Source organism: Nocardia sp. JW2 (assembly GCF_051843015.1).
Taxonomy (GTDB): domain Bacteria; phylum Actinomycetota; class Actinomycetes; order Mycobacteriales; family Mycobacteriaceae; genus Nocardia; species Nocardia coubleae.
On the sequence record NZ_JBPXLK010000006.1, the window covers coordinates 1 to 56,396 of the forward strand.

The window sequence follows — 56,396 nt, forward strand, 5'->3', positions numbered from 1 at the left end:
CCCCCCCCCACCGGTCCTGTCGCCGGAGGGTCGGCGCAGCGGTCATGTCGGTGGCTCGGGGAGCCAGGCGTCGAGCGGGCCGAGGTCGGCGTCGAGTTCGGCGGCCAGCGCACGCGCCGAGGCGACGTCCTTGACCAGGAATTCACCCGCGACGGCGAGAAATTCGGCCACCGATCCCTTCGCCGCCGCGCGCGCTGTCGCCGGACCACCCGCGCTGGCGTGCCGCAGCGCGGACAGCACTGTCGCCTCCTCGACACCGAGCCGTGCGGACAGCCGCACCGCCTCGGCGACCAGGCCGAGCTGGGCGGCGAAGAGCACGTTGTTCACCAGTTTCACCCGCTGTCCGGAACCGAGCGGGCCCACGTGCAGCAGCGGGTCGCCATAGCCACGCAGCACCGGCCGGGCCCGTTCGACAGCCGCATCGTCCCCGCCGAGGAACACGGTCAGGGTGCCTGCCTCGATGTCGTGGGGGCCACCACTCACCGGCGCGTCCACCACCAGAACACCGTGCGGCGCAGCGTGTTCGGCGACGGCTTCGACGGTGCGCGGACTGCCGGTGGTGTGCACCACGAGCACCGAGCCGCGCGGCATACTCGCCAGCAGCGGTGTGTCGAAGCAGATCTCGTGCACCTGGTCGTCGGTGAACACACAGATGACCACGGCGGCCGCGCCGGTACCGACCGCCGCCGTGAACGACACCGCCTCGGCACCGAGCTCGGCGACCCGCCGCCGGGCCGGTGCGGACCGGCCGAGCACCCGCACCTCGTGTCCCGCCGCGACCAGCCGGCGCACCATCGGCGCGCCCATCCGCCCCGCGCCGATCACACCGATCCGGCCCGTGGTCACCTGGCGTGGCCGATCGCGCCGAGGGTGGCGTCGGCCGCAGTGAGGGCGATGCCGGTATCGGCGTCGGCACCTGCCGCGAGATCCGCCAGCAGCGTGACGTCCTTGCGCAACGTGTGTCCGGCGTGATCGCCGATCCGGGCGAGTGTGCCTGCCGCGATGCGGCCGAACGCGAAACTGTTCCCCGAGCCACGCGCGATCACCGCGCCCAGCTCGTCCCGGTCGACACCCAGTTGCTCACCGAGCGTCAGCGCGCTCGCCGCGGTCGCCAGGTTGGCGCAGAACAACAGGTTGTTGAGCAGTTTGGCGACCTGCCCCGCCCCGACATCGCCCAGATGGACGACCGGATCGGCGAAGGTGTCGAAGACCGGGCGGCAGCGATCCAGTGCCTCGACGGGCCCACCGACCATGACGAGCAGTCGACGTTCGGCGACGGCGGGTGCCCCACCGCTCACCGCGGCGTCGATGAGGGTGACCCCCTGCGCCGCAGCAGCTTTCGCCAATTCCCGGCAGGTGTCGGGGTGCACGGTGCTGTGCACGGCGACGATCGAGCCCGGCGCCAGCCCGGCGAGGACACCGTCCGGGCCGGTGAGTACCTCCCGCAGGTCGGCATCGTTGCCGACGCACAGACACACGAGGTCGCTGGCCTGTCCGAGAGCGGCCGGGGTCGGCGCGAACGCGGCGCCGGTACCCGCGAACGGCTCGAGGGTCGCCGACCGGCGAGCCCAGAGAGTGCTCGCGAATCCGGCTTCCACGATCCGGCGCGCCATCGGCGCGCCCTGACTGCCCAATCCGATGAATCCGACGCGCATCAGCGCACCTCCCGTTCGAATATGCTTCTCACGCAGTGGGTTCGGGCGTGGGGCGCCAGAACAGCGCGAGTAGGAGCGCTGTCGATCCGACAGCGATGCCGAGGGCGAGGCCGCCGCCTGCCCACCCGGTGACCTCGAGACCGGCGGCATGGTCGATCGAGAACCGGCCGGGCCCGGTGACGGCCAGCGCCAGGGCGACGACCGCCAGCACGAGTACGTATTCGTACCCCTCCCGGAAAACGAAGAATCCGTTGCGCCGGTGCGCGAGCAGACCGGCGACGAGCATGACGGCGATCACCGCCGCACACGCCAGCGGTGTGCCGACGCCGAGCAACAGGGCGATCCCCGCCCCGATCTCGGTGAGCACGCTCGCCCACGCCTGCAGCACACCGTTGCGCAGCCCCAGGCCCGCGAACCAGCGGGCGGTTCCCGCGATCCGGCCGCCGCCGAGCCAGTGGTTGAGTCCGTGCGCGATCATGGTGACGCCGACGACCAGCCGCAGCAGGGTCGGTGCCACATCGGTGACATCCATGGGTCGACCTTTCAGACTTCGCTGGTCAGCAGCAGCACGCCGCTGGGTGTCAGGCCGCCGCTGCTGGTCACCGCTACCCGCGCACCGGGCACCTGCCGTGCTCCGGCCTCCCCGCGCAGCTGACTGACCGCCTCGTGCAGCAAGCCCATGCCGTGCGTCCGCCCGTGCGACAGCTGCCCGCCGTGGGTGTTGAGCGGCAGGACGCCGTCGCGAGCGATGTTCTTGCCGCCCGCGAGAAAGTCCCCGGCCTCACCGATGCCGCAGAAACCGAGGGCCTCGATCCAGGACAGGCAGTTGAAGGTGAACCCGTCGTACAGTTCGGCGACGTCGACATCGCCGGGCCGCAACGACGTTCGCGACCACAGATGCGCGGCCTGGCCGAGCACCTGTGGCTCATGGGTGAGCGTGCTCTGATCCCATTCGATCCGCTCGAGGATCTGGGTGCCCACCGCGTCGACGCGCACCGGGCGCGAGGCCAGATCGCGCGCGGTCTCGTGTGCCGAGACGAGCACCGCCACCGATCCGTCGCAGGGGACGTCGCAGTCGTAGAGGCCGAACGGGATGGTGACCGGTCTGGCCTCGAGGTACTGCTCCATCGTGAGCGGATCCCGGTACACCGCAGTGGGATTCAGTGCGGCATTGGCCCGCTGGTTCAGGGCGATCCAGCCGAGCGCTTCCTTCGTCGTGCCGTATCGGTGGAAGTGCCGTTGCGCGTTCTGCGCCAGGGTGTGCGCGGCCGAGGTGGCACCGAACGGCGTCATCCAGCTGGTGGTGCGCCCACCGCCGACGCTGATCTTGCCTGCGCGCAGAAGCTCGTTGTAGGTCGCTTCCCATACCGTGCGGAAACACAGCACGTGCCGGGCCAGGCCGCCGGCGACCGCGAGCATGGCCGCGATCACCGACCCACCGGGACCGAAGGTTTCGAAGCCGCCGTTGTACCAGGTGGGCCGCAGACCGAGGGCCGCCTCCAACGCGGTGACACCGCCCTCGCCGAAGCCGCCGACGTTGCCCGCGCCCGGATAGGTCGAGAGGCCGTCGATGTCGGCCATGGTGAGCCCCGCGTCGGCGACCGCGCGCTCGCACGCCTGGATGGTCAGCGCCAGCGGCGAAACCATCAGGCGCCGACCGATATCCGACATCCCGATACCGGTGATGGCGACCTTGTCCTCGAACTTGTCGGGGCCGAGCATGGGGCGCACGTGCTCGCCGAACCGATGCGGTTCGATCTCGTCGTCGGGCAGTGCCACCGGTCCCGGCTGGTCGGCCACCGGCCGGAACAGCGGCAGCCAGACATCGGCGTCGGCCTCGAAGACGACCTCCATCCGCATGCCGAGCACCAGGTCCGCCGGGTCGCAACCGACCACATTGGTGGTGAGCCGAACCCGCGGATCTTCCTCGATCGCCACTTGGGCCACCACATACGGCGCACGCAGCCCGGGCACCTGGAACCGATGGTTGACGGTGAACCCGATGAGCGTGGCGAAGCCGGACACCACGCGCGCGCCGAGCGTGCGCCCGTGGCAGTACCGGCACACCACCTGCGGCGGATGGATCAGCTCGGCGCAGGCGCCGCACTCCTGGATCCGCAGCCGGCCGTCGGCGCCCGAGGTCCAGAAGAACGCGTTGTCCTCGGTGAGCAGTGGCAACGGTCGCCCCGATGCTTCGGCCATCTCCGAACTCACTGTGCCCCGGGGTCTTTCGGTGCGGTGACCGGTGCCGCCAGACCTTGTTCGTCGCACAGTGTCTGTAATGCCGCCAGGGTCTCGTCGAGCCCGGCGCCGAGTCGGGGGCCGGGGGTGAACGTGGCGGGGAGGTGCCGCATGCCCTGGATGACACCGATGGTGTCGTAGTGCACAGTGCGTTCCGGATCGCACCGGTAGTCCGGCATGCGGTCCAGCACAGCGACGAGCATCCGCTTGAACACGGTGCGAGCCACATTCGACCCGATGCACCGGTGCACGCCGAGCCCGAAGCTGTAGTGCCGGTTACGCCGGCGATCCAGGACGACCTCGTTCGGATTGTCGAAGACGGCTGGGTCGCGGTTCGCCATCGCCCACGACAGCCATACCCGGTCGCCCTCCTTGAATTCGGTCCCGACGACCTCACAGTCCTGGGCGATCGTGCGTCCGTCACCCGGCGCGGGCGTGTAATAGCGCAGGAATTCCTCGGTGGCCGAATCGAGGAGGCTGTCGCGTTCGCGGCTCAACATCTGGCGTTGTTCCGGATTGTCCGACAGCCATTCCAGCGCATGCGCGGTGAGTGCGGTGGTGGTGTCGAATCCGCCGCCGATGAGCAGACCGAGCATGCCGAGCATTTCCAGATCGGGCAGCGGCTCGCCGTTCATGGTCGCGTTGTTGATCGCGTCGATCAGACCCGGCCGGGGATTTTCCCTGATCTCGAACAGATTCTGCAACAGGTCGATTCCCATCGTCCGGTGCATTTCGGCGACCCGGGGATAATCCGGGGAATCCGGCGGTGTGTACACCGAGGCGTGCGCGGGCTCGTTGTAGATCGTCCATTTCGCCAGCGGTACACCGAGCATGCCGAGGGTGAGCACCGCGGGCACGATATTGGCGAGATCGTCGACGAAATCGATATGACCGGATTCGATCTTCTCGTCGAGCGCGGCGCGCACCACCTCGTCGATGAACGGCACCCACCGCGCGACCGCGGCGGGGGACAGGTACGGGTTGAGTGCCGCACGCACCTCCCGATGCTCGGGCTCGTCCATCTCCAGGATGCCACCCCGAACGCCGCTCGCCCGTGGGGCTTTCGGGATCGAGATGCCCTGGTAGCCGCGTCGGACCCCGGCCGGGTCGTGGTCGTTGGAGATGTGCGGGCAGCGGGCGAGTTCGAAGACCTCGCGGTTGCCCGCCGCCACCCAGTGCCCGTCGTAGGTGTCGCTCCAGGCGATCGGGCACTGCTCCTGCATGGTCGCGGTGATGTCGACGAAACGGTCCCGGTACCCGGGCGCGAATCGGTCGAAGGAGAATGCCGGCTGTTTACGTGTTCGGTCTGTCGCCACGTCGTCGACGGTCATGACGTGTCCTCTCAGAATATTTCGATGGCGCGTTCTGGGCAGGAGTGGGCCGCTTCGCGCACCTGGTCCTCCTGGTCGGGCGGCACGTCCTCGTCGACCGGCGACGAATGGCCATCGATCTCGCTCAGCTGAAACGCGCGGGGAGCGGTCATCGCGCACAGGGTGTGGCCCTGACAGCGCGCAGAATCGACTCGAACCTTCACGGCGGGAATTCCTTTCAGACGTGGTAGTCGTACCACTTCAGATATCCGCCCGCGTCCACCCGCAATTGCGTACCGGTGATGAAGCGGGATTCGTCGGAGGCGAGGAAGAGCACCGCGTCGCTGATGTCCTCGGGCTCGATGAACGGCACCGGCATGGCCTGCTGGGTGTAGAAGGCGGGCTCGGCGTCGGCCCGGGTCGGGTGCTCGAGGTCGGGACGGAACGAGCGGTACATCGGCTCGCTCTGCAACATGGGGGTGTTGCAGTTGGTCGGGTGAATCACGTTGGCGCGGATCTTCTTCGGCGCGATGTGGGTCGCGATCTCGTGCACGATCATCGACAGTGCGCGTTTGGCCACCATGTAGGCCACCCCACCGGGGTCCTTGCCCGGCTGGTCCACCTTGCTCACATCCATCAGCGCGGCCAGCGAGCCGGTGGCGATGATGGAAGCGCCCTCCTCGAGGTGCGGCAGCGCGGCGTGGATGGCGTTGAGCACGCCGACGAGATTGGTATCGATCACGTCCGTCCAGGCCTGCCATTGCGGCTGGCCCTTCATACCGGCGATGCCTGCCTGGGCCACCACGATGTCGAGCCGGCCCAGCTCCGCGACGCCCTGGGCCACGGCGTCGCGGACCTGGGCGGCGTCGCGCACGTCGGCCTGCACGGTGACGATCCGGCGCCCCGACTTCTCGACGAGGCGAGCCGTCTCCTCCAGGTCCTCGGGCCTCGCCAAGGGATAACCGATGGAGTCGATATCGCGGCAGATATCGATGGCGATGATGTCGGCGCCCTCGCCGGCCAGGCGCACCGCGTGACTGCGGCCCTGGCCTCGTGCGGCTCCGGTGATAAAGGCGACTTTGCCCTCGACACGTCCCACGGGGATTTCCTTTCGATGGAGATGGCGGCTAGGTGTTGCGGCCGCCGTTGACGCCGAGGATCTGCCCGGTGATGTACCCGGCGCTCTCGGAGATCAGGAATGCGCAGGCGGCGGCGATGTCCTCGGGCTGCCCGACGCGCCGCACCGGAGTGCGCTTGATGTGGTCATCGATCGTGCCGCCCAGCTGCCCGGCGGCCTCGGCCTTGCGCAGCATCGGGGTGTCGATGAAACCGGGCGGCACGGCATTGACCGTGATGCCCACCGGACCGAGCTCGAGCGCCAGCGATTTCGTGAGCCCGTTGACGGCGGACTTCGCCGCGACGTAATGCGCCATGAAGGGCTGACCGGAGTGTGTGCTCGAGGAGGAGATGTTGACGATGCGCCCCCAGTGCTGGGCGAGCATGTCGGGCAGCACGGCCTGCACGCAGTGGTAGACGCCGTGCAGATTCACCGCGATCACCTGTTGCCAGCGCGCGAAATCGATGTCGACGAACCGGCCCGCCCCGTCCAGGCCCGCGGCGTTGACCAGGATGGTCACCGGACCGAGCTGGGCGCGGATCGCGGTGAGCGCTCCGCCCACCTGATCAGGGTCGGTGACATCGGCGACGTGGTCGAACTCGGTGTCACCGGGTCGCAGATCGATGGTCGCCACGTGGTAGCCGTCGGCCCGGAGTCGCTGGGCGACAGCGAGTCCGATGCCCGAGCCGCCGCCGGTGACCACTGCCGTTTTCACCCCCACGCCTCCTCGCCCGCGATGGTCGTCCGGTGCAGTTCGCGCTCCGACGAGGCCGGATAGGGCAGGGCCCGGTGCAGGATGCCGGTGTTGTCCCAGATCACCAGGTCGCCGACGGCCCAGTCGTGGGTGTAGGCGAAGCGGTCCTGGGTCGACCAGGCGAGCAGTTCGTCCAGCAGTGCGCGGCTCTCGTCGGGCGCCATGCCGACGATGTGGTCGGCGGTGGCACCGACGACCAGTGATTTGCGGCCGTCCGCGCGCGACCAGACCAGGGCGGTCTCGTGGGTCGGCTGGGTGCGCCATTCGGCGACCTGCGCCGGGGTGGGGTCGGGATGGACCAGACGCTGGGACGCTTCGAAGCTGTGCACCACGCGCAACCCCTCGTAGCGTTTGCGCTCGGTCTCGGGAAGGTTCTCGTAGGCGGCATAGGTGCTGGCGAACTGGGTGCCACCGCCTTCCATGGCGACGTGGCGGGCCGTGAGCACCGTGGCCTTGGCGGGCACATCGTTGGTGGTGTCGTCGATGTGCCAGAAGAACGTGCCCTCCAGGTATTTCGCCGCCCGGTTCTTCGCCGGGTCGAGGGTGATCGTGAAGATCTCCCGCCCACCCGGGGCGAGCACGGTGCCGAGCTTGCGGCACAGCGCCAGTTGCGCCTCGTCGTCGAGGTGCAGACCGCGCACCACCAGGACCCCGCGCCATTTCAGCGCCTCGAGGCAACGGCTGATCACCGTGTCGTCGTGCAGATCGGTGATGCCGGTGACTTCCACCCCGATCGCAGGACGGAGCGCTGTTGTGTGAATCACAAGAATCTCCCTTCCGATGATGAGAACCGTACTCTCGCGGCAACTGCCTCCGCAAGAGCTGAACTCGACTCTCTCGCCGGAGATCTGGGCCGTCTTGCTGGTATCGGGTCCGGCATTCGGCTGCTTCGCGTGACAGATGTGGATATATTGCTCTCAGGAATGAGAATCACATTTTCATGCTGATCTAGGAGGCGGGATGTCATCCCAGGACACGGACAAAGACGGCGGCCGGGCGACGGCCACAACCGTCACCAGGCGGATGTTGATCGACGGACAGCTGGTCGGGACGCCACAGTCGTTCCCCTCGCTCGATCCCTCGACCGGGGCGGTGTACGGCTACGCGCCGCAGGCAGGTCCCGAGCACACCGAGGCGGCCGTCGCCGCCGCGCGCCGGGCCTTCGACACCACCACCTGGTCCACCGATGTGGGATTCCGGGCCACCTGCCTCGACCAGTTGCACCGCGCGTTGCGCGAGCACGTCGAGGAGCTGCGGGAAGTGACCATCGCCGAGGTGGGCGCCACCCGCCGCCTCACCCACGGCAACCAGCTCGACCTCCCCATCGAGATCGCGCGCTACTACGCCGATCTGCTCCCGGACTACCGGTTCACCGAGGACCTCGGTGAACTCGAGATCCGGGGCGAACGGCACCGGCGCTGGATCGACAAGGAAGCCGCGGGCGTGGTGTCGGCGATCGTGGCCTACAACTATCCGCACCAGCTCGCCTTGGCCAAACTTGTCCCGGCACTGGCCGCCGGTTGCACCGTGGTGCTCAAGGCCGCGCCCGACACTCCGCTGGCCACGCTCGCGCTCGGCGAGCTCATCGCCGAGCACACCGATATCCCACCCGGGGTGGTGAATGTGCTGTCGTCCGACGACGTCTCGGTGGGCAAGGCGCTCACCACCCATCCCGACGTCGACCTCATCAGCTTCACCGGGTCGACGGCGGTCGGCAAGCAGATCATGGCCGCCGCGGGCGAGTCGCTCAAGCGGGTCTTCCTCGAGTTGGGCGGCAAGTCGGCGATGGTGCTGCTCGACGACGCCGACTTCGCGACGACCGCCGTGTTCGCCGCCTTCACCATCTGCACGCACGCGGGTCAGGGCTGTGCGCTCACCTCCCGGCTGCTGGTGCCGCGGGCCCGCCACGACGAGATCGTCGATCTGGTCGCGACCAATCTGGGCTGGGTCACCGTCGGCGATCCGAGCGACCCGAAAACCTATATGGGACCGCTGATCAGCGCCCGGCAGCGCGACAAGGTGCACGGTCTGGTCGAACGCGCGGTCGAGGCAGGCGCCACCCTGGTCACCGGCGGCAAGAAGATCGACCCCGGCTTCTACTACGCGCCGACCCTGCTCGCCGGTGTCGACCCCGACAGCGAGATCGCCCAGGAAGAGGTGTTCGGGCCGGTGCTCGCCGTGATCCCCTACACCGACGACGACGATGCCGTACGCATCGCCAACAATTCCGTCTACGGCCTGTCGGGCTCGGTGTTCAGCGCCGACCAGGACCGCGCACTTGCCGTCGCCCGCCGGATCCGGGCGGGCACGTTCAGCATCAACGGCGGCAACTACTTCGCACCGGACGCGCCCTTCGGCGGGTTCAAGCAGTCCGGAATCGGCCGCGAGAGCGGCGTCGCGGGGCTGGAGGAGTTCCTGGAGACCAAGACGTACGCGGCCGTCGTCGGGCTCGCCGCCGAGAGCCGGGCGAAGTGATGGGGCCGCTCGAGGGAATCCGCGTGCTCGAGGTCGCCATGTACGGATTCGTGCCGTCGGCGGGCGCGGTGCTCGCGGACTGGGGTGCCGACGTGGTCAAGGTCGAGCACGCGGTCACCGGCGATCCGCAACGCGGCCTGCGTCAGGTCGGCCGGATGCGGGTGGAGGGCGAACCGAATCCCAATGTGGAGCACGCGAACCGGGGCAAGCGGAGTATCGGTGTCGACATGTCGGTTCCCGCGGGCCGCGAGGTGATCCACGAGCTGGCGCGGGGCGCCGACGTTTTCCTGACCAGCTTCCTGCCGCGGGCGCGCACCAAGTTCGGCATCGACGTGGACGACATCCGCGCGGTGAATCCGGCGATCGTGTACGCGCGCGGCAGTGCCCTCGGTCCACGCGGCGCCGAGGCGGACAAGGGCGGTTTCGACATGACCGCCTTCTGGTGCCGCGCCTCGGTGGCCGCCACCATCACCCCACCGGGGACCGACGGCATGATCTCCCCGCCGGGGCCCGCCTTCGGCGACACCATCTCGGGCACGAATCTGGCGGGCGGTATCGCGGCGGCCCTGCTCAAACGCGAACGCACGGGCGAAACCTCGGTGGTCGACGTGTCCCTGCTCGGCAGCGGTCTGTGGGCGATGGGACACACCATCGCGTTGTCGGCACATCTCGGTGAGCCGATGGTGGCGCCGGTGCCGGGCGGGCACGGCGCGCCGACCAATCCGCTGTCGGGTCTCTACGCCACCGCCGACGGCAGGCACCTGTCGCTGGTGATGTTGCAGCCGGCGAAGTTCTGGGCCGACGTGTGTCACCACATCGATCGTCCCGAGCTGGCGCGTGATCCGCGCTTCGGCACGGGGGAGCAGCTGGCGGCCAATACCGAAGCGGCCGTGCGGATTCTGCGCGAGGTGTTCGCGACGCGCACCCTCGCCGAGTGGACGACTCGGCTGGCCACCCTGTCCGGGCCGTGGGCGCCGGTGCAGGACAGTCTGCAGGTCGGCGCGGACCCGCAGATCCTGGCCAACGAATACCTGGTGCGCGCGGGTGAACTCGACCTGGTGGCCAACCCGGTGCAATTCGATGTGGCCGCCCCCGAACCCACCGCCGGCCCGGAGTTCGCGGCGCACACCGACGAGGTCCTACTCGAAGCCGGACTGGACTGGGACCGCATCATCGCCCTGAAGACAGCGGGCGCGATCACCTAGGCGGTGACGGTTCCGGCAACCACCGTTGCCGGAACCGTGCTAGCGCCCTCGCTCGACCCGGTTGAACGGCACATCCCGATCGGGCGCCGCTTCGCGTGGCATCCCGAGCACCCGCTCGCTGATGATGTTGCGCGCCATCTCGGTACTGCCACCGGCCAGGCTCCAGGCCTGGCGCATCAGGTAATCGTGCCCGGCCCGGCCGGAACCGTCCGGTCCGGTGGCGGCCCACGGACCGGCGACCCGCAGCGCCGTATCGGCTTGCAACCAGGAATTCTGGGCACTGAACAGGCGAACGATGGAACCCGCGGCGGGCGGGAGGTCGCCGCTCGCGATGCCGCGGGTGATGCGGGCGATCAGCTGATCGTGCACCATGTTCATCGCCCGCGCCGCACCGATGTCCTCCCTGACCCGCGGATCGTCGAATTGCCCGGTCCGCCGGGCGATCTCGACCAGCGCGGACACGTCGCGCCCGCTGTGGGCCTGCGCCCCGCTGGCGTACGGTGACGCGCCACCGACCGCGCTGCGCTCGTGGAACAGCTGGCGGTTCGTCACCTCCCAGCCACCGTTCACCTCGCCGAGGACCGCGTCGCCGGGCAGCACCACGTCGTCGAGGAACTCCTGGCAGAACTCGCGTGATCCGTCGACCTGGGTGATCCGGCGGATGGTGATGCCCGGCGCGTGCACCGGCACCAGGAACATGGTGAGCCCCGCGTGTTTCGGTACGTCCCAGTCGGTACGGGCCAGGCACAGGGCGTAGTCGGCGGCATAGGCTCCCGAACTCCAGATCTTGGCGCCGTTGAGCACCCAGTTCTCGCCTCTGCGCTCGGCGCGGGTGGTGAGCCCGGCCAGATCCGACCCGCCGCGCGGCTCGGACAGGAACTGCACGAGCAGTTCCTCGCCACGCAGGACCGCCGGGAGGTGAGCGCGCTTCTGCGCTTCGGTGCCCCGGTCCAGAATCGTCGCCGCGCAGATCGTGAGCGTCGGAATGTTCAGTGCCAGTGGCATTTCGAAGCCGCGTGACTCCTCCGAGAAGGCGCGCTGATGTTCGGTGGTGAGCCCGAGTCCGCCGTATTGCCTCGGGAAGCAGATGCCGGCGAAGCCGCCGTCGTACAGAATTCGCTGCAGCTGTCGTGCGCGCGACCAGGACGCCTCGGACTTGCCGCTCTCGCCGGCGGGTTCGGGTGGGGCGGGTGGGAGAGTGGCTCGCAGCCAGCGGCGGGCGCGGTCGCGGAAATCGTCGACGGGTTCGAGGTCGGCGGTGTTCGGCGTGGTCATGCGACCTTCCTGTCCAGGAGCGTGGCCAGGCGGCGGCGATGTTCCTCCGGCGTCCCGTACATGGCCCGCCCCGTCGTGACGCGGCGCAGGTAGAGGTGCAGGTCGTGCTCCCAGGTCACCCCGATGCCGCCGTGGATCTGCACGCACTCCTGTACCAGCTCCGGGGTGACACCGCCGACGAAGGACTTCGCGACTCCGACGGCCTCGGCGGTGGCCGTCGGGTCGGTTGCGAAGGTGTTCGCCGCCGCCCACACGGTGGCGTGACACGCCTCCAGTGCGGTCTTGCCGTCGGCGGCGCGATGTTTGAGCGCCTGGTAGGACGCCAGCGGACGGCCGAAGGTGTAGCGGTCGAACATCCACCCGACGGTCAGTTCGAAGGCGTGCTCGGCCGCACCGGTCGACTCGGCCGCGGTGAGTACGGCGGCGACGTGCTCCTGGGCCTCGAGCGCGTTGCGGGCCGCGCGCGGGTGGGACTGGACCACCGCGTCCGGCCCGACGAGCACCTCGTCGAATTCGACTGTCGCCATGCGCCGGACGAGGTCCAATGTCCACATCGGTGTGACGGCGACGCCTGGTGTGTCGGCGGGAATCACGACCTGTACCGGCCCGTCCGGGCCAAGGGCGGGCACCAGGAACACCTCGGCCTGATCACCGCACTCGACCCGGTCCTTCACTCCGGTGACCCGGAAGCCGTCGCCCTCGGGCACCGCGACGGTCCGCTCCGGTGCCTCGGCGAAGCCGCGTCCCGGTTCGTAATACGCCCAGGCGGCGAGAGTTTCACCGCTGAGGATCGCCGTGACGAGCTCGGCGAAACGGTCCCGCTCGCCGGCCAGTCCCGCGAGCACGGCGCTCGTGGTGACGAGCGGACCCGGCGCGCAGGCGCGGCCGAACTCCGCCGCCACCAGGGCCAGATCGGCCATCGGTGCGGACGAGACCGACCCGCCGCCCAGTTCCTCGGGAACCAGCGCCGCGGTCCAGCCGAGCTCGGCGCCCCGCCGCCACCACTCGCGATCGAAGCCCACGCCCGCCGTGGCGAGGCCGCGCACGACGTCGAGCGGAACGGACGCGGCGAGGAACTCGCGCGTGGTGGCGGCGAACAGCCGCTGGTCGGCGGCGAGCGCGTAATCCATCAATGGGATTCCCAGACGGTCACTTTCGTGGCCGTCGGATCGATGGCGGGGCTGAGCCGGATGCGGCCGTCGGCGGAACGCGCCTTGATCTCGCCCAGAACCGCGCCGACATCACCGTCGACGACGTAATCGGCGAGATAGGCGAACTCCGGCGCCTGGCCACCGACCGGCTCGGCGCGCAATCGGGTACACGAGGTGACCCCGGGGATGGCAAGCATGTCCGGGATGTGGACTTCGTCGTACCAAGTGTTGTATTCGGCGTCCATACCCTCGCGGGGGCTGGAGAAGACGATGAGATGCATGAGTTTCCTTCTGGTTCGGGTGATCAGCCTGCGTGCTGGGCGGCGTAGCGGCGCGCCCATTCCTCGCGGGGCCGGATGGTCAGGTCGACATCGCGTGCCGTGTTCCGCAGCGCCTCGACCGTGGCCTCGGCCCGGGGAATGTGGGCGAAGGGATCCCAGTCCAGGAACCGGCAGGCGTTCTGCCACGTGATCTTGTGGATATCGCTGTCGTCGGCGCCCGCCGCGACGAGTTCCTCCAGCACGTACTCGGGAGCGTCGGGGAACAGCGAGTCCGAATGCGGGTAGTCGCATTCCCACGCGATGATGTCGATGCCGATCCGGTGCCGCATTTCCAGCGAATGCCGGTCGGTGACATAGCAGGCCATCACGTGCTCGCGGAACACGTCGCTGGGCAGGCGGCCACCGAAGTCGCGGCGCAGCCACTTCTGGTTGGTGTAGTGGCGGTCGGAACGATCGAGATAGAAAGGGATCCAGCCGATTCCGCCCTCGGACAGCGCGACTTTCAGCCCGGGGTAACCGCGCAGCGCGGGCCCCCACAGCAGATCCTGCACGGCGATCTGGGACACCGTCGGCGCGAGGCACATCAGATTGTCGATCGGCGCGTTCGGTGCCAGTCGCAGCGCACCGAAACCCTGCCCGATGTGCAGATTCATCACCAACCCGGTGTCGGCGAGGGCCGCCCACACCGGCGCCCAGTACTCACCGTCGTGATAGGAGGGCAGCCCGTCGACATGCGGCAGCTCCGGCATCGTGACACCGCGGCACCCCTTGGCGGCGACCCGGGTGATCTCGGCGACGGCCAGCTGCGGATCCCACAGCGGCAGAATCGCGTTCGGGATGAACCGGCCGGGATAGGTGGCACACCATTCGTCGATGTGCCAGTCGTTGTACGCCGAGATCACCGCGATGGTGATCTCGTCCTTGAACTGGCTCAGGTGTCCCGCGCTGAATCCGGCGAAGGTCGGAAAGCACATCGAGGACAGGATGCCGTTGGCGTTCATGTCCTCCACCCGGCGGTGGATGTCGTACACCCCCGGGCGCATCTCGGCGTAGCGGGCCGGGTTCTTGTCCCATTCCTCCTTCGGCCAGCCGACCACGGCGTTGAGGCCGGTGACACCCACCGGCTTGTCCCGGTAGACCCACTGATCGACGCCCTGACCGTTGGTGATCAGCTTCGGGATGTAATCGGCGTACTTGCTCGGGGTGTGCCGGGCGAACATGTCGGCCGGTTCGACCACGTGGTCGTCGATGCTGACCAGGATCATGTCGGAGAAGTTCATGAGGGGTTCCTCGAAGTCGAAGGAAACGATTGGCGGAGTTGGTCTTTCATGACCTTGCCGGTGGCGTTGAGCGGCAGCTCGTCGAGGAAGCACACGGATCTCGGTGCCTTGTAGCCGGCCATCCGGTCGCGGGCCCACGACACCAGCTCCGCCTCCGACACCGGTCCCTTGCGCACGACGAAGGCCCGGCCGACCTGTCCGAGCCGGTCGTCGGGAACGCCGACGACCGCGACCTGGGCCACCGCCGGATGCTCGAGCAGAAAGGCCTCGATCTCGGCGGGATAGGCGTTGAAGCCGCCGACGATGAACATGTCCTTCTTGCGCCCGATGATCCGCAGCCGCCCGTCGGAGTCGAGGCTGCCGAGATCGCCGGTGTGCAACCAGCCCTGCGCGTCGATCGCCTCGGCGGTGGCGTCGGGATCGTCGAAGTAGCCCTGCATCACCGAGTACCCGCGGACCAATACCTCGTCGTCGGCGGCGATGCGGATCTCCACACCGTCGCACGGGGTTCCGACCGTGGTGGCGATCTGCTCGAAGGTGTCGCCGGGCCGGGAGGCGGTCGCGGTGCCGGCCTCGGTGAGCCCGTAACCGGTCATGATCGACCGGAACGGTAGTTCGGTCTTGATCCGCCGGATGAGTTCGACCGGAATGTCGGCCGCCCCGGTCACCGCCGCCCGCAGCGACGACAAGTCGCGGGTGGGCGGTGCGTCGAGCAGCGCGTGATAGAGGGTCGGTGGGCCGGGCAGCATCGTCACCCGCTCTCGCTCGACGAGTTCGAGCACACGATCGATGTCGAACACGGGCACCGGCAGCACGGTCGCGCCCCGGATGAGCGAGCTGATCAGCCCCGCCTTGTACCCGAAGGTGTGGAAGAACGGGTTGACGATCAGATACCGGTCGCCTTCGCGTAGGTCGGCCAGATCGCACCACTCCGCGTACAGGCGCAGGGTTTGGCGGTGATTCATCATCACGCCCTTGGGCCTGCCGGTGGTGCCGGAGGTGTAGATGATGTCGGCGATCTCGCTGCCGCTCATCGTCTGTTCGAAAGGTTTTCCGCTGGACAGGAAATCGGACTTCAGGTCGATCACCGGCACACCGTCGGGTGCGGTGTGGTGCGTGCCGAGGAAGCCCTGCTGCACCAGCAGCAGCCGTGCGCCGCTGCGCCGCACCACGTCGGCGGCTTCCTCGGCCTTGAACCGGGTGTTGATCGGGACGAGCACGCCACCGGCGGTGACCAGCCCGAACGCGGCAACGATCCACTCGGCGGAATTGGGCGCCCAGATCGCCACCCGGTCGCCCTTGCCGACGCCGGCCGCCGCGAACGCGCCCGCGGCGACCCGCACCCGATCGGCGAGTTCGGCGAAACTCAACCGCAGTGACCCGTCCACGATCGCTTCGGCATCCCCGAAGCGATCGGCGGCGCTGCGGACCAGCTGCGGAATGGTCTGCCAGGTCATACCTTCAGCAGCCTCGCGAGATTGCCGCCCATGATCTTGGCCTGATGCTCGAGGTTCATGTCCTTGATCTCGTGGATGTAGCGCGCGGGCTCGGCCAGGCCCTCCGGGTGCGGGTAGTCGGAGCCGAACAGCACGTTGTCCACGCCCATGAGATCGGCGATCGCGCCGAGATCCTCCTCCCAGAACGGGCTGACGAAGATGCCGCGCTTGACCGCCTCCACCGGGTCCTGATGGCCGAAGCCCTCCGGCGCCTTCTTGGCCACGTCGGCCAGGTTCTCGAGCAGCGGTGCCAGCCACGACGCGCCGTTCTCGATGACGGCCACCTTGAGTTCGGGGAAGCGGAACAGCGCACCGTGACACACCCAGGAGGCCACCGCGTCCTGGATGGGGCGCCACTCGGTGGTCATCCGGAAGGTGTTGGTCTGGAACGGCAGCATCTCCAGACTCGAGCCCTCCCACTCGGCGTTGTGCCGGGAGTAGCCGCTGTCGGAGGAGTGCATGGTCACCAGCACGTCGTGCTCGACCACCCGCCGCCAGAACGGGTCGAACTCCGGCATGGCGAACGAGCGCGGCCCGCGCAGGCCGGGGACCGGCGCGGGGCGGACCAGAATGGCCTTGGCGCCGTGTTCGACACACCAGTCGAGTTCCTCGATCGCCTTCTCGACGATCGGCAGGCTCACCACGGGAACGGTGAAGATGCGGTCCTGGTAGACGAAATTGCCGTCCTCGCCCCAGGTTTCGAGCAGCCAGCGGTTCAGCGAGTGGACCACCGCGTGAATGAGATCGGGGTGGTGGCGCATGCGCTCCTCGACGAGGCTGGCCAGCGTGGGGAACATCAGCGAGCGGTTCAGCTGGAGCTCGTTCATGAGTTCCAGGCGCGCGCCCGGCTCGCGGAACGCCGGAATCGAGCGCATGGCCTTGCCGAAGATCTCCCGGCGGCTCTTGCCCTCCGGGTTGCCGTTCTTGAAGTAGTCCTCCATCGCGCCCGGGCGGGCCACCACCTCGAACGTGGGATTGGGGATGTACTCGCTGATCTGGCCGAGCACCGCGATCTTGGTCCGGCCGTTGATCTCGACGTATTGGATGGTCCCCTCGTACTCCTTGGGGAGGTACCTGGTGAGGGCGTCCTTGGTCTCGTAGAGGTGGTTGTCCGCGTCGAACAACTGATACGGCAGATCCAGCTGCGTCATGAGAGCCTCCTTAGTGATTGATGAGAATCATATTCTCGCAATGGGTGCATGGCAATGTCCCGCTCTCACATCTGGGCCCAGACCGTCTTGGTCTGCAGGTACGCGTCGAGGCCCGCCTTGCCTGCCTCGTGTCCCCAGCCGGACTGCTTGTAGCCGCCGAAGGGCATGGAGTGGTCGAACACGAGCTGGCAGTTCAGCGAGACGGTTCCGGCCTGCAACTGCTTGGCCAGGCGATGCGCGCGTCCCAGGTCCTTGGTCCACACGGTGGCGGCCAGGCCGTAGGTGCTGTCGTTGGCCATCGCGACGGCCTCTTCCTCGGTGTCGAACGGCAGCACCGTGACGATCGGCCCGAAGATCTCCTCGCGGTAGAGGCGGCTGGTCGCCGGGTCGACCTCGGTGACGACGGTGGGACGCACGAAATAGCCGGTGCGGTCGAGACGCTCACCGCCGGTGACGAATTCGACGCCGTCGGACCTGCCCTGCTCGACGTAACCGAGTACGCGCGTGAGCTGCTTGGCGCTGATCAGCGGGCCGACCATGGTGCCCTCTTCCTTGGGCCCGCCCAGCTTCATGTTGTCGGCCAGGGTGGCCATGCCCGCGACCACCTTCTCGTAGGCGCCGCGCTGGACGAAGACCCGGGAACCGCACACGCAGGCCTGGCCCGAGTGGGTGAAGGAGCCGAAACCGGCCATCATGATCGCCATGTCGAGGTCGGCGTCGTCGAAGATCAGCACCGGTGACTTGCCGCCGAGTTCGAGGGTGATCTTGTTGAGATTGCTTGCCGCCGAGGCCTGCACGATGGCCCGGCCCACCTCGGTCGACCCGGTGAAGGCGACCTTGTCCACGTCCGGGTGGGCGGTGATGGCCGCGCCGGTGGTGTGGCCGTAGCCGTTGATGAGGTTGACCACCCCGTCGGGCACCCCCGCCTCGGTGAGGAGCCGGTCGAGTACCAGTGCCGACAGCGGTGTCTCCTCGGCGGGTTTGACCACACTGCTGCAACCGGCGGCCAGGGCGGGCGCGACCTTGGCGCAGTAGTTGAACACCGGCCCGTTCCACGGGAAGATCAGCCCCACAACGTCATAGGGCTCCTTGAGGGTGTAGGCGTGCTGGTGCGATTCCACGCCGACGAGCCCACCGGCGTTCACATCGTGGGCGATGCCGTCGATCTTGGTGCACCAGCCCGCGTAGTAGCGGAACCATTCCGCGCCGACGGCGACGATGGTGGCGGCCTGGTTCTGTGGGATGCCCGCGTTGAGGGATTCGAGATCGGCCAGGACACCGGTGTTCTCCTCGATGAGATCGGCGACGCGCCACAGGATCTTGGCCTTTTCGCTGCCCGCGAGGTTCTTCCAGATGCCGGACTGCGACGCGGCCTTCGCCCGTGCCACGGCGGCGTCGACGGCATCGGTTCCGCCGTCGGTGAATTCGGTGAGCTGTTCCTCGGTGGCGGGATCGATGACCGGGATCACGTCACCGGTGCCGGGCCGGTTGCGGATCTCGTCGAGCACGTTCTGTACGGACATCATGTTCTCCTAGAGTGGAAATGGAATTCTCGCAAGCGTATGCGGACGGCGATCGAGGTGTCCAGGGTTGAGCGGGGTGGTTGTCAGCGTGGGCCGGGCGTGAAGGTGCCGCCGTAGGGAGTGGGGACGGTCAGCGGCCCGGTCGGGGCGGGCGTGGCGGTCTGCAGAGGATCAGCGGGCGGCGGTGGCGGAACGGGGTCGTCGGCGGGACGTGGCGCGTTGCGGGCGCCGCGCGGCAAGAGGGTGGGGTCCGAGTCGGTGCAGTCCGCGTTGACATACGGCTGCGCGTAATCGGGCACCGACCCTGGGCGCCGCGGCACGTCGTAGTCGCAGGCGTAGCGCGGGTAGATGCTGGCCAGGGCCCACACACCGCCGTCGTGGAACGCCAAGGCGACCGCGTCGAGCGCCGATCCCGCACGCTGGGTGGGGAAGAAGAACTCGTTGAGCGCGGGGATCCGGGAGTAGGCCACCTGGGAGACGGTGACGAGATTGCCGAGCAAGGCGACCATGGTCGGCGAGTTCTCGGCCAGCACCGCATCGAGCTCGGTGAGCAGCGGCGGTGTCTGCGCGAGCAGCCGCTCGTAGCCACCCGTCATCGCGGCCGTGCCGCCGAGGACGGCCGCGAGATTCGCCGATGTCGAGCGCAGCGTGCCGCGCCCGTCGTGCAGGGCGGTGAGTACTACCCGGCTGTTGCGCAACAGGTTCACGGTGTTCGGCAACACGGTGTCGAGGGTGGACACGAGGAAGGTGCCGCCGTCGATGATCTGCGCCAGTTTGTCGGGGCCCGCGCTGCTCACCCCGAGCTCTCGCGAGATCGTCGCGAGCCGTTCGGGATCGATCTGGGCGAGGGTGCCGCTGAGACTCTGCAGCATGTCCGCCATCGGAACCGGGGTGGAGGTGCGGTCGAGCGTGACCACCGACCCCTCGGCCAGGAACGGCCCGGCATCGGTGTCGGGCACGAAATCCAGATACTGCTCGCCCGCCGCCGACAGGGCCGCGGCGCGGACCCGCCCGGTCGCCGGGATCCGGACGCCATCGTCGATGGCGGCGACGGCGACCACCTTCTCGTCGACCACCCGCACCGAATCGACCCGCCCCACCCGCACACCGCGCAGAGTCACCTCCTGGCCGGGCAACAGCCCACCGGACTGCGCGAGTTCGACACGGACCCGATAGGGGCGCGCGAACGGTTCGATGCCGAAGGTCGAGATCAGCAGGTGCGAACAAGCGCCGGCCAGGACGGCGAGCAGCCCGAGCAACGACACCGCCGACCGGTGACGGTGTGCCACCCGGACGAACCCGACGAGCAGACGGGCGGGGGCTTCCGCGGGGCCGCGCCCGGTCATCGCGGCACTCCGACCAGGCGGCCGCCGAGCCGGGCGAGCATGTGCTGGAGCGAACCGACGAAGGCGGTCCAGTCGGTGATGTCGGGTGCCCGGCCACCGGCTCCGCCCGGGTTCGCCGGGTCGGGGACGGCCAGCTGAGCGATGTCCACCGCGACATGGCCGTTGGGGCCGCTGATCATCTTGAGAACGATCTTGATCATGTCGTTGACCGCGTTCAGGTCGGCCTGCGGATTGGTTGCCGCCGCATTGAGCCCGGCCGCCAGGGTGTTGATATTGGCGGCCATGCTCGTGTCGTTGGTGCCACGCACGCTGGGGAACCGGGCCAGCTGGGTGGTGATCGTGTGCACGCGATCCACCAGGGTGACGAGAGCATCGGTGTTCTCGGCGAGGACTTCGACGGCGGGCCCGGCCGCGGCGACGGCGTCGGCGAGGGCCGCCTGCTCGGCGGCCACCGTCCCGGTGAGGTCCGCGGCGGAGCCGAGGACACCGTTGATCTGATCGGTTCGCCGGGTGAGGGTGCCGAGCAGGGCACGGGTCTCGTCGAGCAGGGCCGCGAGCCGGTCGCCGCGCCCGCCGACGTACTCGCTGAGCGCGGCCACCACGGTGGTCAGGTACCCGACGGTGCCGCCATTGACCAGAAGCGCCGCGCGCGAGAGCATTTCCTCGATCGTCGAGGCCGCCGAGGTCGATTCCGGCCCGATCGCCGCGCCGTCGGCGAGCACGGCGGCGCCGGGCTCGACCACCGACGGCGGCTTCATCGCGACGAAGACATCGCCCATCGGTGTAGCCGACCGCAGTTGCGCCGATGTGCCGAGGGGCAGTCGCACGGCCGCCGTGATGCGCAGTGTCACCACGGCGGTGTAGTCGCGGGCCGCCATCGACTCGACCCGGCCGATCTCGGCGCCGTTGAGCGTGACCTTCGCCTGCGCGGGCAGATTCAGCGCGTTGGTGAAGGTGGCCGTCAGGGTGTAGGTGTCGCCGCCGAGACCCGGTGCGGGCAGCGGCAATCGATCCAGGCCCGTCGTGCAGCCGGTGCAGGCGACCGTGATCGCGGTGAGCAGCCCCGGCAGTATCCGGCGCGTCATCGGCCGCTCTTTTCCGCGATGCCCGACAGGATGGCGGTGATGCCGAAGTCGGGGCCCATATCGCGCAGGGTTCCGGTGGCGCAGCCCAGGCTCTGCAACTGCAGCAGATTGCAGATCTCCTTGACCATCTGGCCGTCGAGCAGTATCCGGTTGACGTCCACTCCGGCCCGCAGGGCGCGCACATTCGGGTCGACGGAGTTGTAGGCATTGTCGACGACCATCGGAAACACGTCGAGGAACTGGGCGAGGTTGTAGTCGTAGGCGGCCAGGGAACCGGTCAGAGTGTTCGCATTGCCGACGAGCCCGGAGATCGTGCCCCTGTGCCGCTGCAAGAGCTCGGTGACCTGAGTGACGATCCTGTTCACCGCCGCTCCGGTGTCACCGGTCCCCAGCTGTTGCCCGGCCAGGAAGTCGCTCAGTTGTGCTACGGCACCGCCGAATTCGCGCAGGGTCCGGTCGTTGCGCGCGGCGGCGGCGGTCAGTTCGTCGAGCTCGGTGACCACGGTGGTGATCGCGTCGCGGGTGGCGGTTCCGTTGTCGTCGCCCAGTCGCAGGGCGCGGGAGAGCTCGTCGAGGGCGGCGCGCATGTCCGTGCCGTTGCCCTCGGTGGCGGCCGCGCCCAGGTCGATCAGGTCGGCGACCGGCCCGGCGCCGGTGCCGTCACCACCCAGCGAGGTCGACAACTGCTGTGCCATCGAGAGCAACGCGTCGAACTCGACCGGTGACTTCGTGTGCGCCCGGTCGAGCACCGCGCCGGGCGGGAGGGTCGGCCCACCCCGGTACACCGGGGTGAGTTCGATGTGGCGATCGGTGAGCAGCGAATCCGAGATCGTCACCGCCTGCACGTCGGCGGGTAGCGCGATCGCGCTGTCGACGCTCATCTGGACTTCGACCTCGGTACCGCGTGCCTCGATCCGCACGATCCGGCCGACCCGCATACCGAGCACCGAGACGGCATTGCCCACGTAGAGGCCGTTGGCGTTGGCGAAGTGGGCGGTGAGGGTTGTGGTGTCCGCGCCTGCCCCGGACGAACAGCCGGCGAGGCAGGCGGCGGTCAGGGTGACCACGGCCAGTTTCAGGGTGGACAGCAGCGCATTCATCGGCAGTCCTCGAGGTAGGGCGCCCGGCCGGCCTCGACGGCGAGGGCGCTCAGCGCGCACATCCACGAGTCGACGAAGGCGCCGTCGGGCGCGTTGGCGGTGAGTTCGGCTCCCGTGCCGGTCGCGTTGGCGAACATGCGCCACGGCACCGGGAGGATTTCCAGGATGTTGCGCAGCAGCTCGTCGTGGCCCGCGATCATCGCGGTCATGTCGTGCAGGTCGGTCAGCAACTGCTCGATCTCCGCGTGCTCACCGACCACGATCGGTTCGAGTCGCTCGACCAGCCGGGTCGTCGCGGCCAGCAGGCTGCGCAGCGCGTCCTGGCGGGCCAGGATCTGCTGGAGCACCGCCCCACCGCGGGTGACCACCGCCGCGAGTTCGGCCTGCTGATCGCGGATCACCGTGCCGACCTGCTCGGTACTGGTCAGCAGGATGCCGATCTGGTCGCGCCGGGTCGCGATGACGTTCGACAGCGAGCGGATATCACGCAGGATGCCCGGCACCAGCGACGGCACACCTTCCAACCCGCGCGACAGCGATGTCATCGATTCGGCGATCTGGTCGGCGTCGAGCTGATCGAAGGTGGTCGTGGCGTCCTGCAGCGCGGTCTCGAGGTCGTAGGGCACAGCGGTGCGCGACAACGGAATCCGGTCATCGGCCAGCCCGCCGACGCCGGTGGAGCGCAGTTCGACATAGCGGGAGCCGAGCAGGGTGGTCAGTTTGATCGCGGCCGAGGTATCGGCGCCGAGGGCGATGTCCTCCTCGATCGTCAAGACCACCTCGACGTGGTCACCCGCCAGCCGGGTCGCGGTCACGGTGCCGACCGGGATGCCCGCCCAGGTCACCGGGTCACCGGGGGCTATCCCCGCGGCCTGTGCGAAATCGGCCGACACCGTGCGCGATCCGAGATGCAGCGAATTGACCACCACGAGCACGATCAGCACCAGCACCATCGAAAGGACGGCGACGAGGCCGGTCCGCAGCGAGGAATCGGCGTGCCGGTCCGCGCGTGCGGGGTCCGGGAACAGGCGGGTGAACGCGCGAAGCGGTTTGTTCATGGTCCTACCTACAGATCGCGGAATGCTGGGGCCGACCGGTCGGCGAAGTGCCGCCGAGAATCTGGGCGATCAACGGATCCAGGCCGGGGATGATGCTGAAACCGATATCGCAGACGTAGGCGTTGACGAACGCGCCCGCGTCGGTGGCCCGGATCATGGCCTGGAACAGCGACGGCAGATTGAAACCGAGAAACGCGAAACGCTCTCTGCCGTCCACGAAATGACTGGCGAAGCCGGGTTCACGGTTCATGAACTGCGTGAGTGAGGGTCCCGCGCCGTCGACGACAGCGGCGGCATCGGCGACCACGGTCGAGATCTGTGCGGTCTGGTCCAGCAGGGTGTCGCGGCGGGTTTCGAGTGCCTCGAAGATCTTGCGGGTCTGGGCGATGGTCGTCCGCAGTCCGCCGGTCTGCCCGGCGAGGGTGCTCATCACCGCCGAGAGGTTGTCGATGAGGGCACCGAGCACCTGGTCGGGTCCGGCGAAGGTCTGCACCAGCGTCGCGGTCTCGGTGATCAGCGCGGCGACCGCGCCGTCGTCGCCTTGGAGCGCGCGGATCAGGGCGGCGGTCAGGTTGTCGACGTCGTGGGGGTCGAGCGCGCTGAACAGTGGCTGGAAACCGTTGAGCAGACCCGACAGATCGAAGGACGGTTCGGTGCGCTCGAGCGGGATGCGCGCGCCGGGCGCCAGGGGAGCGGCCTCACCTTCCTCGCCCCGCGAGAGGCCGAGATAACGCTGCCCGATGAGGTTCTGGTAGATCACCGAGGCGATGGTGTTGTCGTACACCGTGTGCTCGCGTTGCAGCCGGAAACCCACCACCGCGTGCGGCCCGTCGATGTCGATCGAGTCGACCCGCCCCACCTGCACGCCCGCGACGCGCACGTCGTCACCGACCCGCAGCCCCGAAACATCGCTGAACACAGCGGAATACGCGTGGGTGTCGCCGGGGACGTCGCGTTGCAGCGTCACCCGGACCATCCAGGTCAGCAGGGCGGCGACGAGCAGGAATGCGGTCAGGCCGACGAGATCGCGTCTGTGTTTCACCGTGGTTCTCCAGCTGGTGGGGCAGGGACGAGCAGACCGAAGAGGTCGGCCAGGTCGACGGCTTCCGTTGGCAGACCGAGGCTTTCGGCGATGATCGCGCGCTGGTCGAGGACGGTCACCGGCTGATCGGCGGCACCGATCACCGGCGGACCCGCGGCGGGTCCGTTCGCACAGCTCGCACCGGCCAGTTCGCCGTAGCGGGGACAGTCGGTGCGGGTGTACTGCTTGTGCGGGGTGAGTTCGACGATCACCTTCGCGGTGCCGCTCTGGGTGTCGGGCTGCCAGAAGTCGTGTGCGAACACGGTCGCGATCCGGGTCTGCGAGGTGGTCATCTGCACGAAATTGCCGCTGCCCGCTGCGAGGACCGCCAGGACCGGGCCCAGCCTCGAGTTCAGGTCGATGATCGAATCGGTTCGGTTGTTCAGCGCGGTGCCGACCTTCTCGCCGGTGGCGACGCCCGCGGTGAGCAGTTCGGTGAGCCGGGCTCGCTGCTCGGCCACGGTGCGCAACGGCACGACCGCATTGTGCAGTGCGGCAAGCAGATCGGGCGCGGCGTCACGGAGGCCGTGCACGGCCTCGGTCAGTCCGGTGAGCAAGGAGGTGGTGTCGTCCCCGCCCGACGCCTCCGCCCGGTAGGCCCGCACGATCCGTTCGAGCTGGGTGGCGGCCGCCGCCGCGTCGGCGCCACGACCTCGGGTCGCGCGCTCGAGCGTCTCCAGGATCCCGACGGTCGGGTCGGATTCGGGACGGCCGACCGCGTCGGCGATGCGGCTCAGCGCGGTGAGTGAGGTCTGCAGCTGCACGCTCGCCCGGCTGCGGTCCTCGGGGATCGACGCACCCGGCGTCAGCGGGGCACCCGGGCCGTTGTCGATCAGCTGCACCGACGGCACGGCGAAGACATTGCTCGGGACGACGCGCGCGGTCACCGTCGAGGGTATGCCCGCGGCGTGCTCGGGCAGCAGCTCGATGCGAATCCTGTTGGGCGCTCCGCGATCCGCGGGCTCCACTGCGCGCACGGTGCCGACCAGTACACCCCGGTACTTGACGTCGGATCGTTGCGGCAAGCCGTCGCCCACGTCGACGAGCATCGCGGTGACCTCGACGGTTTCGGTGAACGCGCCCTCGGATCGGGCGATCATCGCCCCGACGGTCGCGACGACCACGCTCAGCGCGGCCACCCCGCGCACGAACAGGCCCGCGTTGCTCAGGTGCCGGTCGTCGGATTCGAACACTATCGCCATCGCGCTACCCACTGATCCGCGAGCCGGCGTCGAAACCCCACAGGGCCAACGTCATCAACAGATTCACCGAGATCATCACCGTGATGCTCGCGCGCATCGCCCGCCCGGCCGCGACCCCGACGCCTTGGGGTCCGCCCCGGGCGTAATAGCCGAAATAGCACTGGATGGTGGTGGTGATGGTGACGAACACGACGGCCTTCAGGAGCGAATACACGACATCGGTGCCGCTGAGCACCAGATCGAAATAGTGTGCGTAGGTGCCGAACGACTGACCGCCGACGATTCCGACGAACAGTTCGACGGCCAGGTAGTCGGCAGCCAGCGCGGCGAGGAACAACGGGATCACCGCGACGATCGAGGCGATCAGCCGCGTCGAGACCAGGAAGGGCACCGGGCGGATCGCGATCGCGTCGAGGGCGTCGATCTCCTCGGCGATCCGCATGGCACCCAGCTGGGCGGTGAACCGGCAACCGGCCTGTGCGGCGAAGGCGATCGAGGCCATGATCGGGGCGAGCTCACGCGTCGCGGCGGTCGCCGCGATCATCCCGGTCGCCGGCTCCATGCCGAGCAGCTTCAGCGCGTTGAAACCCTCGATTCCGACGATGCCGCCCGCGGCGGCGCCGAGGATGATCATCACACCCGCCGTCCCACCGCCGACGATGAGTGAGCCGTTGCCCCAGGTCACATCGGACAGGATGCGCAGCGATTCGCGACTGTAGTGCCGCAGCGCGATCGGGATCGAGAGCACCGCCCGCACGAAGAACGTGACCATGTGCCCGAACTGGATGACCACGCGCCACGGTCCCGACAGCACGACAAGCACGGTCCGGACACCCGGTGGGCGGTAGACGCTGGCCATTACAGTGTCGTCCTCGGGAACAGCATCGTGTAGAGCTGGGTGAAGCCCAGGTTGACGACCATCAGCGCGACGATCGAGGCGACCACGGCGGCGTTCACCGAGTTCGCCACCCCACCCGGCCCACCACGGGTGTTGAGGCCCTTCTCGCAGGCGATGACGACGACGATCACCCCGAACACCGCGGCCTTGACCATCGCCAGATACAGGTCACCGGCGGTGGCGAACGAGGAGAAGGTCTCCATGTAGCTGCCCGGTGTGCCGTCCTGGACATAGACGTTGAACAGGTAGCCGGCCAGGAAGCCGACGAAACAGCTCACGGCGGTGAGCGCCATCGCGATGATGATCCCGGCGGCCAGCCGCGGCACCACGAGCCTGCGCAGTACCGACACCCCCATCACTTCCATCGCGTCGATCTCCTCGCGGATCTTGCGTGAACCCAGGTCGGCGCACAGTGCCGAACCGACGGCCGCCGCCAGCAGGATGGCGGTCACCAGGGGAGCCGACTGCCGGATGACGGCCAGGCCGCTGGCCGCCCCGGCCAGTGCGGTGGCACCGACTTGCCCTGCGAGCAGGCCGAATTGGATGGACAGCGTGGCACTGATCGGCAGGGCAACGGCCACGGTCGGGAGCAGGGAGGTCTTCACCATGAACATCGCCTGCCCGACGAACTCGTCGAACGGGAACCGTCGGGTGGCGATGTCGGTGACGAGATGGCGAAACGCCCGCCTGCCTAGCTCGACCTGCCTGCCGACCGTCCGCAGCGAGGCGATCGGGTGGCGCCGGGTGTAATCCTTGGACCAGTCCTTGATCTCGGCGACCGCGGATGCGCTGGGTTCCATGGCAAGCCCCTCTCTTTCCGGTGTCGCGCTATCGCGGGACGGGCGCGGCGAGTTCCCGCAGCGAGGACAGGAACAGCTCGTCCATGCGCGGACTCAATTCGCTCAGCGTCGCCGCCCCGGCATGGCCCGCCGTGCCGAAGACTCGTTCGAGGGCGTCGGGAGAGGTGGTCGACCCGATCGACAAGCACAGGCAGGCGACGCCGTCGGCCCGCAACTCCTCGAGCGCCTTGGCGGCATCGGCCTCGGCGTAGTGCCCCTCGTACCCGTCGTCGTAGGGGCATCCGTCCGACAGCACGACCAGCAGCCGGTTCTGTGTCCCCGCCTCGTTCTTCAGGATCTCTCCCGCGCCGCGAATCCCGGCACCCAGGCGCGTGTAGTTCGCGGGCTGGAGCTGATTGAGCCGGGCCCGGCCGACGGCGCCGAAGCGCTGATCGAAGGTCTTGATCGCGGGCAGATGCACCGCGTGCCTGCCCTCGGACCGGAAGGCGTACACCGCGACCCGGTCACCGAGCTCCTCGAGCGTGGCGGCCAGGGTGGCCGCCGCACGTCGCTGGTGTTCGTGCACCGACAGGCCCGCCTGGTCGGCGTCGGTCGACGAGCCGGAGGCGTCGAGCAGGATCAGCACACCGAGGTTGCGGTCCAGCTTGCGGTGCTCGAGGTAGACGTGTTCCGGTCGCGAATAGCCCGAGCGCAGGTCGACGAACAGATCGATGAGCGCCTCGAGATCGAGCTCGTCGCCGTCGGCCCGCCCACGCAACACCTTCGGCCCCAGGCCGACGCGAGCCAGCCGCCGCCGGAGCACATCGTCCTCCGGCACTCGTGCGGCCGCGATGTCGGCGGGGACGGTGAGCGGAAAGTCGATCACCCGGCACCATTGCGGCTTGTACCGGTTGCCGAACACATCCCACTCCGGATGCAGTGCCCCACCGATTCCGGCTGCGGCACCGGGCGTTTCGGCATCGGTGAACCTGATCGGGGTGGGCAGCGGGCGGGCATGCGGTCCGGCCGTGCGTGCCCGGCGAACCGCGCTCACCGGTGTCTCAGTGCCCGCGGCCCCGTCGCCGTCGGAACGCGAATTGCCCATGGTCTTGCGGAAGAAGTCCATCACCGATTTGCCGCTGAACAGTGGGTTCTCGAACAGCTTCAGGATCTTGCTCTCCTCGGACTTCTCCACGCTGTCCTCGACCTCGTCGCCGGCCTCCGGGAGGGCACCGAGGTCGAATTCCAGGCGCAGCTCGCGGTCGGAGGCCCGGGCACCGGGCCCGGGATCGACCGATACGAGCCGGGAGGGTTTGATCGTGCCGAACCACGTCGGCGGATCAGTCACCGCGCCTTTGCCTTTGGCCGCGGCGAGCGAATCCGCAGCGCTCGCGGTCGGTGGCCTGCCGTCGAGTTCGAGGGTGGCCGCCAGCGGAACGCGGCGGGCGAGGTCGGCGAGCACGCGATGACCTTCGAGGGACAGGTACCGGCGCGCCGTAGAGGGCCGTCCCCGCAGCGACTTCACCAGCGCCGGATCGAGGCTCCCGGCGCCGAGCAGCGCGGCCTGGACGAGTACTTCGTGGCGCTGCTCACCGTCGGGAGACACGTAGATGATCCGGCCGTCCGTGAACGGGGATCCCCCGGCGGGCAGCTCGGCGATATCCACCGACCTGCCCGCCAGATAGGTGGCGAGCAGCCGGAACCGGGCGTGCCCGCGCGGATCGTCGTCGCCGGTCATGACGGCGGAAGGACGGCGTCGACGAGTTCACCGAGCGCGCTGATGATGTCGGCGTCGTCGGACAGGGCCTGCACCACGGCCGACTGCACGGCACCGCGCAGGTCGAGCCCGCCCGCGACGAGCCCACCGGCGAGGATCAGCATCCGGGTGGAGGACACCTCACGCAGCGGTGAGTTGTCCAGGTTCCTGATGGCGGTGCCGAGCGCGACCAGGGCCCGCGCCGTCTCGGCGTCGACGCCTGCCTCGTGCGCGACCACCTCCCGCTCGATCTCCGGTGGTGGGAAGCCGAGTTCGATGGCGACGAACCGCTGCCGGGTCGACTCCTTGAGGTTCTTCAGAACGCTCTGGTAGCCGGGGTTGTAGGAGATCACCAGCTGGAATCCCGTTGCCGCCCGCAGGGTTTGGCCGAGCCGGTCGACGGGGAGTTCGCGACGGTGGTCGGCGAGGGGGTGGATCACCACGGTCGTGTCCTGGCGCGCCTCGACCACTTCGTCGAGGTAGAAGATCGCGCCCGTGCGCACCGCCCGCGTCAAAGGGCCGTCCACCCAGACGGTTTCGCCGCCTTTGAGCAGGAAGCGGCCGACCAGATCGGCGGAGGTCATGTCCTCGTGGCCGGCCACCGTGACGAGCTCGCGGCCGAGTTCGGCGGCCATCGTCTCCACGAACCGGGTCTTGCCACATCCGGTCGGGCCCTTGAGCAGCAGCGGCAGACCACCCGCGGCCGCCGCACGGAACACCTCGACCTCATTGCCGACAGAGCGGTAGAACGGTACCTGCGGGACGTCGAGCACAGCGCTGGGTCGACTGGTCATCTCATTTTCCTTTGTCGGTATCGGCGAAGGGCACGATCTTCGGGAGTTCGGCGCCTTCGGGTAGGACGAGCCGGCCGCTGGAATCGATGTATCCGCTGTTGCGGAACGGAACCGGAAGATCGGGGTGCGGGCAGAGCCGGTCGGTGCCGTCGCCGCAGATGCCCATGTTGAAGTAGGACCGCTTCTGGATGTCCTCGGGCCACGGATCGGTATGCAGCGCGAAGAACTGCGCGGGAATGTTGTAGCAGACGAAGAAGAAGGTGCTCACCGCCGCGAAAATCGCGAGGAATCGGATGAACTGCTGTTTCACGAAACCGCCCTGGATCTGGTCCAGCCCGCGTTCGACGAATGTGCGGCCACGATCGTCGGTGAAGTAGCGCAGGGCGCACAGACCCGCCTGCACACCACCCCACATGAGACCTTCGTACAACGGCCACTGGTAATAGGTGCCGGCATTGATCGACCAGTCCTGCAATGCGCCGGGATAGGTGAAAAGACCCATCGGCATCAGGAAAAGGCCCTCGATGACGAGATCGAAGAAGAATGTCCACACGATCAGGACACCGATCAGTCCGCCCGTATTGATGCCGGGGAAGCGCTGTTTGGTCTTACGCATCACCCAGCAGCCGAGAATGGTGCACAGCAGCACGCCGTACGAATATCCCGGTGCGTTCATCAGGATCGGTTCGGCCATCATCGCGCCGGGTTCGCCATAGGATTGCCAGCCCGGTACGTCCTGCACCCACGAGCCCATGTTGAACATCCAGGTGTTGTACGTACTCCACGTATTGAAGTAGTTCAGCAGGGGATCCTGGAAGAACATGAGGCCACAGGCCACCAGCAGCATACCGTCGAGCGTTATCCGCCGCTCCCGCCGCCAGGGCCGGACGATGAAGAAATAGATGCCCACCGGTAGCCCGAGCAGGATGACGCCCGTCCATACGCTGAGGATCACCTTCATGAAGGTGGGCGGGTCGCTCGGTCCGGTGGGGACCCGCTCGAAATTGGGGCCGGTGATCCAGCGCAGCCACACATATATCTGGAGCGCGAGAATGGCGCCGCCGAGGGTGGCCCAGATCTTGACTGCTTTGCTTGTCGACTGAATTTTCGCGCCGAGGGTGGCCACATTGCCGAGTGGCTCGGTGACGGTTGTTCCCTTTTTCGGCGCCGACGGTCCGCTCACGGCGCACCTCCTGATTTTGAATTGTGAGGAATCTCTACGAATGGAAATATACCAGTGGGGATCTCAGATTCCGAGGAGTTTCTGAGATTCGTGGCATACTCGCTGGCATGGCTGAGCGTTGGACCAGAGAGCGGAGACTCGAGCACACCAGGGGTCTGCTCCTGGATGCCGCCCAAGAGGTATTCGCCGAAAAGGGTTTCGCGGCGGCGACACTCGACGACATCGCCCATGCCGCCGGCTACACCAAGGGCGCGATCTACAAGCACTTCGCCACCAAGGAAGAGCTCTTCCTCGAGGTGAACGACCGCTACATGCAGCGCTACTTCGACACTTTCACCGAGGTGCTCGCCGCGGCGTCGAACTTGGGGCCCGAGGAGTTGGATCGGGTGGGGGAGCTGTGGCGCAGGCTCGGCGCCGACCGGGGTACCGAACACGCCGCGCTCGGTATGGAGTTCACCCTGTACCTGTTGCGTAACCCGGAAGTGCGTGAGCGGGTGGCGGCCCGGCAGGAAGAAACTGTGGAAGCGTTGGGGCGCTTCATCATCGAGAATCTCGAGCGCATCGGCGCGACCTCGCTGATCCCACCGATGACGATGGCGCGGGTGCTCATCCATACGACACCCTCGGTGGTGCTCGGCACCAAGCTCGACGGCGTCGATCTCTACGGCCCGATTCTCGAGATGTACATGTCGGCGATCAAGCTGCCGTGACATCCGGGCGCTCATGACCGGTCGGCCCGCTGCGGTCGGCTCGTCGTCGGCGCTGCGGTAGCAGGTTGTGGCACTGTGGAATTCGCTGTTGTGGGGCGGATCGACAGTGACATCGTGTCGAGGTAGCTCTCTAGCCCCTCGGTACCGAATTCGCGGCCGATCCCGCTGTTCTTCACGCCGCCGAACGGTGCCACGGGGTCCATGCTGTACGGCTCGTTGATGCCGAGGGTGCCCGTGCGCACCCGGCGCGCCACCGCCGTCGCGCGTTCGATGTCGGGGGACCAGACCGATCCCGACAGCCCGTACTCGCTGTCGTTGGCGAGGGTCACGGCGTGCTCGTCGTCGGTGTAGGCGATCAGGCTCAGGACGGGACCGAAGATCTCCTCCCGGGCGATCCGCATGCTGTTGTCCACGCCCGCGAACAGCGTCGGCCGGACGTACCAGCCACGGTCGATACCGTCGGGCAGTCCGGTGCCGCCGACGAGCAGCCGGGCACCGCTGCGCAGCCCCAGGTCGATATAGGCGCGGACGCGCTGCTGCTGACGCTGCGAGACCATCGGCCCGACACGGGTCGCGGGATCGGACGGGTCACCGACACAGAGGCTTTCGACTTCGGCCACGAGTGCGTCGGCGAACTCGGTCGCCCGCCGTGCGGGAACCAGGATCCGGGTCTGGGCGACACAGGCCTGTCCACCGTTCATCAGGCCGGCGACCATCATGCCGGTGGCGACGGCCGCCGGATCGGCGTCGTCGAGCGCGATCGCGGCGGATTTGCCGCCCAGTTCCAGGCTGACCCGCCGCAGCGCCGATCCGCACACCTGGGCCACCTGCCTGCCCGCGGGGGTGGAACCGGTGAACGAGACCTTGTCCACGCCCGGGTGCGCGACCAGATGGCGGCCCGCCACGCGGCCGCCGGGCAGAATGCTGACCACGCCGGGTGGCAGCCCGACCTGATCGAGCAGTTCGGCCATGTGCCGGGCGTCGAGCGGCGTCTCCGGCGACGGTTTGAGCACCACCGTGCAGCCGGCCAGCAGGGCCGGGATCAGCTTCGCGACGGTCAGGAACATCGGCATGTTCCAGGGAATGATCGCGGCGACGACACCCACCGGCTCGTGGCGGACCACCACGTCGCGGCCGAGGAATCCAGTTCTGGTCTCCTGCCAGCGGTAGCCCGCCGCGGTGTCGGCGAAGGCGCCCATCATGACGCCGGGCAGCCTCGCGTGTGCCGAGCGGGCGAAGGTGATCGGCGCGCCCATCTCGGCCGTGATGAGTTGCGCCAGTTCCTCTTCCCGCGCACGGTAGGCCTCGACCAGGCGCCGGACCAGCGCTACCCGCTCCGCCGGGGCCAGCCGCGGCCACGGTCCGGTGTCGAACGCGCGGCGGGCGGCCGCGACCGCACGGTCGATATCGGCCTGCGCCGGGTCGGCGACGCGGGCGATCACCTGCTCGGTGTGCGGTGAGATCACCTCGATGGTCGCGCCGGTCGACGGGCGTACCCATTCCCCGCCGATGTAGAGCTGGTGACGTGGCGACATTGCTACCTCGATCCCTCGGGCGGTGAAGTGTTGCGGGCGAACGGCTTACGGCTGCTTGTGGATGCGGCCGTCCTTCATCACGAACCGCACGTCGTCGAGGACGGTGATGTCGGCGGTGGGATCACCCGGCACGGCGATGATGTCGGCGAGCAGCCCCGGCGCGAGCCGGCCGCGGTCGTCGACACCGATCAGTTCGGCACTGGTGACGGTGGCCGCGCGCAGCGCCTGGGCCGGTGTCATGCCGCGATCGACCAGTGCCCAGAGCTCCTTCGCGTTCTGTCCGTGTGGCACGGCGGGTGCGTCGGTTCCGCAGGCGATCCGCACGCCGGCTCGGATCGCCTTGCGCAAGGTCTCCCGTGCCCGGGGAAAGACCTCGGCGGCCTTCTTCCGCAGTGCGGGAGCGGCTTTGGACACATCCAGGCCTTCGGACAGGTAGCTGGTGGGTACCAGGTAGGTGCCTTGCTCGACCATCAGCGCGAGGGTGTCGTCCTCGGCCAGCGACCCGTGCTCGATGCAGTCGACCCCGGCGCGCAGACAGGCGCGGATACCGGCGTCGCCGTGCGCGTGCGCGGCGACACGCACCCCCGCGCGGTGCGCCTCGTCGACGATCGCGGCCAGTTCCTCGTCGGAGTACTGCTGGGCGCCGGCGACGGTACCGTGCGACATCACCCCACCCGAGGCGGAGATCTTGATGACCTCGGCGCCGTATTTGATCTGGTAGCGCACCGATTCGCGGACCTGCGGCACACCGTTGGCGCGGCCCTCCTCGACGGTGATCGGCATGATGTGCGGGGCGAGCCGCTGGAACATGGTCGGGTCCAGATGGCCGCCGGTCGGGGTGATGGCATGCCCGGCCGACACGATGCGCGGGCCTTCCAACCAGCCCTGCTCGATGGCGCGGTGCAGGTCCACATCGAGCAGGTAGCCACCGGTCTTCACCATCAGGCCGAGGTTGCGGACCGTGGTGAATCCGGCGTGCAGGGTGACGCGGGCGTTCACCGAGGCGCGCAGGGTCCGGTACACCGGGTCGTCCTGCACGCCGTGCATCGGATTCGGCAACCCCGACGGATTGTCGGGTCCGCCGATGAGCAGGTTGACCTCCATGTCCATCAGACCGGGCAGCAGCGTGAGGGCACCGAGATCGATGACCTGCGCGTCGACGGGGATCTCGGCCGGATCGACGGCGGCGATCCGGTTGCCGTCGACGACGATCACCGCGGGTGTGTGCCGCTGCCCGGTCTCGACGTCGACCCACGCCGCGGCCCGCAGGACGACGCGTGACCCGGTCATAGGCTCGGCTCGAGGACGCAGGTGAGCGACGCGGCCCCGGTGTCGGGAATGCGCGGCTGGCGCCACACCTCGACGGGGAAGGACACCTGAACCATCGAATACAGCAGGTACATCAGGTTTTTCGCGTCTTCGGGCAGCTCGTCGAGCGCGAACTTGTCGCAGTAGGTGAGTGCGTCCTCGGCTCGCGCGGTGATCGCGTCGTAGAAGCGCTGCATCTCGGCCATACTGGAGTTCAGCCGCCGGTCGTAGCGCTCGGTCTCGGTGGCGAGACACCACACCGCGGCGTACGGCTCGAGGTCGGCGAATTCGGTGGGCAGCAACTGTTCGCTCATCGCGGTGCCTCCGTGCGCTCGCGCTGGTAGTCCTCGACCCAGTCGGCGGCGACCTTGTGCAGGTGCCGCAACAGGATCTCCTGGTCGTTGAGCTGGAAGGTGCGCACCGCACGCGATTCCAGCATCAGCTGCGTCGCCTCGAGGGTCGAGGAATCCTGCAATCCGTATTCCTTGAAGGTGACCGCGGCCATTTCGTGGGCGACCCGATCACGCGGGGTACGCGCGGGCGTGAAGTACAGATTTCCCTCGAAGATGTGTGTGTTGTGCGAGGTCGGCCAGTACTGGTAGGTGAGATACCAGCCGCCGGACCAGATGAGAATGGTGAAATTCGGCCACAATTGGAAGGAATCCAGCCCCCAGGGTTCGCAGCCGGCGGGATTGAGACCGGCGGGCATCGGCCCGAGGTCGGGAACATCCCACGGACCGAAAAGACCGCTGCGGGTGATGTCTTCCATCGGTTTGCGCATCGTCGGATCGAGTTCCCAGGTGACCACACCGGACGTGCTGACCAACCGGTGCGGACCGTCGAGCTGATAGTGCGGTGCCTCGAATCCGGCCTGCTGAGCGGCGACGGAGAAGTTGTCCGGCGTCTGTTTTCCGTGCAGCACCGGTGCGTGATAGAACTCCTGGAAAGCGTCGAGGTAGAGCTTCCAGTTCGCGCCGACCTCGGACCGGTAGGAATAGCGTTCGGTGAGCTTGTCGAACGGATAGCCCTCGAGTCCGGTCACCATCGGGCCGAGGAATTCCCGCAGCGTCTGCTGTGGTTCGGCGGCCAGGTTGACGAAGATGAAGCCGGCCCACACCTCGCAGTGCACGCGTGCGAGACCGAGTTCGTTCTTGTCGAGATCGAAGAATTCGCTTTCCTGCTGCACGAAGGTCAGCGCGCCGTCGAGCCCGTAGCGCCAGCCGTGGTACTTGCAGGTGAACTGGCGGCATGTCCCGGAGGTCTCCTCGCGGGGAAACTCGTTCCACACCAGCTTGTTTCCCCGGTGCCTGCAGATGTTGTGAAAGGCGTTGACCGCGCCGTCGCGGTCGCGGACCAGGATCACCGAGGTGTGCGCGGCGTGGATCTCGCGGGTGAAATAACTGCCGGTGCGTGGAAGTTGCTCGACGCGACCGACATTGAGCCAGGCACGCTTGAAGATCGCGTCCCGTTCGAGTTCGAAGAACTCGGGGGAGATCGAGTCTTCGTAGGACATCGGTGCGGTACCGAGTTCCGGGTAGTGCTGTGTCCAGCTACCCTCGGCGGGTTTGGGCCAACGAGGCATGACTACTCCTGACGTGCTGTGTCGGTGGGTTATTCGATCGGTTCTTCACCGAGCACAGTGGTGCGCAACATCTCTCGCGGTGAGCCCGCCGGATAAGGGGCGGCGCGGTGGATGACGCCACGGTTGTCCCAGATCACGGTGTCGCCGACCGACCAGGTGTGCCGGTAGACGCGGTCGGGGGCGGTGCAGCGGCGCAGCAGGTCGTCCAGCAACGCCCGGCTCTCCTCGGCGGGCAACCCGACCACATAGTCGGTCGAGGCGCCGAGCACGAGCGAGCGACGGCCCGATTTGTGCGTCCAGATGAGCGGGTGCTCCTTGGTCGGGCGCCTGCGCCACGCCGCCAACTGCTCCGGTGTCGGGTCGGTGGTGACACCGCGCTGGGAGGCCTCGAGCGAATGCACCACCCGCAGCGACCCCAGGTAGGTGCGTTCGGCGGGGGACAGGTCGTCGTAAGCCCGGTAGGTGCTGGCGAATTCGGTCTCCCCGCCGCTGGTCGCGACCGCCTTGGCGGTGAGCACCGTCGCCATCTGCGGGTAGGCGTCGTCCTCGGGCGTGCAGCCGTCGATGTGCCAGTCGAAGGTGGCACGCAGATAGCTCGCCGAGGAGTTCTTGGTGGTGTCGAGACTGACCCGGTAGATCCCCTCCACCGGATGATGCCCCGGTGAGATGTCGACCTGGCCCAGCGTGCGGCAGAAGGCCACCTGGGTCTCCGGATCCAGATGCAGATCGCGGAAGACCAGCACCCCGTTGTCCTCGAGCGCCGTCATCACCGTCTCGGCGACGCTGTCGTCGGTGAGGAGCTGGTCGCGTGTCACGCCGATGACCTGGGCGCCGACGGCCTGCCCGAGTTTCTCGATGGTGATCGTCATAGTGGGGTTCCTTCGTGTCTCACGGCCAGGGCGCGGCGACGCGCTCGAGCTCGGCATCGGCGCTGTCGACCGGTTTGGGTTGCTGGAAGATTTCGACCGCCATGGCGACCATCACGAGCGAATACACCAGGTGCAGTAGGTGAATCGCGTCCTCGGGCAGGTCGTCGAGCGGGAATTTGTCGCAGTAGGCCAGGGCGTCTTCCAGGCGGGGAAAGCAGGCGTCGTAGAACTCGAGCAATTCCTGCATGGAGCTGCCGAGGCGGCGGGCGTAGCGCTCGTGTTCGGTGGCAAGACACCAGGTGGCGGCGAACCGCTCGAGGTCGGCGAAGGCGGGTGGGAGCATGGTCGACGTCATCGGGCACCGGCCTCGGTGCGGTACTGCTCGACCCAGTCGGCGACGACTTTGTGGAAATGGCGAACCAGGATTTCCTGATCGTTGACGGGGTAACGGGTGATACCCGCAGTGCGATACGCCGATTCCAGCGCCGTCTGCGTGCCGGTGAGCATGCCCGCGTCCTGGAGCGCGAATTCCTTGAACACCACCGAGGCGACTTCGTGTTCGACCCGCTCACGAACCGTGCGCGCGGGCTGGAAACACAGCATCCCCTCGAACCGGTGGGTGTTGTACGAGGTGGGCCAATAGCGGTAGAGCAGATACCAGCCCCGGTAGATGAGGATCTCGATATTGGGGAAGATCTGGAAGTTGTCGATGCCCCACGGTTCGATCCGGCCCGGATTCAAGCCCTTGGGCGGCTCACCGATGTCGGGTGATTCCCACGGCCCGACCAGACCGCTGCGGGTGACCCGTTCGATCGGATACATGAATTCCGCGGGCAACGTCCAGCGGCGCGCGCCGCCGGTCGACACCATCCGATGCGGGCCGTCCACCTGGAAATGCGCGCACTCGAAGCCCTTTCCGGGCGTTCGCACCGCACTTGGCACCTGCTGGGAATGCAGGCCGGGAACGTGGTAATACTCCTGGAACGCATCGGCGAACAACTTCCAGTTGCTCTGGTTGTCGGCCGTGAACTCGTACCACTCCGTCATCTTGTCGAACGGATAACCCTCCAGATCGGTGATCATCGGGCCGAGGAATTCGCGCAGCGTCTGGCGTGGTGTGTCGTCGAGATTGACGAAGATGAAGCCGGCCCACACCTCGCAGTGCACCGCCGCCAGCCCCAGCCCGGCCTTGTCGAGGTCGAAGAACTCGTCTTCCTGCTGCACGAAACTCAGCGAGCCGTCGAGCCCGTAGCGCCAGCCGTGATATTTGCAGGTGAACTGACGGCAGACCCCCGAGGTCTCGGCCTTGGGAAACTCGTTCCACACCAGCTTGTTTCCGCGGTGGCGGCACACATTGTGGAAGGCGCGCACCGTACCGTCGTGGTCGCGGACCACGACGATCGACGTGCGGACCGCTTCGATTTCCTTCGTGAAATAGCTGCCGGTGCGTGGCAGTTGCTCGATCCGGCCGACATTGAGCCAGGCCCGGCGAAAGATCGCGTTCCGCTCGAGTTCGAAGAACTCCGGCGAGACCGAATCCTCGAACGACATCATGGACGTGCCCAGTTCGGGGTAATGCTCGGTCCAGCTGCCTTCGGCGGGCCTCGGCCACTGATGCCGGGTGGCCGGTTCTTCTACGAGTTCACTCATGATCGTTCCTCCCGTTCCGGGTCCGGTTGCAGCGCAACGCTGTTGAGCACCATCGCCAGGCACAGGTACGAGCCGGCGACGAACAGCAGCTCGATGAGCTGCCTGCTGTCGAAGTGCGATTCCAGCTGCGCCCAGGTCGGGTCGTCGACGCGGTGCCGGGCCAGCAGCTGATCGGTCATGGCCAGCAGGCACCGCTGCACCGGCGACCAGACCGGGGAATGCGATCCGTGGCGGATCGCGGAGATCTGTTCCTCGGTGACGCCGAGACCGGTGGCGATCCGGACGTGCTGCGCCCATTCGTAAGCCGACTCGCTGCGCCAGGCCACCCGCAGGATCACCAGTTCGCGGTCGCGTGGGTCGACCGTCGGCCGCTCGATGAGCTGCCCGTTGTAGGCCAGCCACGCACCGGCCAATTCCGTATGGTGGGCCAGCAATCCGAGAATGCCCGGCATGGCCGGGGCATCGGGCGCGCCGGACAGATATCGATCCGCCGATGTCACGTGACCCCGGAACACCGCCCGCGTGTCCTCGTCCCAGTCCCGCACCGGTAGCGGCGCCAGGCGGGGAGTGGCCGAGCTCCTCATATCACCGATCCGCCGTTCACACCGAGAATCTGGCCGGTGATATAGCCGGCCTGTTCCGAACACAGGAAGACGCACGCCGCGGCGATGTCGTCACCGGTTCCCAAGTGCCCCACCGGAATCGCGGCCGCCATCCGTTCGTTGTCGGGCAGGTGCCCGGCGGCTTGGGACCGGCGCGACATCGGTGTGTCGATGCCCGAGGGCGGGATCGTGTTCACCGTGATGCCCGCCGCGGCGTACTCCCGCGCGAGGGCTTTGGTCATCGCGACCACCGCGCCTTTGGCGGCGGTGTAGTGCACCATTCCCGGCGAACCGCGCTGCGCGCTCGACGACGAGATCGTGACGATGCGACCCCACCCGGCCGCGACCATGTCCCCGACCACCGCCTGGGCGCAGTGGAAGACCCCGTTGAGGTTCACGTCGACGATGCGGTTCCACGCCTGCGGGCTGATGTCGGTGAACGGTGCGAAATCCACGGAACCCGCACTGGTGACCAGGATTTCGACGGCACCGAACTCGGCCCGCACCTTGTCCATGGTCGCCCGGACAGCATCGCGATCGGTGACGTCGACCGCGGCGGCCATGGTCGCCGCACCGGCTTCGCGCAGCTGTTCGGCGGTGCGTTGCGCGGCCGCGCCGTCGATGTCGAGAACCGCGACCCGATGGCCCGCCGCGGCGAACGCGGCGCAGATGGACACACCCATCCCGGAGGCGCCACCGGTCACCACGGCGACCCGGGCGGGTGCGGTCGAGCCCGAAGGCGTTGGGGCTGTGTTGTTCATCCGAATTCCTCTGCTCTCGGCAAGGCAGCGAGCACCCGTTCCGGGGCGCGATGGCGCCGGCTGCGCGGCGCGGGAAACCCTTCGCCGGTGGGAAGGGCGGTCAGTGTGAATGGCCGTCGGCGAGCCACCGAAATGACCTGTCAGGCCTGATCCGGGGTCTTAACCGACTGCTCAATTTGAGCGAGTGATTAAGATATACGTGACGACGCTCACCACTGTCAAGGGTGTAGCGCGACGCTCGCGAACGGCGATGTGCCGCTCGCCCGACAGACAGGCCTACATGTGAAGCCCGCCCGTGACGCCGAGAACCCGACCACCCGTTCCGCTTTGCTCGACGCGGCCGAGCGCATCATGCTCGAGGAGGGCTATGCCGCCGTCAGCTCCCGACGCCTCGGCACCACGGCGGGCGTGAATCCCGCGCTCGTCTACTACTACTTCGGCAACATGGACAATCTGTTCGTCGAGTTGTTCCGGCGCGGCGCCGATCGCAGCTACGAACGTCAACTGCGTGCGCTGGAATCGCCGCAACCGCTGTGGGCGTTGTGGGACGCCATCAACGACCAGTCCCAGACCGCGCTGACCATGGAATTCGTCGCGCTGGCGAATCACCGCAAGGCGATTCGGGCCGAGATCGCCGAGTCCTCCCGCCGATTCCGCGCGCTCCAGCTCGATGCCGTGTCCTCGGCGCTGGCCGATCACGGCGGCGCGGGCTACAGCCCGGGTGCGCTCATCCTGCTGATGTCGAGCGTCTCGCGCTTCCTGCGCATGGAGGAGGCCTTCGAGGTCGACACAGGCCATGCGGAGGTCGTCGAACTCATCGAATCGTTCCTGCGCGAGGTCGAAGGCGAGCGCGTGAGGTAACCCGCCTCTCCGCTGCGGGAACGTTCCTTCCGGCTTCGCTCGATTTCGTTCCGGCGGGCGAGTCCGAGTGGTAGCGTCCGATCGACAGTAACATGGTTACTACTCGAGAAAGGCGCCCTCACCTCGGGCGACGACTGCATACATGAGATCTATTTCTGCCCGTGCGCACTGGCGCGCCGGACTGATTCTCGTCACCGCGTTGCTGGTGTCGATGGGCGCGGTGAGCGCGCACTCCCAACCGGCCGCGAGTCGGGTCGACTGCCTGCCGGGATCCGCGCCCGAAACCGGCCTGCAGGGCGACGTTCCAGCGGCCGATCGCGACAGCGGACGGTCCCGCGAGGGATTCCGGTGCAACATGCGGCTGCTCGGCGCGGCGGGCGGTCGCGGCGGTGGCATCACCTCGGTCACCTTCGAGCACTGCGCCTACGTCGGCACGTTCTTCCCCGGTGACCTGCTCGGCCCCGACGCGGGCGTCCACGTCCTGGACGTGCGCGACCCGTCGGCGCCGGTGCACACCGCCACGCTGACCGAGCCGGCGATGCTCGCCGGTACGTGGGAGAGCTTGAAGGTCAACAAGGCCCGCAAACTGCTCGTCGGTGCGGGGGTGCCCGCGTTGGTCGGTGCCGGCCTGCTGTCGATCTACGACATCAGCGACTGCGCGCACCCGCGCCTGCTCAACCCCGGTACCGGTACGAATCCGCTGCTGCCGCTGCCGATCACGGCGCACGAGGGTGGTTTCTCCCCGGACGGGCGAACCTATTGGAGTTCGGGCACGGCGCCCGGCCTGCTCAGCGCCGTCGACCTGACCGACCCGGCGAATCCCCGGGTGGTGTGGCAGGGGATGCCGGGGATGTCCATGCACGGGCTCGGCGTCTCCCCGGACGGCAACCGCCTCTACCTGGCGAACAACCTCGGCGGCATGAAGGTGCTCGACATCAGCGCGGTGCAGCGGCGCGATCCGTCTCCGCAGGTTCCCGAACTGTCGGACATGACCTGGTCCGACGGGTGGGCCACCCAGCACACCGTTCCGGTGACCTACGGCGGAGTGCCGTATGTGTTCGCCGTCGACGAGGCGGGATCGGGCGGTGTGAAACTCATCGATGTCGCCGACGACCGTCAGCCCAGGATCGCCGGGTCGATCAAGCTCGAGATCAATCTGCCCGAGAACCAGGACTCGATGCTCGCCTCGGCCGCGGGAGGATCCCTGTTCGCCTACGACGCGCACTACTGCGCCGCCGACCGGCCCGCCGACCCGACCGCCCTCGCGTGTGGCTGGACCTCGTCGGGAATCCGCGTGTTCGACGTACGCGATCCCGGTGCTGTCCGGGAGATCGGTTACTTCAATCCGCCCGCGCGGACCGGCGAGAACGCCCAGCTCTGGAATTCCCCGCACGCGCTGGCCTCGATCATCGGCGTGCCGGTGCTCTCGGCGCCCGCGGTGGTCCAGTCCATGTTGCGCGGCGTGTTCGACCCCGCCCAGGCGCTGAGCGCGCGCAGCGGCACCCTCGCCCTCGGTGATCTGTCGACCGACTGGTGCTTCTCGCCACCGGAATGGCGTGGCAACCAACTCTGGACCACATGCGCGGACAACGGTTTCCTGGCGCTCGAGCTCTCGCCCGAGGTCTACACTCCGCCGCCGGACCAGGACTCGACGACCGGATCATGAGACGGCACAACGCTTTCCGATACGCCGGATTCGGTGCGCTGGCGATCTTGCTGCTCGCCATGGGAGCGGCGCTACGGCCTGCGCTGCCCACGACGACGAGCGCGCCGAAGGTGCTCAGTGAGACCGAGATCGGTTTCATCCAGGACATGCTTGCCCACCACACCCAGGCGATGCTTCTCACGCAACGACTGGACACCGGCGCCGACCCGTTCGTCGTGGGACTCGCCCGTCAGATCGCCGACGAGCAGCGCACCGAATCGGGCATGTTCCTCGGCTGGCTCCGGTTGGCCGGCGCACCGGTCACCAGCGACAGGGCCATGGCGTGGCTGCCGGATGACCTCCACGGGCAACGACATTCGGCAGGACAACCGATGCCGGTGATGCCGGGCACTGTCACGGCCGCCGAGCTGGACCAGCTCTCGGCCGCGCGTGGCACCGAGGCCGAGATCGTCTTCCTGCGACTGATGCTCAGACATCACGCGGGTGGCGTCGACATGGCCGCGGCGGCCGACGCCGTGCTCACGGGCGGCGAGGTCGAACGCTCGGCACGCGAGATCGTGCGCACTCAGGGCCAGGAGATCGGCCTGCTTTCCCTCCTACTGGAACGGCGCGGGGTCGACCCGTGCCAGGACGACACGATGAAGGTTTCGACATGCCGATGATGACCCGCCGCGCACTACTCGGCGGTGCCGCAGGCGCCGGACTACTGCTGGCCTCCGCCCGCGGCGCCGCCGCCACTCCCGGGATCGCCGCCCGCACCGGCGGGATCCCACTCACCAGGGAGGAACGCCGGGCGGTGGTGATCGGCTCCGGCTTCGGCGGCGGCGTCGCCGCCCTGCGCCTGGCCCAGGCAGGCGTTCCGGTGCTGCTGCTCGAACGCGGCCGACGCTGGGCCACCGGGCCCAACTCGGAGACCTTCCCCCGCGCCACCCAGCCGGACAAGCGGTTGCTGTGGCATCGATCCAGCCCGACACTCTTCGGCACACCCTTGATCTTCGACCGCTATGCCGGACTGCTCGAAGCGGTCTCGGGCACGGGGATGACCGCGCTGTGCGCGGCTGGGCTCGGCGGCGGATCGCTGGTGTACCAGGGCATGTCGCTGCAACCGACGCGCGAAGTCTTCGAGACGCACTTCCCGGCCGGGATCGACTGGGAGCGCATGGATCAGGTCTTCTATCCGAGGGTGGCGCGGATGCTCGGGCTGGCCACCGCGCCGGACGAACTGGTCGACAGCGCGCCCTACGCGGCGGCGCGGATCTTCGCGGAGCGGGTTCGCGGAGCCGGACTGCCGCTGTCGAAGATCCCGATGCCGATCGACTGGAACTACGCACTGGCCGAGCTGCGTGGGGAGATGAAGCCGTCCTACACCAACGGCGACGGCGCGATGGGGGTGAACAACGGGGGCAAGAACTCCGTCGACGTCACCTATGTCGCCGCCGCCGAGACGACGGGCATCGTGGACGTGCAGACCCTGCACGAGGTCACCGACATCGAGCGGGCTCCCGACGGCCGCTGGGTGGTGCGGGTCGACCGCATCGACACCGGCGGCGTGGTCCTGGAGAACAAGGTCATCACGACGCCGACCCTCGTGCTGGCCGCAGGCAGCCTCAACACCACCCGCCTGCTGGTGCGCGCCGGTGCCAAGGGCGCGATTCCCGACCTGCCGGACGAACTGGGGAAGGGCTGGGGTACCAATGCCGACCGGATCTATGTCTGGCGGGATCCGTCGGCGAATTTCGGTGCGGCCCAAGGTGGCCCGGTCGTCTTCGGGAGCAAGAACTGGGACGATCCGCAGGCGGCGTTCACCTTCATCCAGGCGTCGATCCCGCCGCTGTCGCTGGACGCGGGCAGCACCATGCTCGTCGGGTACGGGGTGAGCGACGGACGCGGCGACTTCGTCTACGACGCCGGATCCGACGACGCGCGACTGCGCTGGCCCCACGAGGGTGACCGAGGCATCCAGGCGCACATCGATGCCGCGATCCGTCGTGTCGCGGGCCCGAGCGCACACCTGATCGACACCAACGCGATCTTCCCCTCCACTTGGCATCCGCTGGGTGGGGCGAACATGGGCAGTGTGTGCGATCTGGAGGGCCGGGTGCGCGGCCAGCGGGGCCTCTACGTCCTCGACGGCGCCCTCATGCCCGGCAATACGGCCGCGTGCAATCCCTCCATGACCATCGCCGCGGTGGCCGAGCGCGCGCTGGATGTCCTGGTGCGCAACGATGTCGGTGTCGTGATCTGACGGGAGCTAGCCGGGGTGTCGCCCGGATCCGTCGGTGGTGATCGCGGCGCGGGCCGCGAGAAAGTCGTCGACGATCCGGGCGCAATCCTGGGGAGTCGATTCGCGCAGGCCGAGCAGTTTGGCGAAGACGAGCGGGCCGACCAGCTGCGACAGCGCGAAGTAGGTGTCGAAGTCGCCCAGTTGCGCACGGGCCTCCGGTGTTTCGAGCACCTGGTCGAACGGCGCGCGGTACTGATCGATGAGGCGCCTGCGCAGCGAGGTGATGGCGGGGCTGTCGGCCGTGCGGTCGGAGCCGGTCGCCAGCCACGCCAGGGTCGACACCTGCAGGGGAGTGTCCCTGATCGCGTCGGCCTGGCGCTCGAGCAGAGTGATCAGCCGGTCGCGCAGCGGGCCTTCGGGTGGGGTCTGCACCGCCGAGGGCAGCAGGCGTTCGATGGTGGCCGCCCGCAACTGGACCGCGTTGTCGAAATGCCGGTACAGGGTGGTCCTGGCGACTTTGGACAGTTTGGTGACGCCCTCGATGGTCACCGCCTCCAGGCCGCCGTTCTGCAGCAGGGTGGTGGCGGCATCGAGCAGCCGGGCACGTGACCGCACGCGGCGCGGATCGACCTCGTCGGCGTCGAAATCACTCATATCGCCCAGTATTCCGCTGTCGACCATCTCGTAGGCCTACCTCCCGGCGCATACTTATGCTACATCTTGTAGCGAAGCGATACTGATAGTAGCGGAGGACAGATGGTTTCCACCGGACGTGCCCGATTGTCTTCCGTCCAGCGCCGCCTGCTGACGTTGTCCTGTCTCGCCGTGGTTCTGGTCACCGCTTCGATGGCCGCGCTGTACACCGCGCTGCCGCAGATCGCGGCCGATACCGGCGCCAGCCAGGCCGAACTCACCTGGATCGTCGACGGTTACACGCTGGCCCTCGCCTGCCTGGTCCTGCCGGGCGGTGCGCTGGGGGACAGGTACGGCAGGCGCATCGTCCTCGTCGTCGGACTGGTGATCTTCGCCGTCGGTTCGGCGGCGCCCCTTGTGCTCGACAGCCCGCTCTGGCTGATCGCCACGCGGGTGTTCACGGGAATCGGTGCGGCACTGGTGATGCCGTCCACGCTGTCGCTCATCACCGCCGGCTTCCCCCTGGAACGCCGGGGCAGCGCGGTCGGATTGTGGGCAGGAGTCGCCGGTGTCGGCGCGATCCTCGGCATCCTCGGCTCCGGTGTGCTGATCGAAAACTGGTCCTGGGTCGCGATTTTCGTCGGGATGGCGATCGCGGGCGCGCTGCTGTCGGTAGCCGCGTGCACCCTGCCCGAATCGGTCGACACCTCGCGGTCGGCGATGGACCCACTCGGTACGGTGACCAGCGCTCTGGCCATCGGCGCGATCGTCGTGGCCGCCATCGAGGTACCCGCGCGGGGGTGGCTCGATCCGTTGGTGCTCGGTGCGACGGTCGCCGGTGTGGTCCTCGGTGTCGTCTTCGTCGTTGTCGAGAAGCGGGTGGCGCATCCGCTGATCGATGTCGGGCTGTTCGCCGACCGGGGTTTCGGCAGCGGCACCGCGATCGTGACGGTGCAGTTCCTGGTCACCTTCGGGCTGTTCATGCTGATCGTGCAATATTTTCAGCTGATCCTCGGCTACCGTCCGCTGGTCTCGGCACTCGCGCTCGCACCGATGGGTCTACCGATGGTGGCGATCTCCGTGATCGCACCCCGGCTCGCGACGCGGTTCGGGCTCCGGGTTCCCGCCTTCGCCGGTCTCGCGTCGATCGGTGCCGGGATGTTCCTCATCGCGCAGGTCGATGTGCACACCTCCTACCTGGACGTCCTCGGTCCGCTGCTGCTGATGAGCGCCGGAATCGGGCTGTGCACCGCGCCCGCGACCGCCGCCATCGTCGACGGCACACCCGTGGCGAAACACGGTGTCGCCGCCGCGGTCAACGATGCCGCACGTGAAGTCGGCGCCGCCATCGGCATCGCCATCTCGGGCAGTGTGCTTGCCGCCGGATACGGCGAGCGGATCGCACCCGCCCTGCCGAGCCTTCCCGAGACCGCCCGCGAACCGGTCGGTGATTCGCTCGCGGCTGCCCTCGAGGTGGTCGCGCGGGCGGGACCGGTCGCCCAGCAACTCGGCGACTTCGCGAAATCCGCGTTCCTGCACGGCATGCGGGAATCCGCGATCGTGCTGGGATTCCTGACGATCGGTGCGGCCGTCCTCATCGCCGCGTGGGCACCGGGCCGCCGTCCGACCGCCGATGCCGTGGACTCCGACGAGGACGTCGGCGGCCTCGAGCCAGGGGCTCGGAACGGTGTGGTCGAGATCGCGAAGGAGTAGGGGCTACCCCGGTTCCGTACAGGTGTCCCGGCGGACCTTGCGGTGGGCGATGATCCGGTGATCGAGGCGAGGATCCTGCACGAAACCCTGGATGCTACTCATCGACACATATGGTCGGTGTATCGAAAATCTCATATGCTCCGGCAACACGGTGCGCCTTTGACTCGACGTATGGAACGAGCCAGCCCGCGCACGTCAGCGGTGGTGGCCTCGAAAGTTGCTGTGGGCTAGTGAAAGCGAGGGTATGACGATGATGACGTCGGCGGACTACTTGGATGCGGGTGTGCGGTGAGACAGTCACCTACGCCGCGCCCGATGGAATCGGTTCAGAACCGCAGTGTGGGGTTTTCTCTGCTGCGCTACGTCGCCATCGGACTGGTACTGGGCGGATGCCTCGCCGCCGTCCTCGGCGCGATCTTGACGATGCTCGTTCTGGGAGGCCCTTCGTGCCAGTCGTTTTGCGAGGTTCGTCAATCAGGCAGCCATGCCGGGGTTGTCACTCGTGAGGAGTCGGTGCGGGCAGTCGAGCGTGACAAGCGCGTCGCGATGGGTAGTTTCGTCGCGGCGGGGGTCATGATCGGCACAGGACTCGCCATGGTGGCTGGTGTTCGGCGCGCCGGGCGGTGAGTTCGTGCAGGCTGACGATCCGCCCGCCGTCTCGGGGAACTCGGTGTTCGCTGCGAGCGTCGGGGGTGTGGTGTGTGCCCTCGACGCGACGACCGGCGCGGTCCGCTGGCGGACCGCGGTTGGCAACGCGGAGATCCCCCACGCCCCGATCGCCGTCGGCCCCCGGGTATGCCACGTAAAGGGGATCGGCTTGGTGTCATGGAACACCGACCGCGTCGCGGTCGGTGGACTCACCGCGCTGAAGTAGATGTCCGGCGGCAGAGCCCTGCGTGCCGAGAGGGCGCCTAGGAGCTGAGGGGCACTGGTCTCCGCTCAGCTCCTAGATGTCACTGGCGCCTTCCATCTCGATGATCACTCGATCCTCGGTGATGTCGACGACGGTCACCGTGGTGTAGCTGTCGGTAATTCCGCCCTGCACCGTGGTTGCTTCGGCGGCGCGCACAGTACTGGTCACCCACCCGAACAGCGCCTTGATCTCCACCACCGCGATATCGCCCTCGACCGCGACCAGGCGCACTGGCTTGCCGTAGGCCGTCGCCGACGGATCTTCCACGCGCCGGTCGAACACCACCGTGCAGACCATCGGAACTCCGTTGTCGCACGAGGCTTCACCACCTGGACCGTTCTCCGTCGGGGTGGTGTACCACAAGCCGAAGAACAAGCCGCACGGGCAACAGCACAACATCACAACGATCAGCACATGTGGACCGAATTCGCGGAAGAAGTCACGCACCCACCCCATGTACCCGATCGTCGCACAGATTCTGTTCTCGGAAGCTCGATCTTGCTGTCGCTGTGCGTATCCCGCGCGGCTGGGTTGCCCAGTGGTCAGTGCTCGCAGTCGTTGTGCACGGGCGGGCAGTAGGCGGTGGTGCCGCACGCGAGGCAGGTGTGGTTGTACAGGTCTTCTACGACGTCAGGCACGCGCCTACTTGTCGCCGGCATGAGCGCCCTGCCTCAAATGATCGGCCGTCGATCATGGTTGTTGCGTTGTGTGGAGGGCGGATACGTCGTGGCGATCCTTACTGGTGCTGGTTGTTGCGGCAGCGACTCCGTGCCGCTGGTGCCCACCCGATCAAATGGCCCATTCGGACCAAGTCCGGAGCTGCATGTCGTCTCGCAGTAGCAGTCAGTAGGGCGATTCGATCACTATGCACACCGCCTGATTCAGCGGACGTCGTTGGTGCTGGACTGACGGCACGATCGCCTCGAAGTCCTTCTGATCCAGTGGTCTTCTCCGCCAACCGTCCGCTTCCAGAGCGGGTTGGCGGAGTGTTCGAACCGGCGACCACCTGACGATGGTTCACATCGTCCCGAAGCTACCCGAGAGTTCCGAAAACTGCTGGTAGATACGAGTGTTTACGAAATTCGCATCTTGGTCGCTTTTTATTATTTCCCGTTGATTCCGGCAATTTCTGTGTGATTGATGTGTGCCGTGTTGACTACCGTAGTAAGCAGCTGTCCTTGCGGACGTGAGCGTCGACAGCTTCGGACGTGCTTGTCCGATCTCGCGGCAGATACGTACACAACCGCTTGGATTTCGAGACCTCCGCCGCGTTCATCCAAGTATCTCCTCCAGCGTGCTCAGCACTCGGCTGCGAAAACGCTATCCAAGGCCGACACAGGCAGCCCGTACCCTGACGGACCACTTGCGTTGCACCAGCGAAGTCGGCATCGGATTCACCGACGCGCGGGCTCGCGCGACGCCCGACGTGATCCGGTGCGACGCAAGTCTGTTCGACGACGCACCACCAGCGTCGGTGGGACGGACCGCGCGGTGGGTCGAACCGGTACTCGTTGAGCATCTGGATTCTTGCCAGCTCGACCGGCAGGAGGCCAGACCAGGATGGCCGCCGAGAAGACCGGCCGAAGCTGCGCCTAACAGTTCGCCCGCACTTCTACGCGGTCGATTTCAGCAGCGCTCAGGCCTCGGAGCGGCGCACTGTGCGCCGTGTTGCGAGCTCTGGTTTCATGGCGGCGGGAGGAATGTCTGATGGCGATAGGTTCCTGTGCTCGTCCGTGGTGGCTGGGGTGGTCGGCTATGGGGATGGTCGCCGTGGCGACGGCCGGGTGTGGCATCGATGTCGGCTCGAAGCCTGCGGTCGTGACGACGGCGAGCGCAATGACCTCGCCGGTTCCCGCGTTGGCACCGCAGCCGTGGACATTGGCCGAGCTCACTTATCACCCATGTAGCGTGCTGGACAGTGAGGATCTCGCACGTTTCGTGCTCGACCCAGCAGTTCGAGCCGACACACCCCCGGAGGACTTGTCGGCGTGTTCGTGGTTCTCGATCCAGACGTCGTTGTCGGGGCGTTTCAACATCCGATTCGCTCCGGCCAAAACAGACCTCAGCGATCTCTCACAGCGGAGGGTGTCGGATCCACTCGAACAGCAGATCGCGGTCGGGGGACAGCGCGCGGTGCTGAAATCTGAGGCACGCCCCGATGGCCGAAACGGCAGCTGTAGCGTGCACGTATCGGTACCCTCCGGTGGCTCGTTCTACCTCGGGATCGCCGCAGCGGGGATCGCCACCGGCGTCGATTGGGACGTGTGCGCCAAGACGATCGACATCGCCACCGTTATCTCCGGGCGTCTACATTGAGCCGATTCAGACGGTGACCTCGAGCTGGTACCGGGACCACAACGCGGTTATTTCATATCGGCGGCTCCGCACTTCTTCGCCGCGTCCTCGACCGGAAACGCCAGTCATCGTCGATGACTACGCGACGGTGGAATCGGTGACGCGTTCGAACACTGATGCGTCCTCGAGCTGGCGACCTTTCATCGAGCAGGTCGGCCCGGTATTACGAATCACGGCCGGAATTATTGCGCAGCACGCAGAACTCGTTGCCTTCGGGATCAGCGAGGATCACCCAGCCCGAGCCATCGGGGTTCCGATGATCGGCGACAAAAGTGGCACCGATGCCGCGCAGCCGGTCCACCTCCTCATCACGTGAGGTCTCGGGGCACAGACACAGATGGATCCGGTTCTTGATCGTCTTGGACTCGGGTACCTGGTTGAAATGCAGTACCGGGCCCTCGGCGAGCAACACTTGAGTCTCCTCCGCACCTGGTCCGTCCTCCGGATGCGTCGGGCTGCCGGTGACGGCGCTCCAGAACAGAGACAGCGCATAGGCATCCGCACAATCGATCGCCACGTGCTGCACTCGGGAGACCATGGCGCGATCATTCCCGAACTCCACGCCGAAAACCACCGAATTACAGCATCTGGTGGGCCGAAATCCTGCTGGTTACACACCCCGCACGGGCCGGACCGTCGCAAGCTGCACTCGGGTGTGGGGGAGTGGTCGGATACGCGGGGCGGGTAGTTTCCCGCAAGGCTGTCGGTCATGGCGCGAGACCGTGCAACGGCCTGGCTCGACGGAATCGGTCGCTGTGCCAGACGAGCGAGGCCTGGGGGCGCCTCGGTATCAGACGATTCCGCGCTACTTCAGTGCGTTGTGCGGTCATTTTCGGGCCGGGCCGAGAGCGGCAAACGACCGCCCAGATCCAACAGTTCGCGGAGCACGCTGTCTGGATCGACCGTGCGGGCCATGAGAACCAGTGGTTCTCATGGCTGCGGAAACCGCTCCTGAACGCAGGGTGCCACGGACCGGCAGATACCGCGCGTGCGTGGGCGGTTCGCCTAGTCTCACGTCATGACAGCATGGATTGAGGTCCTGACAGCGCTGACCTCCGGTCCTGACGTACCCCTCCGAGGCACCGTTCGGGAGATCGGTGCTGCCGCTCGGGCAGATGGGTTTGTCGCGATCGGGTCGAGTCCCATGCTTGTCGTCGCCGATGACGGATGCAGGGTGTGGCGTCACGGAGACCGGCTTCGTGTCGAGCACGAAGATGGGCGGCCGATTTTCGTCACCGATGGCATTCACGCCTGGGACTTCACCGCGGATCTGGAACGCCCTCGCGTTGGCCCACCTGACCGCGTGCATTATCTGGGCCCGACTCAGCTCCTACTGCGGCGAAAGGCCGCGGAGTGGGCCGGTGATGATTTCACCCGGCCTGCCGGTCCGGTGGAAGAGGTCGAGTTCGTCGGCCGGGCGTGTTGGACGGTCGAGTTGGCTCCGCCTCCCCGAAAGCCTGAGCCGCTGCGGATTTGGGTCGATATGGAGTCTGGCCAGATGCTCGGATACCGGTCGGAGGCGGCGGGCGTCGGTGCGCAGTTCGTCGACCTCGTGGTTGGAGAGCCCATTGCCGACGCACAGTTCGTATGGGGCGGACCCGTGGTCACACCGGAGCAACACCAGCAGATGCTTCAGGATCGATTCGCGGCGGTCAAGCGTGTGCAGACCGACTGGTTTGCCGAAACCGTCACCGCAGCGCCGATCCTCGCACGCGTGCCGATCGACTTCACCCCGGACGCCGTTCCGTTCCGAGATCCGGATTCCGGGGCATTCGATGCGATCAACGAGCACACGATGCTCTCTCGGCGCCCGCGTAGCCAGGAAGGATGGACTCCTCGCTGGGGCATAGCGCACTTCATCTGGTCCACGCCGCGCTGGGACTGGGCGGCCGCCGCCCGTGACGCGGACCTCGACGACGAGGCGATCCGTCAGCTCCAACACACCCGGCATCCCGATGAGCCAATCGCCCGGCAAAGACGAATCGTTCCCCCTGGACGAGGCCGGGTCGAGTAGGGCCCGCCTCGATGCAGTGAGTTCAGGCCGGCGACCGCCCTCTCTCCTGTGGCGACTTATTGGCCACCCTGATACGACCATCCGGCCCAGGTCGACACGTAGGCGAAATCGGCGATCCCACCAGATTCGGTGCGGCGGTGGTGAAGTCGCGATCGAACCGAGAGATCACGACGGCAATCCGCACGGAAGCCGGCTCAGGAATCAGTGCGCTTGATCAACCGTCGGGGATCGAAATCCATCACGCTCCATACCCGCTCGACGACGGGATGGGCGTTGACCAGCCGTATCGACCGGTGTGCACGCTGGGACGGATCCATGCCAGCCAGTACCGCCGAGGCGCGCACACTCAGGAACGCCAGACCGCTGACGTCGAGGTCGGCGCCCTCGCTCGGCAAGACCTCGAGCGCGCCGATCAGGGCGGGAATGCTGAATTGATCGATCTCGCCCTCCAGGAAGCGGTGGCCGTCTCGCCAGTACATCCCGAACGTCGTGGGGACCCGGGAGGGGCCGTGGCGCAACGGGTGTACAGCCATGACCGCGCCCAGATCCTCGCCGGTCGCGGTGAGGTCGTAGGCACACATCGCGGCTACCGGGTTACCGCCGGCCATGAACGCGTCGGCGACGTGTTCCCACCGGACGTGACCGGGACGGCGTGCGGGATCGAGGTTCAGGGCGGTGATGTCGGTGAAGACGCGAATGCCCGCGAAACCCGCGTCGAGGGCCGATGCGACTTCGCCGCGGAAATGAGCAAGCTGGGCTTCGGCGTCGATCGGCGCGGACAAGTCGTAGACGTCCCCGAGGGAGGTATGGGTCAGCTCGTAGCCGGCATCGGCCGCGTCGAAAGCGGCTCGCAAGCGGTCACCGGCATCGTCGTCGTCGGTGACCGCGAGCAGCCGCTGCCCGAGCGCGGCACCCTCGAGCAGCCATTCCACGGCGGCGCGGTCGCGTTCAGCGCGGGTGGTATACGCCACGCAGGCATGATCGTGGCAGCCGCCGCTTCGCTTATCGATCAGTGCACCAGCCGCCCTGGCCACCGAGGAACCGCGCGCGGGTGCGGAGAGATCGATCGACATATCTCAGATTCCTTCCCTCAGGTCAGGGGAGGGGATTTCGCACCACACGTTCTTGGCGTGCCCTGCCGGGTCCGGTTCGATGCCCCATCGGCTGCCCAGTGCCGCGATCAGGATCAAACCACGTCCACCGACCGCACTTCCGCGGTCGGTGCCCATGACCGGTCGGCGCGGGCTGAGGTCCTCCGCCTCGATCCTCACCGTCCCCTCGGTCTGGGACAAACGAATCCGGAACGCGGTATGCGCGTGGGCAACCGCGTTCGCGGCGAGTTCGGAAACGACCAGGGCGGCATCGTCGATGACCGCGGGGCCGTGCTGCCATTCCCCCAGCCTGCCGGTGACGAATCGGCGCGCGGCGCTGACGGCGCTTGGTACCGGCAGATAGGTTCGAGAATCGCTGTTCGGGTCGGCGCTCGGCCCGAGCTCGGGCTGGGCGGCGGTGTAGCTGTCGGGAGCGACGATCTCGGAATGATGGGCGCACACTTGCTGCAGGCGCACCAGATCGTCGGCGCCGGCGAGCATGTCACGCGGATAGGCACAGTAGAGCAGGAACCGATGGCTCTGAGCCAACTCGTTCCACATCGCTTCGAGCTCGATCGCGGCGGCCGGATCGCCGTCGGCCCACAGCAGCGCCACCATCTCACCGAACGCGCGCACGGAACGCCCACCCGCACTCGCAGCGGCGATGACCTCGCCGATCACTTCGGCGAAACGAGCCCGGTCGAGCGCGCCGTCGATGGTGAAGCTCGCCAAGGTCTGCGCGGCATCCAGGGCTCGATAGCGGCCGGCCGCGGTCAGGGCAGTCAAGTCCAAGCCGTGCTCGCTCAACCGCGTCGCGATGGCTTCCCGATGGGCGGGTGTGGCGATCACCACGGCCGCACCGTCGGTGTCCAACCCCTGTCCGAGGAAGTCGCTGACGTTGCGGGCCAGCTCATCCAGTCCGTCATAAATGCTCACGACGTGGTCGTGCGGTGGAGCCACCCCAGCCTGGACACTCATAAGGACGAGGCTACGGTATCCGGCCGGTCACCGGGACCGCGATTCCGAGCGCAGTGGATCTGCGTGGGCCCGGCGAGGTTGTCGACGCCTCGGGCCTGGGTGGCCTCCGCTGATGTCGTCGGTTTCTCGAGGATCTCTCGGATTGAGCGATGTTGAACCCAAGCGCTCTGCCTGCGGTTTCGCGACTCGCACGCTCGTCCTGATGCTGACCGCGGTCAGCTTCACCGACACCGGGCTGTACCTGCTGTTCGGTGGCTGCGCCGGGAACGGCAGGCTGATCGGCAATCAGGGGCGAAACCGAGGACGAAGACCAGGACTGGGTGATGAAACCTCGTTGACGGCGTGTCATTCGGGGCCTTCGCGGGAGTCGGCGCACACTACAGCACACGCATCGATCGCGAAGATTTCATACAGAAGGGCCTTCTGGATGAAGACATCGATTCTCGACCTGCTCGGACGAATTCGCGTCGGAAATACGGTGCTCGCGTTGGTCGTGAGCACGCTGTCGGTGATGGCGGCTGTGCCCGGCCCGGCGATGGCAGCGCCCGCCGACTCCTTCACGTCCGCCGACGTCGGCTTCGCGGAAGGCTCAGGTGACGGCGCGGACATCGTGCGGCGTCTGCCCGCCATGCAGGCCGCGGTGTCGCCCAAGGTTCCGATGCTGCGCCTCGACCTCGACTGGTGGTCGGTCGAACCGGCTCGTGGGGCGCCGCTGCGGTGGGACCGGTTGGACCCGGTCGTGGATGCCGCCGCCGCCCGCGGAATGCGGGTTCTGCTCGTTCTCGCCTACGCGCCGCCGTGGGCGAACGGCGGTCACAGCGGCGACAAATGGTTCCCGACCCGCGACCAGGACTGGACCTCGATCGTGGATCGCACGGTCGCGCACTTCGGCGGCAAGGTCCAGGCATACGAGATCTGGAACGAACCGAACTTCGTGAACTTCGCCAACTTCGTCGGCGACCGCAAAGCGCGTTACTGGCAGCTCGTCAAACTCGCCTACCCGCGGGTGAAGGCGCGCTGTCCCGGGTGCGTTGTTCTGGCCGGGGCGTCGGGGGCGGGGACGGTGCAGGGTGGGACCAATCCGAACGCGCCGTCGGCCTGGTTGGACTGGGCGTACAGCCGTGGGTATCGCGGCTATTTCGATGCTGTCGCGCACCACCCGTATCCGGCGTGGAACTCGGGCAAAGGCCCCGCCGATCCCGAATGCGTCAATCGTTGGTGGAATATGTTCGGGCCACCCTCGGAGTCCGCGCCGTGTGGTGAGCTCGCCCTGGTGCACTCGGTGATGGTTCGCCACGGCGACACCGCGAAGAAGGTGTGGGCTACCGAATTCGGCTATCCGACAGCCGGACTCGTGGCCATCCCGAGCGCGAGCACCGTCAGCAGGTACCTCGTGCAGGGCGTCCGGATGTGGCGTGCGCTGCCATATGCGGGTCCGCTGATCGTGTACTCCTACCGTGATCGCTGCACCGCCGCCGATGATCCCGAGTGCCACTTCGGCCTGGTGACCACGACGATGGCGAGCAAGGAACCGATCACCGCCGATGTCAGCGCGGCCCTGCGTGGTGACGGTGTCACGCCGGTCCCGAGTTGGCCCGAGCGATTGGCAGCGGGGGCGACCCTGGCCCGCGGGTCCGCGCTCCGGTCCCGCAACGGACTCTACGAGCTGTGGCTACAGGGTGATGGCAACCTGGTGCTCTATCGGACCAGCGGGGAAGTGCTGTGGTCGACCGCG

At 67.6% G+C, this 56,396-nt stretch carries 54 protein-coding genes (1 of these 54 running past the window's edge); 13 read left to right on the forward strand and 41 right to left on the reverse strand.

Features of this window, described 5'->3' with window-relative positions; all coding sequences use genetic code 11:
* Positions 1-42: 42 nt before the first annotated feature.
* From ACSVDM_RS10960 to ACSVDM_RS11000, 9 genes are read right to left on the reverse strand one after another with little or no spacing between them, the layout of a single operon-like run.
* Complete coding sequence (locus tag ACSVDM_RS10960) at positions 43-846, reverse strand: NAD(P)-dependent oxidoreductase (RefSeq protein ID WP_439264420.1); 804 nt, start codon at positions 844-846, stop codon at positions 43-45.
* Complete coding sequence (locus tag ACSVDM_RS10965) at positions 843-1,655, reverse strand: NAD(P)-dependent oxidoreductase (protein ID WP_439264421.1); 813 nt, start codon at positions 1,653-1,655, stop codon at positions 843-845. Before ACSVDM_RS10965 ends, ACSVDM_RS10960 begins: the two co-directional genes overlap by 4 nt.
* A gap of 28 nt (positions 1,656-1,683) precedes the next feature.
* A complete protein-coding gene (locus tag ACSVDM_RS10970; protein WP_439264423.1) occupies positions 1,684-2,187 on the reverse strand; it encodes a DoxX family protein in 504 nt (167 codons plus the stop codon).
* 11 nt (positions 2,188-2,198) lie between these two features.
* Positions 2,199-3,857, reverse strand: a complete 1,659-nt coding sequence (locus tag ACSVDM_RS10975) for a thiolase C-terminal domain-containing protein (RefSeq protein ID WP_439264425.1) — start codon at positions 3,855-3,857, stop codon at positions 2,199-2,201.
* A gap of 8 nt (positions 3,858-3,865) precedes the next feature.
* The gene (locus ACSVDM_RS10980; protein WP_439264427.1) at positions 3,866-5,227 is read right to left on the reverse strand and encodes a cytochrome P450; all 1,362 of its coding nucleotides are present in this window, start codon (positions 5,225-5,227) and stop codon (positions 3,866-3,868) included.
* 11 nt (positions 5,228-5,238) lie between these two features.
* A complete protein-coding gene (locus ACSVDM_RS10985; protein WP_181696081.1) occupies positions 5,239-5,430 on the reverse strand; it encodes a ferredoxin in 192 nt (63 codons plus the stop codon).
* Positions 5,431-5,444: 14 nt separating this feature from the next.
* Positions 5,445-6,305, reverse strand: a complete 861-nt coding sequence (locus ACSVDM_RS10990) for a mycofactocin-coupled SDR family oxidoreductase (RefSeq protein ID WP_439264428.1) — start codon at positions 6,303-6,305, stop codon at positions 5,445-5,447.
* A 28-nt stretch (positions 6,306-6,333) separates the two neighbouring features.
* Complete coding sequence (locus ACSVDM_RS10995; RefSeq protein WP_181696079.1) at positions 6,334-7,038, reverse strand: SDR family NAD(P)-dependent oxidoreductase; 705 nt, start codon at positions 7,036-7,038, stop codon at positions 6,334-6,336.
* Positions 7,035-7,841: a TauD/TfdA dioxygenase family protein gene (locus ACSVDM_RS11000; protein WP_181696078.1), complete on the reverse strand. Its 807-nt coding sequence runs from the start codon at positions 7,839-7,841 to the stop codon at positions 7,035-7,037. Before ACSVDM_RS11000 ends, ACSVDM_RS10995 begins: the two co-directional genes overlap by 4 nt.
* A gap of 196 nt (positions 7,842-8,037) precedes the next feature.
* Between ACSVDM_RS11000 and ACSVDM_RS11005 the strand changes: the two genes are divergently transcribed.
* Both ACSVDM_RS11005 and ACSVDM_RS11010 read left to right on the forward strand, forming a co-directional pair.
* A complete protein-coding gene (locus tag ACSVDM_RS11005) occupies positions 8,038-9,552 on the forward strand; it encodes an aldehyde dehydrogenase family protein (RefSeq protein ID WP_439264430.1) in 1,515 nt (504 codons plus the stop codon).
* Entirely contained in the window at positions 9,552-10,757 is a 1,206-nt protein-coding gene (locus ACSVDM_RS11010) for a CaiB/BaiF CoA transferase family protein (RefSeq protein ID WP_439264432.1), read from the forward strand. Before ACSVDM_RS11005 ends, ACSVDM_RS11010 begins: the two co-directional genes overlap by 1 nt.
* A 39-nt stretch (positions 10,758-10,796) precedes the next feature.
* On the opposite strand, the gene ACSVDM_RS11015 is transcribed toward ACSVDM_RS11010, so the two are convergent.
* From ACSVDM_RS11015 to ACSVDM_RS11100, 18 genes are all read right to left on the reverse strand, one after another.
* On the reverse strand, positions 10,797-12,032 hold the full coding sequence (locus ACSVDM_RS11015) for an acyl-CoA dehydrogenase family protein (protein ID WP_439264433.1): 1,236 nt from the start codon (positions 12,030-12,032) through the stop codon (positions 10,797-10,799).
* Positions 12,029-13,162: an acyl-CoA dehydrogenase family protein gene (locus ACSVDM_RS11020; RefSeq protein ID WP_439264434.1), complete on the reverse strand. Its 1,134-nt coding sequence runs from the start codon at positions 13,160-13,162 to the stop codon at positions 12,029-12,031. Before ACSVDM_RS11020 ends, ACSVDM_RS11015 begins: the two co-directional genes overlap by 4 nt.
* Positions 13,162-13,464 carry a hypothetical protein gene (locus tag ACSVDM_RS11025; RefSeq protein ID WP_439264436.1) on the reverse strand — a complete coding sequence of 101 codons (303 nt, stop codon included), beginning with the start codon at positions 13,462-13,464 and terminating at the stop codon, positions 13,162-13,164. The genes ACSVDM_RS11020 and ACSVDM_RS11025 overlap by 1 nt, the downstream gene beginning before the upstream one ends.
* A 23-nt stretch (positions 13,465-13,487) precedes the next feature.
* Entirely contained in the window at positions 13,488-14,744 is a 1,257-nt protein-coding gene (locus ACSVDM_RS11030) for an amidohydrolase family protein (protein WP_439264438.1), read from the reverse strand.
* Complete coding sequence (locus tag ACSVDM_RS11035; protein ID WP_439264440.1) at positions 14,741-16,201, reverse strand: FadD3 family acyl-CoA ligase; 1,461 nt, start codon at positions 16,199-16,201, stop codon at positions 14,741-14,743. Before ACSVDM_RS11035 ends, ACSVDM_RS11030 begins: the two co-directional genes overlap by 4 nt.
* A complete protein-coding gene (locus tag ACSVDM_RS11040) occupies positions 16,198-17,391 on the reverse strand; it encodes an amidohydrolase family protein (RefSeq protein WP_439264441.1) in 1,194 nt (397 codons plus the stop codon). The genes ACSVDM_RS11035 and ACSVDM_RS11040 overlap by 4 nt, the downstream gene beginning before the upstream one ends.
* Before the next feature lie 65 nt (positions 17,392-17,456).
* Entirely contained in the window at positions 17,457-18,914 is a 1,458-nt protein-coding gene (locus tag ACSVDM_RS11045) for an aldehyde dehydrogenase family protein (protein ID WP_439264443.1), read from the reverse strand.
* 83 nt (positions 18,915-18,997) lie between these two features.
* A complete protein-coding gene (locus ACSVDM_RS11050; RefSeq protein ID WP_439264445.1) occupies positions 18,998-20,260 on the reverse strand; it encodes an MlaD family protein in 1,263 nt (420 codons plus the stop codon).
* Complete coding sequence (locus ACSVDM_RS11055) at positions 20,257-21,345, reverse strand: MlaD family protein (protein ID WP_439264447.1); 1,089 nt, start codon at positions 21,343-21,345, stop codon at positions 20,257-20,259. The genes ACSVDM_RS11050 and ACSVDM_RS11055 overlap by 4 nt, the downstream gene beginning before the upstream one ends.
* Positions 21,342-22,445, reverse strand: a complete 1,104-nt coding sequence (locus ACSVDM_RS11060) for an MCE family protein (RefSeq protein ID WP_439264449.1) — start codon at positions 22,443-22,445, stop codon at positions 21,342-21,344. The genes ACSVDM_RS11055 and ACSVDM_RS11060 overlap by 4 nt, the downstream gene beginning before the upstream one ends.
* A complete protein-coding gene (locus tag ACSVDM_RS11065; RefSeq protein WP_439264451.1) occupies positions 22,442-23,503 on the reverse strand; it encodes an MCE family protein in 1,062 nt (353 codons plus the stop codon). The genes ACSVDM_RS11060 and ACSVDM_RS11065 overlap by 4 nt, the downstream gene beginning before the upstream one ends.
* A gap of 4 nt (positions 23,504-23,507) precedes the next feature.
* Positions 23,508-24,545 (reverse strand): MlaD family protein, encoded by a 1,038-nt coding sequence (locus tag ACSVDM_RS11070; RefSeq protein WP_439264453.1) that lies wholly within the window; start codon positions 24,543-24,545, stop codon positions 23,508-23,510.
* Complete coding sequence (locus ACSVDM_RS11075; protein WP_439264455.1) at positions 24,542-25,786, reverse strand: MlaD family protein; 1,245 nt, start codon at positions 25,784-25,786, stop codon at positions 24,542-24,544. The genes ACSVDM_RS11070 and ACSVDM_RS11075 overlap by 4 nt, the downstream gene beginning before the upstream one ends.
* A gap of 4 nt (positions 25,787-25,790) precedes the next feature.
* Positions 25,791-26,645, reverse strand: a complete 855-nt coding sequence (locus ACSVDM_RS11080; protein WP_225280035.1) for an ABC transporter permease — start codon at positions 26,643-26,645, stop codon at positions 25,791-25,793.
* Positions 26,645-27,484: an MlaE family ABC transporter permease gene (locus ACSVDM_RS11085; RefSeq protein WP_181696061.1), complete on the reverse strand. Its 840-nt coding sequence runs from the start codon at positions 27,482-27,484 to the stop codon at positions 26,645-26,647. Before ACSVDM_RS11085 ends, ACSVDM_RS11080 begins: the two co-directional genes overlap by 1 nt.
* A 28-nt stretch (positions 27,485-27,512) precedes the next feature.
* Positions 27,513-29,201, reverse strand: coding sequence for a nitric oxide reductase activation protein NorD (locus ACSVDM_RS11090; RefSeq protein ID WP_439264456.1), 1,689 nt, complete (start codon positions 29,199-29,201; stop codon positions 27,513-27,515).
* On the reverse strand, positions 29,198-30,013 hold the full coding sequence (locus ACSVDM_RS11095; protein WP_439264458.1) for a CbbQ/NirQ/NorQ/GpvN family protein: 816 nt from the start codon (positions 30,011-30,013) through the stop codon (positions 29,198-29,200). Before ACSVDM_RS11095 ends, ACSVDM_RS11090 begins: the two co-directional genes overlap by 4 nt.
* Before the next feature lies 1 nt (position 30,014).
* Complete coding sequence (locus ACSVDM_RS11100; RefSeq protein ID WP_181696058.1) at positions 30,015-31,196, reverse strand: spirocyclase AveC family protein; 1,182 nt, start codon at positions 31,194-31,196, stop codon at positions 30,015-30,017.
* Between the two features lie 107 nt (positions 31,197-31,303).
* On the opposite strand from ACSVDM_RS11100, the gene ACSVDM_RS11105 reads away from it, so the two are divergent.
* Positions 31,304-31,906 (forward strand): TetR/AcrR family transcriptional regulator, encoded by a 603-nt coding sequence (locus ACSVDM_RS11105; RefSeq protein WP_439264460.1) that lies wholly within the window; start codon positions 31,304-31,306, stop codon positions 31,904-31,906.
* An 11-nt stretch (positions 31,907-31,917) separates the two neighbouring features.
* Here the strand turns inward: ACSVDM_RS11105 and ACSVDM_RS11110 are convergent, their stop codons facing one another.
* Genes ACSVDM_RS11110 through ACSVDM_RS11150 form a run of 9 tightly spaced genes read right to left on the reverse strand, consistent with a single transcriptional unit; the run spans position 31,918 to position 40,213 of the window.
* A complete protein-coding gene (locus ACSVDM_RS11110) occupies positions 31,918-33,441 on the reverse strand; it encodes an aldehyde dehydrogenase (protein WP_439264462.1) in 1,524 nt (507 codons plus the stop codon).
* Between the two features lie 45 nt (positions 33,442-33,486).
* Positions 33,487-34,731, reverse strand: coding sequence for an amidohydrolase family protein (locus tag ACSVDM_RS11115; RefSeq protein WP_439264464.1), 1,245 nt, complete (start codon positions 34,729-34,731; stop codon positions 33,487-33,489).
* The gene (locus tag ACSVDM_RS11120; protein WP_439264465.1) at positions 34,728-35,063 is read right to left on the reverse strand and encodes a hypothetical protein; all 336 of its coding nucleotides are present in this window, start codon (positions 35,061-35,063) and stop codon (positions 34,728-34,730) included. Before ACSVDM_RS11120 ends, ACSVDM_RS11115 begins: the two co-directional genes overlap by 4 nt.
* Positions 35,060-36,331, reverse strand: a complete 1,272-nt coding sequence (locus ACSVDM_RS11125; RefSeq protein ID WP_225280029.1) for an aromatic ring-hydroxylating oxygenase subunit alpha — start codon at positions 36,329-36,331, stop codon at positions 35,060-35,062. Before ACSVDM_RS11125 ends, ACSVDM_RS11120 begins: the two co-directional genes overlap by 4 nt.
* A 29-nt stretch (positions 36,332-36,360) precedes the next feature.
* Entirely contained in the window at positions 36,361-37,200 is an 840-nt protein-coding gene (locus ACSVDM_RS11130) for a TauD/TfdA dioxygenase family protein (protein ID WP_225280028.1), read from the reverse strand.
* 19 nt (positions 37,201-37,219) lie between these two features.
* The gene (locus ACSVDM_RS11135) at positions 37,220-37,555 is read right to left on the reverse strand and encodes a hypothetical protein (protein WP_225280027.1); all 336 of its coding nucleotides are present in this window, start codon (positions 37,553-37,555) and stop codon (positions 37,220-37,222) included.
* On the reverse strand, positions 37,552-38,850 hold the full coding sequence (locus ACSVDM_RS11140; protein ID WP_439264467.1) for an aromatic ring-hydroxylating oxygenase subunit alpha: 1,299 nt from the start codon (positions 38,848-38,850) through the stop codon (positions 37,552-37,554). The genes ACSVDM_RS11135 and ACSVDM_RS11140 overlap by 4 nt, the downstream gene beginning before the upstream one ends.
* Positions 38,847-39,434, reverse strand: coding sequence for a carboxymuconolactone decarboxylase family protein (locus ACSVDM_RS11145; RefSeq protein WP_181696049.1), 588 nt, complete (start codon positions 39,432-39,434; stop codon positions 38,847-38,849). Before ACSVDM_RS11145 ends, ACSVDM_RS11140 begins: the two co-directional genes overlap by 4 nt.
* Positions 39,431-40,213 (reverse strand): SDR family NAD(P)-dependent oxidoreductase, encoded by a 783-nt coding sequence (locus ACSVDM_RS11150; protein WP_439264468.1) that lies wholly within the window; start codon positions 40,211-40,213, stop codon positions 39,431-39,433. Before ACSVDM_RS11150 ends, ACSVDM_RS11145 begins: the two co-directional genes overlap by 4 nt.
* 282 nt (positions 40,214-40,495) lie before the next feature.
* Here ACSVDM_RS11150 and ACSVDM_RS11155 point away from each other — a divergent pair, with 282 nt between their 5' ends.
* The 4 genes from ACSVDM_RS11155 to ACSVDM_RS11170 all read left to right on the forward strand — a co-directional run bounded on the left by ACSVDM_RS11155 (position 40,496) and on the right by ACSVDM_RS11170 (position 44,985).
* Positions 40,496-41,074: a TetR/AcrR family transcriptional regulator gene (locus tag ACSVDM_RS11155; protein WP_439264470.1), complete on the forward strand. Its 579-nt coding sequence runs from the start codon at positions 40,496-40,498 to the stop codon at positions 41,072-41,074.
* A 211-nt stretch (positions 41,075-41,285) separates the two neighbouring features.
* Entirely contained in the window at positions 41,286-42,740 is a 1,455-nt protein-coding gene (locus ACSVDM_RS11160) for an LVIVD repeat-containing protein (RefSeq protein ID WP_439264805.1), read from the forward strand.
* Positions 42,737-43,402 carry a DUF305 domain-containing protein gene (locus tag ACSVDM_RS11165; RefSeq protein ID WP_225280023.1) on the forward strand — a complete coding sequence of 222 codons (666 nt, stop codon included), beginning with the start codon at positions 42,737-42,739 and terminating at the stop codon, positions 43,400-43,402. The genes ACSVDM_RS11160 and ACSVDM_RS11165 overlap by 4 nt, the downstream gene beginning before the upstream one ends.
* Positions 43,393-44,985: a GMC oxidoreductase gene (locus ACSVDM_RS11170; protein WP_439264472.1), complete on the forward strand. Its 1,593-nt coding sequence runs from the start codon at positions 43,393-43,395 to the stop codon at positions 44,983-44,985. Before ACSVDM_RS11165 ends, ACSVDM_RS11170 begins: the two co-directional genes overlap by 10 nt.
* Before the next feature lie 6 nt (positions 44,986-44,991).
* On the opposite strand, the gene ACSVDM_RS11175 is transcribed toward ACSVDM_RS11170, so the two are convergent.
* Positions 44,992-45,618, reverse strand: a complete 627-nt coding sequence (locus ACSVDM_RS11175) for a TetR/AcrR family transcriptional regulator (RefSeq protein WP_439264474.1) — start codon at positions 45,616-45,618, stop codon at positions 44,992-44,994.
* Between the two features lie 102 nt (positions 45,619-45,720).
* Between ACSVDM_RS11175 and ACSVDM_RS11180 the strand changes: the two genes are divergently transcribed.
* The 3 genes from ACSVDM_RS11180 to ACSVDM_RS11190 all read left to right on the forward strand — a co-directional run bounded on the left by ACSVDM_RS11180 (position 45,721) and on the right by ACSVDM_RS11190 (position 48,184).
* Positions 45,721-47,310: an MFS transporter gene (locus ACSVDM_RS11180; protein ID WP_439264476.1), complete on the forward strand. Its 1,590-nt coding sequence runs from the start codon at positions 45,721-45,723 to the stop codon at positions 47,308-47,310.
* A gap of 315 nt (positions 47,311-47,625) precedes the next feature.
* Positions 47,626-47,937 (forward strand): hypothetical protein, encoded by a 312-nt coding sequence (locus ACSVDM_RS11185; protein WP_439264478.1) that lies wholly within the window; start codon positions 47,626-47,628, stop codon positions 47,935-47,937.
* A gap of 4 nt (positions 47,938-47,941) precedes the next feature.
* Positions 47,942-48,184: an outer membrane protein assembly factor BamB family protein gene (locus tag ACSVDM_RS11190; protein WP_439264480.1), complete on the forward strand. Its 243-nt coding sequence runs from the start codon at positions 47,942-47,944 to the stop codon at positions 48,182-48,184.
* Between the two features lie 72 nt (positions 48,185-48,256).
* On the opposite strand, the gene ACSVDM_RS11195 is transcribed toward ACSVDM_RS11190, so the two are convergent.
* Positions 48,257-48,679 (reverse strand): hypothetical protein, encoded by a 423-nt coding sequence (locus ACSVDM_RS11195; protein ID WP_439264481.1) that lies wholly within the window; start codon positions 48,677-48,679, stop codon positions 48,257-48,259.
* A 1,299-nt stretch (positions 48,680-49,978) separates the two neighbouring features.
* On the opposite strand from ACSVDM_RS11195, the gene ACSVDM_RS11200 reads away from it, so the two are divergent.
* Entirely contained in the window at positions 49,979-50,539 is a 561-nt protein-coding gene (locus ACSVDM_RS11200) for a DUF3558 family protein (protein WP_439264483.1), read from the forward strand.
* Positions 50,540-50,741: 202 nt separating this feature from the next.
* On the opposite strand, the gene ACSVDM_RS11205 is transcribed toward ACSVDM_RS11200, so the two are convergent.
* Complete coding sequence (locus ACSVDM_RS11205) at positions 50,742-51,152, reverse strand: VOC family protein (RefSeq protein ID WP_439264485.1); 411 nt, start codon at positions 51,150-51,152, stop codon at positions 50,742-50,744.
* 444 nt (positions 51,153-51,596) lie between these two features.
* Between ACSVDM_RS11205 and ACSVDM_RS11210 the strand changes: the two genes are divergently transcribed.
* On the forward strand, positions 51,597-52,592 hold the full coding sequence (locus ACSVDM_RS11210; protein ID WP_439264486.1) for a hypothetical protein: 996 nt from the start codon (positions 51,597-51,599) through the stop codon (positions 52,590-52,592).
* A gap of 194 nt (positions 52,593-52,786) precedes the next feature.
* Here ACSVDM_RS11210 and ACSVDM_RS11215 read toward each other — a convergent pair whose 3' ends face one another.
* Both ACSVDM_RS11215 and ACSVDM_RS11220 read right to left on the reverse strand, forming a co-directional pair.
* Positions 52,787-53,665, reverse strand: coding sequence for an MEDS domain-containing protein (locus ACSVDM_RS11215; RefSeq protein ID WP_439264488.1), 879 nt, complete (start codon positions 53,663-53,665; stop codon positions 52,787-52,789).
* Positions 53,666-53,668: 3 nt separating this feature from the next.
* Positions 53,669-54,661 carry an MEDS domain-containing protein gene (locus ACSVDM_RS11220; protein WP_439264490.1) on the reverse strand — a complete coding sequence of 331 codons (993 nt, stop codon included), beginning with the start codon at positions 54,659-54,661 and terminating at the stop codon, positions 53,669-53,671.
* Positions 54,662-55,088: 427 nt separating this feature from the next.
* Between ACSVDM_RS11220 and ACSVDM_RS11225 the strand changes: the two genes are divergently transcribed.
* Positions 55,089-56,396: the 5' portion of a hypothetical protein gene (locus ACSVDM_RS11225; protein WP_439264492.1), read on the forward strand. It continues 198 nt past the right edge of the window; 1,308 of the gene's 1,506 nt are visible here — the first part of the coding sequence; its start codon is at positions 55,089-55,091; its stop codon lies off the right edge, out of view.

Excerpts from the sequence above, each read along its gene's own strand:
- ACSVDM_RS11125 (WP_225280029.1), bottom strand. The coding sequence starts at position 36,331 with ATGCCTCGTTGGCCCAAACCCGCCGAGGGTAGCTGGACACAGCACTAC.
- ACSVDM_RS11040 (WP_439264441.1), bottom strand. The coding sequence starts at position 17,391 with ATGACGCAGCTGGATCTGCCGTATCAGTTGTTCGACGCGGACAACCAC.
- ACSVDM_RS11140 (WP_439264467.1), bottom strand. The coding sequence starts at position 38,850 with ATGAGTGAACTCGTAGAAGAACCGGCCACCCGGCATCAGTGGCCGAGG.
- ACSVDM_RS11215 (WP_439264488.1), bottom strand. The coding sequence starts at position 53,665 with ATGTCGATCGATCTCTCCGCACCCGCGCGCGGTTCCTCGGTGGCCAGG.
- ACSVDM_RS10965 (WP_439264421.1), bottom strand. The coding sequence starts at position 1,655 with ATGCGCGTCGGATTCATCGGATTGGGCAGTCAGGGCGCGCCGATGGCG.
- ACSVDM_RS11055 (WP_439264447.1), bottom strand. The coding sequence starts at position 21,345 with ATGACGCGCCGGATACTGCCGGGGCTGCTCACCGCGATCACGGTCGCC.
- ACSVDM_RS11120 (WP_439264465.1), bottom strand. The coding sequence starts at position 35,063 with ATGAGCGAACAGTTGCTGCCCACCGAATTCGCCGACCTCGAGCCGTAC.
- ACSVDM_RS11175 (WP_439264474.1), bottom strand. The coding sequence starts at position 45,618 with ATGAGTGATTTCGACGCCGACGAGGTCGATCCGCGCCGCGTGCGGTCA.
- ACSVDM_RS11050 (WP_439264445.1), bottom strand. The coding sequence starts at position 20,260 with ATGACCGGGCGCGGCCCCGCGGAAGCCCCCGCCCGTCTGCTCGTCGGG.
- ACSVDM_RS11080 (WP_225280035.1), bottom strand. The coding sequence starts at position 26,645 with ATGGCCAGCGTCTACCGCCCACCGGGTGTCCGGACCGTGCTTGTCGTG.
- ACSVDM_RS11005 (WP_439264430.1), top strand. The coding sequence starts at position 8,038 with ATGTCATCCCAGGACACGGACAAAGACGGCGGCCGGGCGACGGCCACA.
- ACSVDM_RS11110 (WP_439264462.1), bottom strand. The coding sequence starts at position 33,441 with ATGTCGCCACGTCACCAGCTCTACATCGGCGGGGAATGGGTACGCCCG.
- ACSVDM_RS10980 (WP_439264427.1), bottom strand. The coding sequence starts at position 5,227 with ATGACCGTCGACGACGTGGCGACAGACCGAACACGTAAACAGCCGGCA.
- ACSVDM_RS11135 (WP_225280027.1), bottom strand. The coding sequence starts at position 37,555 with ATGACGTCGACCATGCTCCCACCCGCCTTCGCCGACCTCGAGCGGTTC.
- ACSVDM_RS11035 (WP_439264440.1), bottom strand. The coding sequence starts at position 16,201 with ATGACCTGGCAGACCATTCCGCAGCTGGTCCGCAGCGCCGCCGATCGC.
- ACSVDM_RS11025 (WP_439264436.1), bottom strand. The coding sequence starts at position 13,464 with ATGCATCTCATCGTCTTCTCCAGCCCCCGCGAGGGTATGGACGCCGAA.
- ACSVDM_RS11085 (WP_181696061.1), bottom strand. The coding sequence starts at position 27,484 with ATGGAACCCAGCGCATCCGCGGTCGCCGAGATCAAGGACTGGTCCAAG.
- ACSVDM_RS11015 (WP_439264433.1), bottom strand. The coding sequence starts at position 12,032 with ATGACCACGCCGAACACCGCCGACCTCGAACCCGTCGACGATTTCCGC.
- ACSVDM_RS11030 (WP_439264438.1), bottom strand. The coding sequence starts at position 14,744 with ATGAACTTCTCCGACATGATCCTGGTCAGCATCGACGACCACGTGGTC.
- ACSVDM_RS11210 (WP_439264486.1), top strand. The coding sequence starts at position 51,597 with ATGACAGCATGGATTGAGGTCCTGACAGCGCTGACCTCCGGTCCTGAC.
- ACSVDM_RS11170 (WP_439264472.1), top strand. The coding sequence starts at position 43,393 with ATGCCGATGATGACCCGCCGCGCACTACTCGGCGGTGCCGCAGGCGCC.
- ACSVDM_RS11160 (WP_439264805.1), top strand. The coding sequence starts at position 41,286 with ATGGGCGCGGTGAGCGCGCACTCCCAACCGGCCGCGAGTCGGGTCGAC.
- ACSVDM_RS11115 (WP_439264464.1), bottom strand. The coding sequence starts at position 34,731 with ATGACCGGGTCACGCGTCGTCCTGCGGGCCGCGGCGTGGGTCGACGTC.
- ACSVDM_RS11220 (WP_439264490.1), bottom strand. The coding sequence starts at position 54,661 with ATGAGTGTCCAGGCTGGGGTGGCTCCACCGCACGACCACGTCGTGAGC.
- ACSVDM_RS11185 (WP_439264478.1), top strand. The coding sequence starts at position 47,626 with ATGGAATCGGTTCAGAACCGCAGTGTGGGGTTTTCTCTGCTGCGCTAC.
- ACSVDM_RS10970 (WP_439264423.1), bottom strand. The coding sequence starts at position 2,187 with ATGGATGTCACCGATGTGGCACCGACCCTGCTGCGGCTGGTCGTCGGC.
- ACSVDM_RS11010 (WP_439264432.1), top strand. The coding sequence starts at position 9,552 with ATGGGGCCGCTCGAGGGAATCCGCGTGCTCGAGGTCGCCATGTACGGA.
- ACSVDM_RS10975 (WP_439264425.1), bottom strand. The coding sequence starts at position 3,857 with ATGGCCGAAGCATCGGGGCGACCGTTGCCACTGCTCACCGAGGACAAC.
- ACSVDM_RS11060 (WP_439264449.1), bottom strand. The coding sequence starts at position 22,445 with ATGAATGCGCTGCTGTCCACCCTGAAACTGGCCGTGGTCACCCTGACC.
- ACSVDM_RS11045 (WP_439264443.1), bottom strand. The coding sequence starts at position 18,914 with ATGTCCGTACAGAACGTGCTCGACGAGATCCGCAACCGGCCCGGCACC.
- ACSVDM_RS11150 (WP_439264468.1), bottom strand. The coding sequence starts at position 40,213 with ATGAACAACACAGCCCCAACGCCTTCGGGCTCGACCGCACCCGCCCGG.
- ACSVDM_RS11065 (WP_439264451.1), bottom strand. The coding sequence starts at position 23,503 with ATGAACAAACCGCTTCGCGCGTTCACCCGCCTGTTCCCGGACCCCGCA.
- ACSVDM_RS11145 (WP_181696049.1), bottom strand. The coding sequence starts at position 39,434 with ATGAGGAGCTCGGCCACTCCCCGCCTGGCGCCGCTACCGGTGCGGGAC.
- ACSVDM_RS11020 (WP_439264434.1), bottom strand. The coding sequence starts at position 13,162 with ATGGATTACGCGCTCGCCGCCGACCAGCGGCTGTTCGCCGCCACCACG.
- ACSVDM_RS11095 (WP_439264458.1), bottom strand. The coding sequence starts at position 30,013 with ATGACCAGTCGACCCAGCGCTGTGCTCGACGTCCCGCAGGTACCGTTC.
- ACSVDM_RS11105 (WP_439264460.1), top strand. The coding sequence starts at position 31,304 with ATGGCTGAGCGTTGGACCAGAGAGCGGAGACTCGAGCACACCAGGGGT.
- ACSVDM_RS11090 (WP_439264456.1), bottom strand. The coding sequence starts at position 29,201 with ATGACCGGCGACGACGATCCGCGCGGGCACGCCCGGTTCCGGCTGCTC.
- ACSVDM_RS11165 (WP_225280023.1), top strand. The coding sequence starts at position 42,737 with ATGAGACGGCACAACGCTTTCCGATACGCCGGATTCGGTGCGCTGGCG.
- ACSVDM_RS11075 (WP_439264455.1), bottom strand. The coding sequence starts at position 25,786 with ATGGCGATAGTGTTCGAATCCGACGACCGGCACCTGAGCAACGCGGGC.
- ACSVDM_RS11195 (WP_439264481.1), bottom strand. The coding sequence starts at position 48,679 with ATGGGGTGGGTGCGTGACTTCTTCCGCGAATTCGGTCCACATGTGCTG.
- ACSVDM_RS11180 (WP_439264476.1), top strand. The coding sequence starts at position 45,721 with ATGGTTTCCACCGGACGTGCCCGATTGTCTTCCGTCCAGCGCCGCCTG.
- ACSVDM_RS11130 (WP_225280028.1), bottom strand. The coding sequence starts at position 37,200 with ATGACGATCACCATCGAGAAACTCGGGCAGGCCGTCGGCGCCCAGGTC.
- ACSVDM_RS11200 (WP_439264483.1), top strand. The coding sequence starts at position 49,979 with ATGGGGATGGTCGCCGTGGCGACGGCCGGGTGTGGCATCGATGTCGGC.